Here is a 57,452-nt window from a genome sequence, read left to right as displayed (position 1 = left end):
GCCGGCTGGACCGAGCAGGCCGAAGCCATGCTCGACCACGTCACCCGCCACCTTGGCTCTATTCCGGGCATTCTGGACTATAACAACCGCCAGATCGCGCTTTACGAAACCCATGCCGGCGAGACCGGCTTCCGCATCATCAACGGTTTCCCCTGCCTGTCCTCGATCGACGACCGCCACACCGTGCCTTTGACGCTGATCACCGAATATCCGGATGAAACGATCTACGGCGACGATTTCATCACCGGCCACACAGCGCAGATGGAAACGGTGATTTCCGCGTATGATTCCTGGCAGATGCTGCAATCGAAGGCTTCTGTCTGACAAAACAAGCAGGAGGCCTGACCGGCCTCCTGATGCCAATGCAGCAGCATTATCAGGTCGTCTAGTTAGCCGACCTGCACCATATGCCCCGCTGACACTTCCCTATATTCCCGCTTCGGCGGCTCATAACCCATTGCCCGCACCGGGCTTTTCAGCTCGTCGTTGGAAATGCCACGGCGAATGCCGCGGCGCGACGGATCGGGCACCGGCACTGCCGACATCAGCTTTTTCGTATAGGGATGCTGCGGATTGTCGAAGACCGCCGCACGCGGCCCGATTTCGACGATCTCGCCAAGATACATCACCGCCACACGATGGCTGACCCGCTCGACCACCGCCATGTCATGACTGATGAAGAGGAAGGCGAGGTTGAGGCTCTGCTGCAGATCGAGAAGCAGGTTGCAGACCTGCGCCTTGATAGACACGTCGAGCGCCGAGACACTCTCGTCGGCAACGATCACCTTCGGATCGAGCGCAAGCGCGCGGGCAATGGCGATACGCTGGCGCTGGCCACCGGAGAATTCATGCGGATAACGGCTCGCCATGTCAGCGGAAAGGCCGACCTTTTCGAGCAGATCAGCCGTCTTTTCCTTCGCCTCTTTCGCCGTCCCCAGACGGTGCTTGATGAAGGGTTCCGAAATAGCCGTCCCCACCGTCATGCGCGGATTGAGCGAGGAAAACGGATCCTGGAAGATCATCTGCACCGACTTTCGCATCTGCCGCAGGCCCATCGTGTCGAGCCGCATGACGTCGTAGCCGTCGAGCGCGACCTCGCCTCCTGTCGGCTCGACAAGGCGCATGATCGAGCGGCCGGTCGTCGACTTGCCGCAGCCGGATTCGCCGACCAGTGATAGCGTCTCGCCCTGGAAGAGATCGAAGGAGACGTTCTCCACGGCATGCACGGCCCCCGTCTGGCGCGACCACAGACCCGAGCGGATCGCGAAGCGGGTGACGAGGTTCTTCACCTCCAGAACCGGCCGCTTGGAAAGCACGACTGTATCGGCCACTTCCACAGGTTCGGCCGGCTTGCCCGTTTCGGCATCGAGAACCGGAAACCGTGTCGGCCAATCATGGCCCTGCATCGAGCCAAGCTTCGGCACCGCCGAAAGAAGCGCCCGCGTATAGGGGTGCTTGCCCCGGTGAAAAATCTCTTCCGTCGGGCCGGTCTCCACCTCGTCGCCGCGGAACATGACGATGGTGCGGTCGGCAATTTCGGCAACGACGCCCATGTCGTGGGTGATGAAGAGCACGGACATGCCCTCCTCTTCCTGCAGAACCTTGATCAGGTCGAGGATCTGCCCCTGGATGGTCACGTCGAGCGCGGTCGTGGGTTCGTCGGCAATCAGAAGCTTCGGGCGGGAGGCGAGCGCCATGGCGATCATCACGCGCTGGCGCATGCCGCCGGAAAACTGGTGCGGATATTCGTCGAAACGACCGGCGGCGTTCGGGATGCGCACCTTTTCGAGAAGCCGGATGGTTTCCGCACGCGCTTCGGTCTTGGACATCGCCTTGTGGCGGATCAGCACTTCGGAGATCTGCCGGCCGATGGTGAAGATCGGGTTGAGCGAGGTCATCGGCTCCTGGAAGATCATCGAGACCTCGTTACCGCGCACCGCCCGCATCTCCTTTTCGGAGAGCGCGAGAAGATTGCGGCCGTTCAGCATGACCTCGCCTTCGATGCGGCTGGTGGCGGGCGCCAGCAGCCGCATCAGCGACAAGGAGGTCACGGATTTGCCGGAACCACTTTCGCCGACGATGGCGACGGTTTCGCCCGGCGCGACATCGAAGGACATGTTGCGCACAACACTCTTCCATTGGCCATCGACCAGAAAGGAGGTCGATAGGTTCCTGACAGACAGGACGGGCTTGGTCATGGTGTCATCGTCCTATCGCATAGGCCTGCATCAGGCGCGGGGTTGCAGCGGCACGCAGCAGGCCATCGGCATCACGACGGGCAGCCGTCAGACGACCTACCGACCAGGCCTCTGCGACCTTCACCTTGTGACCCCGGCGGCGAAGCTCTTCGAGCGTTGCCTCGCCGATCGTGCTTTCGACCATGATTTCGCCCGGCGAGCTGGTGCGCGGATAGAAGGACCCCGGAAAATGCGAGGTGTGGAACAGCGGCATGTCGATCGCCGCCTGCAAATTCTTGCCGTGATGGGCGTAACGCAGGAAAAACGGCAGCTGCCACTGGTCCTGCTGATCGCCGCCCGGCGTGCCGAAGACCATCGAGGGCTTGCCCTGATGCAGTGCCAGCGAGGGCGTGAGCGTCGTGCGCGGACGCTTGCCCGGTGCAAGCGAGGTCGGCAGGCCGTCCTTCAACCAAAACATCTGTGCGCGGGAATTGAGCGCAAAACCGAGACCCGGCACGATCGGCGAGGACTGCAGCCAGCCGCCTGATGGGGTGGTCGAAACCATATTGCCCCAGCGGTCGATGACGTCGATATGGACGGTATCGCCGCGCTTTTCGGTCAGGTGAGACATGGTCGGTTCATAGACCGTACCCGTGCCACTCATCTCTGCCAGCATCGCCATCGTCGCGTCGACCTGGCGCTCGTAGCCCGGCACCGTGCCGGGGCGAAGCTCGAGCGAGGCCGTCGATCCGATCAGCTTGCGGCGCTCAGCATTATAGCCTTCCGACAGGAGATATTCGGTCGGGATCTGGCCGAATTCCGGGTCGCCGTAATAGACCTCGCGGTCGGCATAAGCGAGCTTCATCGCCTCGACGATCGTGTGGACGAAATCCGGGCCGGACGGGTCCATGGCGGCAAGGTCGAAACCCTTCAGCAATGCGAGCGACTGAAGAAGTACAGGCCCCTGCCCCCAGGCCGGCGTCTTGGCGATCGTCCAGTCCTGATAATCCAGCGTCTGCGGCGCTTCGACGGTGGCGCTCCAGTTCGCCATGTCCTCAGCGGTCAAGACACCCTTGTGCTTGGAGCCACTCGCATCCATGACTTCGGCGGTCTTGAGGTAGGTATCGATCGTTTCCGCAACGAAGCCGCGATAGAAGGCGTCACGCGCCGCCTCAACCTGATTTTCGCGACCAGTCCTGGCTTCCGCTTCGGTGATGATGCGCTTGTAGGTCTCGGCAAGAACCGGGTTCCTGAAATTGGCATGCGCTTCGGGTGCAGAACCACCCGGCAGCCAGGTCTCGTAGGAGGTCGGCCATTCCTTTTTGAAGAATTCGGCGAGACCCTTGATCGTGTTCGATACGCGCGGCAGCGTCGGGTGGCCGTATTCGGCATAGTAGATCGCCGGCTCCAGCACTTCGCGGACGCTCATCGTGCCGTAGTCGCGCAGCATCAGCATCCAGCCATCGAAGGCGCCGGGGATAACGGTGGCGAGCAACCCGTCGCCGGGGATCAGTTTCAGGCCCTCGGACGTATAATGCTCGATCGTGGCATCCGCCGGTGCCGGTCCTTGCGCGCAGATGACTTCCACCTTGTCGGTCTTCTTGGAATAAAAGACGGCCGGCATGTCGCCGCCCGGACCGCAAAGATGCGGCTCGACGATCTGCAGAACGAAGCCGGTGGCGACCGCCGCGTCAAAGGCATTGCCGCCCTTTTCGAGGATGGCCATGCCGACGGCGGACGCGATCCAATGCGTCGAGGTGACGACGCCGAAGGTGCCGAGGATTTCGGGGCGAGTGGTAAAATCGGACATTCTTGGAATTCCCTATGAGATTTCAGGCTTCGCCCAGTCTTAGGCTTCACGAGGATCGAGTGCGTCGCGCAGGCCGTCGCCAAGCAGATTGAACCCGATGACGACGAGGAAGATTGCGATACCGGGCCACATGGTCATCCACGGTGCCTGGCTCAGAAAGTTCTTGGCGGTATTGAGCATCGAACCCCAGCTCGGCGCTGGTGCCTGCTGGCCCAGTCCGAGGAAGGAAAGGCTCGCTTCCGCAATGATCGCGGTCGCCACCGTCAGGGTCGCCTGGACGATGATCGGCGCAAAGACATTGGGCAGGATGTAGCGGGTCATGATGTCGAAATGGTTCAGGCCTATCGAACGGGCGCCCTCGACATAGTCCTCCGTCTTGACCGCAAGCACCTGGCCGCGGGTCAACCGCACGAAGATCGGCATGGCCGAAAGACCGATGGCGATCATCGCATTGGTCAAGCTAGGGCCGAGAAAGGCGGCAAGCGCGATCGCCATAATCAGGAAGGGCATGGCGAGCAGAGCCTCGGTGACGCGTGAAATCACCATGTCGACCCAGCCACCGAAATAACCGGCGATCAGGCCAAAGGGCACGCCGATCACCACGGCGATCAGAACCGAGACGACGCCGGCCATCAGCGAGGCCTGCGCGCCATAGATCATCCGCGAGAGGATGTCGCGGCCGAGATCGTCTGTGCCGAGCCAATGGGCGGCCGACGGTGCCTTGCGGATCGCCCCCCAGCTTGTGGCGATCGGATCGGCAATCGGCAGGATCGGAGCCGTAACGGCGAGAATGGCAAAGAACAGCACGATGATCAGGCCGGCAAGCGCCGACCTGTTGCGCTTCATCTTCTTCCAGGCGCGGCTCTGCTGTCGCTTGGCCGGAACGGGAATGGTCGAATTGATGGCGGTCATATCGTCGTCCTCAGATAGTCGCCCTGAGGCGCGGATTGAGCAGGACATAGGCAATGTCGGCGAGAAGGTTCATCAGGATGAAGCCGACGGCAGTGCAGAGCACGATGCCCTGGACGACGGCATAATCGCGGGTGAACACGGCATCGACGGTCATCTTGCCGAAGCCCGGAATGGTGAAGATCTGTTCGGTCAACACGGCACCGGCAAGCAGCTCACCGAAGAGCAGCGCCAGAAGCGTGATGACCGGCAGAAGGGCATTGCGGAAACTGTGCGACAGGATGATCTCGCGTGGCGACAGCCCCTTTGCGCGGGCGGTGCGGATGTAGTCGGAGCTTAAAACCGCGACCATGGCTGAGCGGGTATGGCGCATCAGCGTCGCGGCCAGCGCATTGCCGAGCACGAAGGCGGGCATGATCATCGTCTGGATGGACCGGACCGGATCGACGAAGATCGATTCATAACCGGAGGCCGGAAGCCATCCGAGCTGCACCGAGACAAGCAGGATCAGCATGATGCCGAGCCAGAAATTCGGGATGGAGAGGCCGGAAAGCGCCACGATATTGGCGGTGTAGTCGATCCAGGTATTCTTCTTCACCGCAGCCAGAATGCCGATCGGGATGCCGATGATCATCGCGAAGAACATCGCCATGACGGCAAGCTGGATGGTGACCGGCAGTTTCTGCCCGATCAGTTCCAGCACCGGCTGGTTGGTTCTGAGCGAAATGCCGAAATCGCCCGTCACGACGCCACCCAGCCAGTTGAGGTACTGGATCGGCATCGGATCGTTGAGACGATATTTCTCGCGCAGGAATTCGATCGTTGCCGGATCGCGCTCTTCACCGGCCATGGCGAGAACCGGATCGCCGGGCAAAAGCTTCTGCAGTGAAAAGACGAAGATCGAAATGATCAGCAGCGTCGGGATCGCGACCAGCAGTCGCTTGCCGATGTAAACAGGCATGGCATCGCCCTCGTTCAGGCCAGGTCTCGGTATTGGTCAGTCTGAGCGCCGCACGGGGATTTTCCCCGCGCGGCTACCTTTCTGAAATCGGCGATCAGTCCTTGCTAACGCCGAGCAGGCGGATCATGCCGTCCGGCGACGGTGCCCAGCCCTTGACCTTTTTGGAAAGGGCATAGGCATAGGGCTGGTGGCCCAGATAGATGATCGGCATGTCCTCATCGAGGATCGCCATGGCCGCGTCATACTTTTCCTTGCGCACCGCATCATCGGTCGAAGCACGAGCCGCGTTGAGCAGTTCGTCGACCTTCGGGTTGCAATACTTCACGTCGTTGATGCCGCCCTTGCAGGTGACGAACTGGTGAATATTGCCGTCCGGATCGATACGGCCGGACCAATCGGAGCGCGACAGCTGATAGTTGCCAGCGGTCTGTTCGGAAAGAAGCGTGGCGAACTCGGTCGCCTTCAGCGTGACGTTGAAGCCAGCCTCCGCCACCATGGACTGGATGACCTGCATCATCTGGGTCTGGGTGGTGTTGTTGGCATGCTGCAGCTCGATGTCGAGCTTCTCATAGCCCGCTTCCTTCATCAGCTGCTTGGCCTTTTCGACATCGCGCGCAGGAACCGGAATATCCTTGTCGAACCAGGGGCTCGATGGCGGGAACGGCTGGTTGCCGGCCTTGGACGTGCCTTCGAAAACGATCTGGCCGATCGCCTCGCGGTCGATCGCCAGCGAAAATGCCTGGCGCAGGCGCTTGTCCTTGCCGAGCGGGTTGTCCGCACGCGGGCCGTTGCCGATGTTGACATACATCGCCATGTAACCCGGACCAATCACGTCGGCATAGGTGAGGTTCGCATCACTCTTCACCGATTCCGCGTCGGAAGCGGAAATACGCTCGGCCATGTCGAGATCGCCCGAACGCAGGTTGGCGAGCTTCACCGTCGTGTCGGGGATCGGCAGATAGGTCACCTTGTCGACCAGAACCTTGTCCTTGTCCCAATAGTCGGCAAATTTTTCCAGCACGATACGGTCCTGCTGGATACGCTCGACGAACTTGAACGGGCCGGCGCAGACCGGCTTGGAGCCGAAATTGGCGCCGAGTTCCTTGGCAGCCTTCGGCGCAACAATCATGCCGGCGCGATCGGAAAGCTGAGCAAGCAGCGTTACGTCAGCGGATTTCAGCGTGAACTTGACTTCCAGCGGGCCGGTTGCCTCGACCTTGGCGACCGAGGAAAGCTCGCTCTTGCGGCGCGATTCCGGCAGGGTCATGTTGCGTTCGATGGTGGCGACAACCGCCGCTGCATCGAGCACTTCGCCATCATGGAACTTGACGCCATCACGGATCTTCATCGTCAGAACCTTGCCCTCTTCGGACCAGGCCCATTCGGTCGCCAGCTGCGGCACGACCTTCATGTCCTGATCGATATCGACAAGCTTGTCGCACATCGCGGTATAGACGATGCGGCCGACAAAGGTACGCGACTGGGCAGGATCCAGCACGTCCGCGTCGTCGTTGAGACCGATGCGTAGTTCAGACGACATGGCCGGCATGGCCATCAAGGCACTGGCGAGCAGCGCCGCACTCAAAGCGGTAATTCTCTTCATGTTCTATCCTCTGGTCTGACTATCTTTGACGTTATTTTTCTTGTTGGCCGGCCCGACGGGCCAGGCGGTCTTCAGTCGGCGGATCACGAGGCGGCGCTGATGTCGCCTCCATCGGTTTCCTCCGTATCGGGCGACGATACCGCCGCGGCGGTTTCGTCGAGAAACTCAAGTGAGGTGGCGCGGATCAGCCGCTCCTGGTGCATCAGAAGGTGCTGGCGCATGGCTTCGCCCGCACGGCCGGGATCCCGGGCGGCAATCGCATCGACGATCGCCATGTGCTGTTCGTAAGAGGTTCGCCCATTGGTTCCGGTGCGCCGGGCGCGTTCGCGGATGGACTGCCACGCCTCGTCCTGGCGAACGCGGTTGACAACATCGAAGATCGACAGGAACAGTCCATTGCCGGCGCTCTGGGCGATCTGGCGATGGAGCGAGCCGTCCCACAATTCCTTGCTGTCGGCATCCGTGCTCTGGCCGGTCTTTTCGGCGAGTGCCCGCATACGCTCGATTTCGGAAGGTTTGGCACGCATGGCGGCAAGCTGTGCGAGTTGCGGTTCGATGCGCAGGCGCACTTCCATGATTTCCATGAAATCGGTGCCGGCGACCAGTTCGTCGACCTGTGCCGACCAGCCATCCGGCTTTTCACCTAAAAAGGTTCCGGCTCCCTGACGGCGCCAGACCAGCCCTTCCGCTTCCAGAACCTCAAGCGCACGGCGGACTGCCCGGCGGCCAACATTCAGCGTTTCCGCAAAGGCCCGCTCCGTCGGAAGGCGTCCGTCCTTTGCCACCTCGCTGTTCCGGATGAACTCGCGAAGCCTTGCCAAGGCGAAGTTGGAATTGTCGTTAGGGCTTATGGTCAAATCGCACCATTTGGTCGAACCAATTCTCTATTGGTTCATCTTGGAGGATTTTTCTCACACCCGTCAAGCCATTTTTTAGGCTTTGGCCGTCATCGCTCAAAATGTAAGCAGGGAGGATTATTCGGTCCGGCCATTCTTCAGCTTGCCGCTACATTTGCACAGCAAAACGCCGGCATCTCGAGTGAGGCGCCGGCGAAGGTTGCGGATATTGGAACTGGTGCCGGAGGCGCTGTTTCAGGCTGTTGCGCGCATGATGACGCGCGGCGACTTCGTCAGGCGAATACCGCCCTGCTTGCCGACCACCACGGTTTCACTGAAACCTAGGCCTTGCGCCGTGGCATAGAGATGGAAGACCATGCCCTCCTCCAGCGGCCAGTCGGATGTCGGCAGGAAGGTGCCGGAAAAATCGCTGGTGCGCGGCGTGCGGGTGTAAAGGCCGAGCGTATAGGCGGTGACATTGTCGTAGACCGGCCGCAGGCCGGCATCGAGCGCACCCTGCCGCATGATCGCATCGACATCGCTGGCGATCGCACCGGGTTTCATCGCTGCAATCTGCTGGTTCTGCAATTCGACCAGCTTCTCGGCTGCCGCCGCAAGCGCATCCGATGGCTTTCCGACCACGATCGGCCGCATCATCCGCGCGCCGTAATTGCCGACGCGCGGAATGAGCTCGACATGCAACACGTCGCCCTCCTCGATCGCCTCGGTCTTGAACACGCCATGGAGAAACTCATGGCTGCCGGAAGCCTTGACCACCGGACCGACCTCACCGGTATCGGCGCCCTCGCGCAGAAACACGCCCGATGCAATGGCGGCCGCATCGCGCGTCGTCATGCCGGGCTTTGCCTGTCTTGCGATCTCCGCCATCGCCTTGTCGGCAATTTCGGATGCCTGTGCAAGAACGGCAATCTCTGCCTCGGATTTCACCCAGCGCAGGCTGTCGCTCAGGCCCGGCATCGGCACGAATGTCACCTCCGGCAGAAGCGCCTGCAACCGCATGAAGGTGGCAGCACTCATGCTGTAGGAACTGGTGTCAAGGCCGATCCGCGCCGTGCCGAAGCCATGGTCGCGAATGCTTGCGGCGACTGCCGCCTGCGCTTCCTCTGTATCGGCAAAACCGACGACGTCGGTGATCCAGCTCTTTTCACGGCATGGCGCTTCGTCGAGCGCGCGCAAGGTAAACCAGGCTTCCCCCTCGCGCGGCAAAAAGGCCGCGCGATACATGGTTTCGGAGACGGTATAACCCGTCAGCCATGCCAGCAACTCGCCGCTGTCGGCGAGCAGTAGATCCGCGCCGGAAGCCGCCATGGCGTCCCGGGCGAGAGTGATGCGTCGATCATATTCCGCCCGGGAGAACATCTTATGCTACCTCGCAGATGTCGAGGATGGTCAGCATGTAGACACGGATCATGTCGAGGAAGTCGACGATGTCGACGCGCTCGTCGGGCATGGTGTTGTAACGACCGCCCGGACCGCAGACGATGCCTTCCATGCCAAGCTCATGATAGAGATGCCCGGCATCGGTGCCGTAGAAACGTGTCGGGGTGATCGCACCGGTCGGCTGCTTTTCGCCGCGCACGGCCTCGTAAGCGGCATTGATCGACTTGACGATGCGGCTGTCCGGCGAAACCTCGAAGGGTGGCATCAGCGGACGGCCTTCGATCATATCCGGAACCAGCTTGGCCTGAAGCCCGGGGAAGCGGCCTTCGAGCAGGCGCAGTTCAGCTTCGACGTCAGCCAGCACGCTTTCCTGTGTCTGTCCCGGCGCATAACGCAACGAGCCGCGCAGGCGAACGAAATCGGCTACCTGTGGCGGACGCCATTCCGCGAAATCCCGGCCGAGCGCGCCATGAACGACGCCGACATGGCCGCGGTTGATCGAGCGATGTTCATCGCTCTTGGCGCCGCTGAAGGTCATCGCGTTGATGCGCGGAATGATATCGCAGGCGGCTGCGATCGCATCGACGGATTCCTCGCGCTTCGACAAGTGGCGAGTGTCGCCGGTCAGTTCGATGACATAGCTGAGTGCTGCCGCATGCATGGTGACGGCAACGAGATCGCTCGGCTCGCTGTTGATGAAATAGTCGGCCTTCACGCCGCTCTTGATTGCCGCCAGCGTACCGACGCCACCCTGCAATTCGCCGACGACGAAGGTCAGGACCACATCGCCCTTCAGCTTGACGCCGGCATCGAGCAGGGTCTTCACCGCGCAGAAATAGGCGGCATCGCCTGCCTTCATGTTGGAAACACCGATGCCGTAGATGAAGTTGTCGTCGACAAGACCGGCATAGGGATCGACCGTCCAGCCTTCAGTGACCGGATTGGTGTCGAGATGGCCGTTGAACAGCAGGCTCTTGCCACCACCGGTGCCCTTCAGTCGGCCGATCGTGTTAAAGCGGTTGCCGTCATCGAAGGCCTGCAGTTCGGCCTCTACGCCGATCTTTTCCAGTTCCTTGGCCATCCAGCGGGCGAGATCCTTCTCGCCTTCGGTCTCCGAATGGCTTTTGTGCTGGACCATTTTCGACAGGAAATCGAGGCAGGCCTTTTCGTCGATCCGGTCCAACAGGGACTTCGGGTCCATTGTCATGCTCCTTGATGCATTATCACTGGTATTGGTCATTGAAATTGGGCCGCGGCGCGTGGCACCGCTTCGATCAGCCGGCGGGTATAGTCGGCCCGCTCGGGACTATCGATCTCGTCCGCCTTCACCACCTCGATCAGGTCGCCGCGATACATGACGGCGATCCGATGGGCGATCTGGCGGATCAGGTTGAGATCGTGGGTGATGAAGAGATAGGCCGTGCCGCTCGCCTTCTGCAGTTCCAGCAGCAACTCCACGACGGAAGCCTGAACCGAAACATCGAGCGCCGAAGTGATCTCGTCGCAGATGACCAGTTTCGGTTTCGATGCGAAGGCCCGCGCAATCGCCACACGCTGTTTCTCGCCGCCGGAAAGCTGATGCGGATAACGGTTGGCATGGGTGCGCGGCAGGCGCACCTGTTCCAGCATGTCGCCGACCTGTTTTTCGAGATTGCTGCCGTCACCGAAAAGTTTCAGCGGCCGCGACAGAATTTCAAAGATTTTCTGGCGCGGATTGAGCGATGCATCCGGGTGCTGGAAGATGATCTGCACATCCTTGCGATAGGCATTGTCCATATCGCCGAGATGCCTGATCTCGCGTCCGTCGAACCAGATCTTGCCCTCGAACCGGTTGAGGCCGGTCATGGCCTTGGCAAGCGTCGACTTGCCGGAACCGCTCTCGCCGACAATGCCGAGGATTTCGCCCGGATTGACGCTGAGGCTAATCGCATTGTTGCCGGTCACACGGTCGGTCTTCTTGCCTGTCAGTGCCGCGAGAAACGATTTGCGGCCGAAATGCACGCTGACATTCTCGACCTTCACCAGCGGCTTTTCGGCCACGACCACATCTTCCTTCACCAGACGATGAGCCGGGTCGGGAACGGCGTCGATCAGCTCGCGGGTGTAGTCCTGCTGCGGATTGGTGAAGATATCGCGGACGGCGCCCTGTTCGACGATATCGCCGCGCTTGATGACGGCGACGCGGCTTGCAGTACGGGCCACCAGCGCAAGGTCATGGGAGATATAGAGCGAGGCGACACCCGTCTCGGCCTGCAGCTCGACGAACAGGTCGAGGATCTGGCGCGAGGTGATCACATCGAGTGCCGTGGTCGGTTCGTCGAAGATGATGCATTCCGGGTTGCAGGCAAAAGCCGACGCGATGACGACGCGCTGCTTTTCGCCGCCGGAGACTTCATGCGGCATGCGGTTCATCATCTGCGCGGGCGTCTTGAGGCCCACATGGGCCAGCCGCTCCTCACCCTCCTTCCATGCCTGCTGACGGCTCAGACCGCGATGGCGCATCAGGACTTCTGCCAGCTGTGTGCCGAGCGAAAGCGTCGGATTGAGCGAGGTGCTCGGATCCTGGAACACCATGCTGATGCGCCGGCCGCGAATAGCCTCCATCTGTCGCTCGGACTTGTCGAGAAGATTGTCGCCGCCGAGCAGAATGCGCCCGCCCGGTTCGCGGGCATTCTTCGGCAGATAGCGCATGATCGACCATGCAAGCGATGTCTTGCCCGAGCCGCTTTCGCCGACGAGGCCGAGGATCTCGCCGCGACTGATGGCGAGGTCGATGTTTTTCAACGCATGATACGGACCGTTGGCAGTCCCGTAATCCAGCGAATAGTTCTCGATCGCGAGAACCGGCGTGTTTTCGGTGTTGGTCATGGGTGTCACCTCAGGTCCGCGGATTGAGGGCATCGCGGAGACCGTCGCCCAGAAGGTTGAAGCCGACGGCGACGATGGCGATTGCCACGCTTGGCCAGATCAGGATGCCGGCGGAAAGATGCATGTAACGGCGGGCTTCCGAGACCATCAGGCCCCATTCGGCAGCCGGCGGCTGTGCGCCGAGACCGAGGAAGGAGAGTGTCGCAAACAGCATCACGGCAAACGAGACGCGGATGGTCATCTCGACGATGATCGGCGCGATCACGTTCGGCAGCATTTCGCGGCGGATGATGTAGGCGGAGCTTTCGCCACGGGCGATTGCCGCATTCACATAGTCCTGCTTGCGCACCGACAGCGCCACGCTTCGGGTAATGCGGGCCATGCCGGGGGCAAATGCGATGGCGACGGCCACCAGCGCATTGACCGTGCTGGAGCCGAGAAGATTGACCACGAGAAGCGCGAAAAGCAGGCTCGGGATCGACATGACGGCATCGATGGTGCGCATGATCAGCTCGTCGGCGCGGCCGCCGAGGAAGGCGGAAGCGGTGCCGATCAGGGCGCCGATCAGCGTGCCGGCGATGGTGGCGAGAACCGCCATGACGACGGTGGCGCGGGCGCCGATCAGAAGGCGGCTGAAGATGTCACGGCCATATTGGTCGGTGCCGAGCCAGTACATCATGCTCGGTCCCTTGTAGCGGGCAAGCGGCGACAGCTTTTCCGGATCGTAAGGGGCTACCATCGGGCCGAATACGACGATTGCCAGAACCAGCACCACGAGGAAGGTGCCGATTGCACCCTGCGGTGTCTTCAGAAGACGTTTCATGAACTCAGTCATACTGGATCCTCTTGTCGAGCCAGGCATAGAGGATGTCGGCGATGAAATTGACGATCGAATAGGTGGCGGCCATGATCAGAACGCCGGCCTGGATGGCAGGCAGGTCGCGCGCCTGGATGGCGACGATCAGCTGACGGCCAATGCCGGGAATGGCGAAGATCTCTTCCACCACGATGACACCACCGAGAAGATAACCGACATCGAGCGCGACGATGGTGATGGTCGGCAAAAGCGCGTTGCGCAGCGCGTGACGGCGAAGCACATGCCCGCGGGACATGCCTTTCAGCCTTGCCGCGCGAATATAATCCGTATGCAGCACGTCGACGAGTTCGGAGCGCACCATGCGGGAAACGTGGGCGATCAGGATGATCGAGATGACGCAGACCGGCAGGACGAGATGCGAAATGCCATCGAGGAAATTGTCTGTCAGCGGCACATAGCCTGTCGGCGGCAGCCACTTCATCCAGTCGGCGAAGAGAAGGACGGCGATCGTCGCCGTGACGAATTCGGGCAGTGCGACGCCGGCATAGGAGATCAGGCTCACCACCATATCGGCGATCTTGCCGCGTCTGATCGCAGCGATGATGCCGAGCGGAATGGCAAGGATCAGCATCAGGCCGATCGACAGGAACGCCAGAAGCAGCGAGCGCCCGAGCGCTTCGAACATGGCTGGCCCGACCGGCTGGCCGGTGCGCAACGAGGTGCCGAGATCACCCTGCACGACATGCCAGAGCCAGGTCGCATATTGCTGCCAGATCGGCGCATCGAGGCCCATGGTCTGGCGCAAAGCGTCGAGCGCTTCCGGGGTGGCGTTTTCGCCCAGCATCATAACGGCAGCGTCGGCTGGCAGGATCTGGGTAATGGCGAAGACGATGAGTGACACGACAAGGAGCGTGTAGACGATCATCACCAGCCGCTTGGCTATGTAGTTCGGAGACAGGGGCGTGTTCCTTGGTCAAGAGGGCCGGACGCACCGAGGCGTCCGGCGATATTGGCGGTCGGATGGATCAGCCGCGCTTCGGTGCCTTGTCGGTCAGCGAAGCGTAGTCGAGACGGAAGACCGAGGCGCGCGGATGCGCTTCGAAACCTTCGACCCAGCTGCGCTTGGCGGCCAGAACGTCGAAGAAGGACGGGATGATCGAGGGAACTTCCTCGTTCATGATTTCCTGTGCCTTGGTGTAAAGCTCGGTGCGCTTTGCTTCGTCGGTCGTGCCGCGGGCTTCGGCAACCAGAGCATCGAATGCCTTGTTGTTCCAGCGCGTCTCGTTCCAGGCTGCATCGGACGTGTAGAGCAGCTTGAAGATGCCGTCAGGGGTCGGCTGCATGTTGTAGAAGCCGACGTAGAACGAACCCTTTTTCCATACCTGTTCCAGATAGGTCGCATGCGGCATGGTCTGGACGTTGATGGTGATGCCCGCTTCCTTGGCCATTTCGCGCAGTGCGACGGCAAGCTGGGTGCGTACGGCCGGGCGGTCGGAAGCGATCAGAGTTGCTTCGAGGCCGTTCGGGAAACCTGCTTCGGCGAGAAGCTTCTTGGCTTCTTCGATATTGGCCTCGCGCTGCTTCACCTGGCTGAAGAACTGGTAGGACGGGTTGAGCGGCGTGTCGTTGCCGATCGTGCCGAAACCTTCTGTGACGAAACCGACCATGGCTTCACGATCGACCGTGAGCGCGATTGCCTTGCGAACGCGGGGATCGTTGAACGGGGCGGTGTCGCAACCGAAATTGATGTTGCAGAACTGGCCCGACGGCGTGCGCAGCGTGGTAATGCCGTCATTGCCGTCGACGCGCATGAATTCCGGCGGCTGGATCGTGGAGATGACGTCGATATCGCCGGACAGCAGTGCAGAGCTTTCAGCCGACGTGTCCGGGAAGACATGCACTTCGACGCGGTCGAGGTAAGGGCGTGCCGGGTCGTAATACTTTTCGTTGCGCTCGACGACGATCAGGCGGTCCGGCTCGTAAGAGGTGAGCTTGAACGGGCCTGTGCCGACGGCCTTGGTCGAGAGGCTCTTCAGGTCGCCGGTGGCGATGGCGGCCGGGATGATACGGGCATTCGTATAGGCCATCGAGACAGGCAAGTCGGCATAGGCGCCGGACAGCTTGAACAGCACGGTTGCATCGTCGACGGCGATGATATCGGCGATCGGGCCGACATTGTTGCGGCCGGGCGAAGCCGTTGCGGGATCGAGGATTGCCTTGAAGGTGGCGACGACATCCTTGGCGGTGAAGGCCGAACCATCATGGAAGGTGACGCCGGTGCGCAGCTTGAAGGTCCATTCGGTCAGCGCATCGTTGGCGCTCCAGCTTTCGGCCAGGTCCGGCTCAACGGACATGTCGACGCGCAGGCGCGTCAGGTTGCTATAGAGCAGCTCGGTAACGAGATATTCCGGGTTCACGCGGGTAAGCAGCGGATGGATGACACTTGCCGCCTGGTCGACGGAAATCTTCAGCGTGCCGCCCTTGGTCGGCGCTGCCTGCGCAAAGCTCATCGAAGGTGCTGCGAGGATGGCGGCGGTGCCAGCGAGGAAGAAGCGGCGTTTCATTTCCAGCATGTTTTAGTTCCCTTGGTTATTAGCTGCGGTTTTCAGGATTGGCGTGTTTCCGGGATCGAATCGGCGGAAAAATCCGCCGCGAGATAGGCGAGAATGCTTTTGGCGAGCGCGATAATGTCCTGTCGCGTCGTGTGTTCTTCCGGGCTGTGGATGCAGCTTTCCGGCCGGCCGAGGCCGCCGAGCAGCACTTCCGGGCCGAAACCCGCCTTCTGCACGTAACCGAAGTCCGAACACGAGGCCGCGCCCCATTTAGCAAAATCTTGCTTGTCGTAGCCGAAACCTTCCGACAGGGCCTTCTGCCAGCGCGGCCAGTGCGGGCCGTCCGGATCGTCGGTCGGTATCAGGTGGCCGACGAGATCGACGGCGAGCTTGAGATCCGTTCCCGCAAGGCAGGTATGGATCGCGGTCTCGATTTCGGCACGCGCCGCCTCATAGCTTTCTTCCGGCGCATAACGGCGCGAAACGAGGATCTTGATTTCGGCCGGCACCTGCCCGCCTGCGGTCCCGCCATTGACCGCCGCAATCGTCAGCGATGGCCTGAGCGGTCCGGTCGCATGTGGTGGCGGAGCGAGTTTCGATGATTTTTTGGCTACTTCCGGCTTGAGTGCCGCAAGCGCGTTCAGCACCGGCAATGCGCCTTCGATGGCGTTGACGCCGGCGCCCGTGCGGTTGCCCTCGCCGGCATGCACCGCATGACCGGTGATGGTCACCTGCAGATTGAAGATACCGAAACAGCCGGCCCAGACACGCGGCGCGGCCGAGCCGTTGAAATTGAGGATATGGCCCTTCAGCATGCCCTGTTCGGCGAGATAGCGGATGCCGGGGTAAAGCCCGCCCTCCTCGTCGGTGCACAGAAGCAGCATCGGATCATATGCAAGAGACACGCCGCATTCCTTCGCCGCGCGCAGCGCCAGAAGCGTTGCGGCGATCGTGCCCTTCATGTCGGCAGCGCCCAAACCATAGAGATTGTCGCCCTCGATCGTCATTGAGAGCGGGTCGCGCGTCCAGCCGGGAGCAACCGGAACCGTATCGACATGATAATAAAGACCACAGACGGGTTTTCCACTTTCACGCGCGGCGACCAGATTGATGCGTTCGCCGGATGCGGGACCACCGGCAACATACCAGAGGTCGCGCGGGACAGTCACACGCTCAAAATCGAAGCCGAGAGGCTCAAGCAACTCGCTCATCAGATCGGCGAATGGTGCATATCCTTCGCCGGGCGGAAAGGACGTATCGACCGCAACCATGCGTGACAAATCCTGAACCGCGATCTCGACATCGCGCTCAATCGCTGTCATGGCAGACTTAAGAGGGTCATGATGAAGGTCGGGCTGCGGCACGGTCATTGTGGTATCCTGGGCCTCCGGCGCTCGCCTCCTCAGCTTGCGCTTTAATATAAACTATATAGTAATACTGCGTAGATCGGGATAGCGAGTCAACTCCAAAGAAGAGGCAAATAATTGCCGGAATTGCCCAATATATCATCAGATGCCGGAAAGCTCGGCGAGCTTTCTTTACCGCTTTATGAAGTGGTTAAGCGGCAAATCACTGAAGCGATCATGATCGGGAAACTTGAGCCCGGCTCGGTTCTGCCTAGCGAAGTGGCACTGTCGCAAACCTACGGGGTCGCCGTCGGCACCATCCGCCGCGCCCTGATGGACCTCACCAATGACGGCATACTCAGCCGCCGCCGCAAGACGGGCACGGTTGTCACCGGTCGCAAGCCACAGCACAGCCTGCGCCTGTTTTTCCAGTATTTTCGCCTCCACGGTCTCGATGGCTCGCTGAGCAAGTCGGTAACAACGGTGACCTCACTTGATCATGCGACGGCTTCCACCGACGAGGCTGGAAAGCTGCAGATCGAAAAAGACGCGCCGATCGTCCGTTTCCATCGTTTCAGAAGCATCGATGACCGCCCGATCATGCACGAGACACTCACCCTGTCGCGTGAAAGAGTGCCAAATTTCCCTGAGAAAAAAGAAGAGATCCCTTCACTCTTCTACCTGCATCTTCTGGAGCATCATGGCATCCGCATATCGGCGGTCCGCGAGCAGATTGGTGCCGATCTGGCGACGGAAGACGATGCCCGCTGGCTCGATCTGAAACTGCCGGCAGCAGTGCTCACCATCGACGAAGTCGCCTACGACCAGATGGCCGTGCCAGTGCTGATCTCCGCTCACCGGGCAACCACTGCCAACCACCGCTACGTCAACGAAGTCCAATGATCCCGACGCCGGACCGATATCTCGGTCCGGCTGATACCACCCTGTTCAATAACCCTCGTCGCAAAGCCTGGCGACCTCATCGATCGTCAGCGCATCGATGCCAAGCGCCGGCAGAAGATCGTTCTGTCCCGGCAGATCATGGCCGGTTGCGGCCGACATCATCGCAATGCCCGCATCATGCAGCATCGTCGGCTTGCCGGCGAGACGGCCGAGCAGCGAGGTTGGCACGAGGCCGAAAGGCACGTCCTCGTAGATATAACGGCTGTCCACCGTCGTCGGGCCGAAACCGCCACGACCTTCCGCATGCATCTGCTGGTTCATCTCCGATACCGTTCCCATCGGCACGTGGAAGGACAGCGAGAAGTGTTCGCGCACGGTGCGCACCGAGAGGCCAAGCGTCGCGGCAATCGCAAGACGCTCCTCGTCAAGCGTTTCGATGACACGGCCGACGGTCGGGGTGATGTTGTCGCCCTGACCCCAGGTCTCACCCTTTTCCATGCGGGTAAGGTTTAAAAGCGCGATCCCGAGATGGTTCTGCGGGTTGAGATTGCTGAGCGAAATCGCCATAACGCCATCGCGCTTGACGAAACGATCGCCGAAAAGCTCTGCGCAAAGCGCATGGCCGGCATCGATCTCCGATTTCGGCAGGGTCGCAATGTCCACCTTCTGGCGAACCGTATTCACCTTCACCGTCGTCATGTCCGGCTGCAGCCGACCGGTGAGGAGCGTCGTTCCCCACACACTGATTGGCAGTTTCACGCCGCGCGCAGCAAGGCCTTTAGACAGGTAGAGCGCGCCAAAGGAGCAATGCGAGGAGATGATCACCGGCTGACCGGATTTGAGATACGGGATTGCGGCATCGAACGCGGCTTTGTGACCGTAGCCCGGCAACGCGACGACGATGACATCGGCGGAGGTCACCGCCTCTTCGCAATCCCTGGCGATACGCACCCGGCCGGAGAAGTCGAAAGCGCCATTCGCTGTCAGTTCGGCACCGTCGGCCAGCGCCTTCGTACTCTTTCCGGATGGCGACCACAGCATGGGGTCATGGCCTTCCTTCGCAAGATAGGCGGCCATTCCGAATGCGATCGATCCGGCTCCGAGGATACTGACGCGCATGGTTTCTCCTTGATGATTGAGACGATTTTTTAAGGCAGGGGTGGCCTACATGTATTTGGTCGGCAGCGCCGTTGTAAACTTCATTTCCTCCATGGCGATGGAAGAGCTCAGGTCGGAGAACTCCAACCGGCTGATCAGGTTCTTGTAGACCTGATCGTAGACATCGATATCCGGCACCACGACGCGCAGCAGGTAGTCGGCATCGCCGGTCAGCCGATAGGCCTCGAGAATTTCGGGTATTTCCTTGATCTCCTTGCGGAAATCGTCGAGCCAGGTCGTGGTGTGGCGCGGCACCTTGACCGAGATGAAGATCGTCATGGGTACATTCGCCATACGCCGGTCGATCAGCGCCACCTTGGAGCGGATCAGCCCGATATCCTCCATGCGCTTGATCCGGCGCCAGCAGGGCGTATGCGACAGGCCCACTTCTTCAGCGATCTCGACAACCGACTTTTCGGCATTCTGCTGAAGGATCTCGATGATCTTCCGGTCTATTTGATCAAACATGACGACTCCGGGATAAAATTGCGCTTTGACAAGTTTGTGTGGGAATTTTTTCCATCAAACGCCGCAGCAATAATGAATGATTGTTCGCACAGGAGCGTATCGAGCGATATTTTGCGCGCACCCCACCCTCTTGGCGGACGGACATCCGCCTAAAATCCATGCAGCGATGATCAAAATTTAAACCATCCGCCAATTCTGTCAAATCATCCTATCAGATTCGCCATTTTCTAGGATGATATTGCAATATTAATCTGATCATTGTTAAAAAAAGCAATCCGTCTCCATGCCCGTTTGTCTACCCTCTTTCCAAACACAACAACCTGATGGGTGGAAAGATGAAAAGGATTGGTCTGATCGGCGGCATGAGCTGGGAAAGCACGGCGGTTTATTACCGTCGCGTCAACGAGCAGGTGCGCGAGCGGCTCGGAGGGTTAAATTCTGCGGACGTGGTAATGCGTTCTGTCAATTTTCAGGATATCGTAACCCTTCAAAAACTGGGGGCCTGGGAACAGGCGGCGGGCGAATTGAGCAAGGTTGCGAGAGATTTGGAACAGGCTGGAGCAGACATGATCCTGATCTGCACCAACACGATGCACCTTCTTGCGGACGACGTGCAGAGCTCGGTCGACGTACCCTTGCTGCATATTGCCGACGTGACCGGAGAGGCCGTGACGGCCGCCGGATGCAAGCGTCCACTGCTTCTCGCCACTCGCTACACGATGGAACAGGATTTCTACCGTCGCCGTGTGGAAGACAAGTTCGGCCTGGAAGTCCTGATTCCGGATGCGCAAGACCGGCAGGACGTGCACGACATCATTTTCTGCGAACTCTGCTGCGGCATCGTCAAGAGCGCCTCGCATCAGCGCTATCTGGATATCGTCGAGAAGGGCAAGGCGGCCGGGGCCGACAGCGTCATCCTGGGCTGCACCGAGATCGGCCTTCTGGTGAGCGCCGACGATTTCGACATTCCGACATTCGATTCGACCCTGCTGCATGCGGATGCCGCGGTCGACATATCTCTTGCTGTGGCCCGAGCGGCCAAGGCGGAAACAGGGCTGGCAGCGCCGATACACTAGCTGGGGGTGTGAAGTCTGCAATGCCTAGGGGAACCCGGACAGGAAAATAAGGAGACTGACATGCGAGACTTCACACAAACACGCCGTTCGACGCTCAAGATGCTGGCCGCTGGGACCGGCATCCTGGCCGCACCGTCGATCATCCGCCCTGCCATGGCGCAGAGCAAGGTGGTCAACATCACCACCTACGACAAGTTCGTTCCCCAGTCCTTCATCGACCAGTTCCAGAAGGACACCGGGATCGAAGTCCGCATCCGTCTCACCGACGACCAGGGCAAGCAGTACAACCTGCTTGCCGCCGAAGGTAACGCGCCCTCCACCGACATCGTCACCGTCACCGGCCACCGCTTGTCGCAGTTCATCACCTCCAACCTGCTTGCCCCGCTCGACACAGGCCGGATCGGCAACTGGAACAAGCTTGCCCCGGCCTATGCCGGCGCGCCGCAGCTGACCATCGACGGCAAGACCTATGGCGTGCCGCTTCTCGCCGGTTTCGAAGGTCTCGTGCGCAACACCGAATACACCAAGCCGTCGGACAGCTGGGAAATCATGTTCGACCCGGAATACAAGGAGCTGACCTCCTACATCGTTTCCGACTTCCTCTCGATCGTCATGCGTTATCAGGGCAGCGACGGCGACTATGTCACCTATGAAGGCAAGGACGCGATCGCCCAGGAAGCGACCAACAAGGCGCGCGACTACCTGATCTCGCAAAAGGGCCAGGTCCGCAAATATTACGATGCCGGTTCCGAAGTGCAGCAGATGTTCGTCAACGAGGATATCTATGTCGCGCAGGCATGGTCGGGCCCTGCCGCCAAGCTGATCATGGACGGCCACCCGATTGAGCTCTCGATCCCGAAGGAAGGCACCTACGGCTTCCTCTATTCGTTCAACGTCGTCAACAATGCGCCAAATGCCGAGGCTGCCTACCAGTTCCTCAACGCCATGCTGGCGTCGCCGGAAATCGGCGCGGCCATGAGCCGCCAGTCCGGTTTTGCCTCGGCCTTCGCCGGCGTAGACACGGTGCTGGACGAAAAGGAACGGGCCGCCATGACACTTCCCGATGAACAGATGCAGCGCATCCAGTTCTTCAGCTCGGTCAACCGCAAGATGAAGAACGACATGATCGACAAGGCAACTGCCGAAGTTAAGGCCGGCTGAGCCGCCCATCCGTGATCCGAGCGGCCGATCTCGCAATCAGGATCGGCCGTTCGGAACTGCAGTCATAAGCAAAAAGACGAATGGGAACGTAATGATGGTCGACAGTAGTATGACCGATACCGCGAAAGTGTCTCCAAGGGCCGGCCCTTCCTATGCCGGATGGATCGGCAAGCTGGCGAATTCGCCGATTTACGCCGCAACGATCGGCCTGATTGCCAACAGCCGCATGGCCCGCCTCGTGCTGCTTCTGGCAATCCCGCTCATCTGGATCGTCACGCTCCATATCGGCCCGATCTACCAGATGGCCCGCATCAGCATCATGGACAATTATCCGCCGGCACCGGGCGGGACGGTCTATACGCTCGACAATTACCGGCTGTTCTTCCAGGAACCGCTCTATTTCATGCCGTTCCTGCGCAGCATCGTTTTTGCCGTCTGCGTTACCGCCACGACGCTGGTCGTCGTCTATCCGGTCGCCTATTACGTTGCCAAAGTGGTCAAGCCGGAAAACCGCACGCGCGCCCTGCTGCTGCTGCTGACGCCCTTTTGGGCCGGTGAACTGATCCGCACCTTCTCGGTCATCATGTTCCTCGCCAACCGCGGCGCCGTGAACGTCTTCCTGCGCGAGATCGGCTTCATCGATCGCCCGATCATCATGCTCTACAACTATTTCTCGTTGAGCTTCGGCGTCATCTACCTGATCTCGCTGTTCATGCTCCTGCCGCTCTATTCCGCGATCGAAAAGATCCCGACCTCGCTGGTCGATGCCGCGGCCGATCTCGGGGCCGGCCCCTGGGCTCGTTTCCGCCGGGTCATCCTGCCATTGTCGAGGGACGGCATCATCTCGGGCTGCAGCCTCGTCTATCTCACCTCGATCGGCGTTTTCGCCGCCCCGCTTCTTCTCGGCGGGCCGAACTCGACGATCTTCCCGGAGATCATCGCCAGCCTGTTCCACGGTTCCAGCGACAAATGGCCGGAAGGTGCCGCCTTCTCCATCCTGATGCTTGCCGTCTCGCTGTCGACCGTCGGTCTGTTCATGCGTGTCGTCGGCGGCCGTACCGTCAAGCTGATGTGAGGATCTGACCCATGCGCTCGTATTTTTCCGACTTCCCCAAAACTGCGCTTCAGGCCTCCTACTGGCTGTTCGTCATCTACCTTCTCCTGCCCCTGGCGCTGATGATGGCAATCTCCTTCAAGGACGCCAATTTCGTCGCCTTCCCGATCGATAAATGGACGCTCAAGTGGTATGCGCAGGTGCTGCAGGACAAGCAGTTCCTCGAAGCTTGCCTCTATTCGATCTTCATCGCCCTGATGACGACGCTGTTTGCAACGATCGTCGGTGTGTGGATCGCACTGTTGATCACCACCGAAGGCATGATCGCCCGCTCGGTGATCTTCGCGCTCGCCTGTCTTCCGGCTGTCGTGCCGGGCCTGATCAACGCCATCTCGATGCGTATCTTCATCCGCGTGCTGGACATCCCGACCGGCACCGGCGCGATCATTCTTGGCCATACCGTCCACGCCGTGCCCTTCGTCGTCATCATGGTTTTGACCCGGCTGCGCTCGATGCCGAACAATCTCGTCGATGCGGCCCGTGATTTGGGTGCAGACAGTTTCGTCGCCTTCATGCGCGTCACGCTGCCTTATCTGGCACCGGCGCTCGCCGGCGGCATGGTCTTCTGCGTACTGACCAGTATCGACGACTTCGTCCGCACCTTCTTCCTGGGCGGTTACCAGACCACCCTTCCCATGCTGATCTTCGCCAAGGTGCAGGGCGGCATGTCACCCGAAATCAACGCCATGGCGACCCTCGTGCTGATCGTGACCGCAGCCGTCGGGCTTTATGCCGAACACCTCACCCGCCGTTCGAGGACCCGATAGTCATGCAGCCAGTTGTCCATTTCCGTAACGTCAACAAATATTACGGTTCCTCGCTCGCCGTCGACAATCTCGATCTCGCCATCGAGCCCGGCCAGTTCGTCACTCTTCTCGGCCCTTCCGGCTGCGGCAAGTCGACGACGCTGCGCATGCTCGGCGGCTTCGAAATGCCGACATCCGGTGAAATCTTCCTCGACGGCCAGGAAATCAGCCAGCTTCCGCCAAACAAGCGTAACGTCAACATCGTCTTCCAGGACTATGCGCTCTTTCCGCACTTGAACGTCCGCCGCAACGTCGCCTTCGGTCTTGAACTCAAAGGCATGGCGTCGGACGCGATCCACAAGCGCACGATGGAGCTTCTGTCGCTGGTCAAGCTCACCGATTTTGCCGAGCGCATGCCGGGCCAGCTTTCCGGCGGCCAGCGCCAGCGTGTCGCGCTGATGCGCGCGCTTGCACCCAATCCCAACGTGCTTCTGCTCGACGAGCCGCTTTCCGCGCTCGACGCGAAGCTGCGCCAGCAGATGCAGATCGAGCTGAAATCGATCCAGAAGACCACCGGCAAGACCTTCATCTTCGTCACCCATGACCAGGAAGAAGCGCTCACCATGTCGGATGTCGTCGTCGTCATGAATGCCGGCCGCATCGAGCAGATGGGCGATCCCCATACGCTTTATGCCAAACCACGCAGCCGCTTCGTCGCCAATTTCATCGGCGAGACGAATTTCATCGAGGGCAAGCTGAAAGCCGTCGATGGCGGGCTTGCCGCAATCGAATGGAACGGCAGCGTCGTCCATGCCAACCTCAACGGCCACAGCCCGACGATCGGCACCACGGTCGCTGCGGCATTGCGCCCGGAATCGATTTCCGTGCGATCCGACAAGCCGGCAAACACGATTGCCGTTTCGGGCCGCATCACCCAGCGCATCTTCAAGGGTGATCATACCTCGCTGACGGTCGATCTTCCGGGAGGCCAGTCTGTCGTCGCGCAGCTCGATCCGGTGGCGCTATCCGCCGTCACCGGCGATGACGTCTGGCTGACCTGGCGCGAAAGCGATGCCGTGGTGCTGGCCGACTGACGTCTCGCCGGCCTTTCCGGCGTCTTGACCGGCCGCCCGTCGCGGCCGGCAACATAGAATATTCGAACCGAACAGGACCTGACCCATGAGTCCCGAACCGATCCGCAGTTTCAACGATCCCAAGCTTTCAGATCTCAACGCCCGCGTTGCGCAGGACCTCGAATACCTGAACTACCCACCCGCCAACTGGTCGCCTGCTTCGGCCAAGGTTGATGGCAAGCCGGTCAGCGACGTGGTCATCATAGGTGGTGGCATGTGCGGCCTCGTCGGCTGGTTCGCGCTTTCCCGTGTCGGCATCCGCAATGTCAGGATCATCGACAAGGCACCGAAAGGTCGCGAAGGTCCGTGGAAAACCTTTGCCCGCATGGAAACCCTGCGCTCGCCGAAAACCCTGCTCGGACCGGCCGCCGGCATGGCGTCGCTCACCTTCCGCGCCTGGTACACGGCGCTTTTCGGCACGGCCAAGTGGGAGGAGCTTTACCGGATCCCCCGCCCGATGTGGATGGACTATCTCGACTGGTACCGCGACGTGCTCTCCATCCCGGTCGAAAACGGCATCAACGTCACCCGCATCGTCCCGCGCGAGGACGGGCTGCTGGAGCTTGAAATCGCCGGCGGCGCGGAAGAACCGATCCTTACCCGCAAGCTGGTCATGGCAACCGGCCGCGATGGCCTGGGTGCTGCCGAAATACCCGGTTTCGTCGAGGGCATGCAGCGCGGCAAGAGCTGGGCGCATTCCGCTGACGAGGTCGATTTCACCACCCTCAAGGGCAAGCGCGTCACCGTCATCGGCGTCGGAGCCTCCGCCGTCGACAATGCAGCGGAAGCGCTGGAAGCCGGTGCCGGAGAGGTTCGCCTTCTCGCCCGCCGCAAGAAGATGCCGACGGTCAACAAGCTGATGGGTATCGGCTCCTACGGCGTCACCGCCGGTTTTCCGAAGATCGATCCGAAATGGCGCTGGCGCCTGATGGATTATTCCACCAGGCAGCAGACCCCTGCCCCGCACGGTTCGACGCTCCGCGTCAGCCGTCACGCCAACGCCTTCTTCCACTTCGATTGCGGCATTGCCTCGATGAAGGAAGAAGGCGGCGAAGTGGTTATCGCCACTACCAACGGCCGCATTTTCCGCACTGATTTCGTCATCCTCGGCACCGGCTTTACCGTCGATCCGCTCGCCCGCAGCGAGCTTGAACCTTACAAGGATCAGATCGCCTGCTGGGAGGATCGGATCACGCCGCCGGAGAACGAAGCGAACCCGAGCCTTGGCCGTTTCCCCTGGCTGGAGGACGATTTCTCCTTCACCGAAAAGACGCCGGGCAATGCTCCATGGCTGAAAAACATCCACTGCTTCAACTACGGCGCGACGATGAGCCTCGGCAAGGTCAGCGGCGATATCCCGGCGATCAGCGAAGGCGCACAATGGCTTGCCCGCGGGGTTTCCGCCGGCCTGTTCATCGAGGATATCGACTACCACTGGGAAGCCCTGCTGGCTTATGAAAAGCCGGAACTCGACGGTTCCGAATGGGTCGATGCCGACGCCGATCTGCCCGAACAGAAGACAGCTTGAGGATTTTCATGCGCAAGACAGTCTATTATTACCACGCCCTCAGTTCGCCCTGGGCCTATCTCGGCTGGCCGCAGTTCAAGGCCCTGATCGAAAAGCACGATCTCGACGTCGTCGTTCGCCCGACCCGCATCGTCACGGAAAATGGCGGCGTGCCTTTGCGCTCGCGCCCCCAGCCGCGGCAGGATTATCACGCGGTCGAACTCGATCGCTGGCGCAAGCGGCTCAACATGCCGCTGGTGCTCAAGCCGAAACATTACCCGACTAACAATGAGTTTTCCGCCCGCATGGTGATCGCGGCCTGCAGGCTCGGCCTGCCGGCGCTCGATCTCAGCCACGCCCTGCTTCACGCCCTCTGGAGCGAGGAACTGGACGTGACATTGCCCGAAGTCCGTATCGACGTCGCCAACCGTCTTGGCCTCGATGGCGCCAAACTGCAGGCGATGGAAGATCAGCCGGAGATCATGCAGGCCTGGCTCGACAGCCATGAAGAGGCGGGCAGACGCGGCGTCTTCGGCACGCCGACCTGGATCTACAAGGACGTGCTCTATTGGGGTCAGGACCGGCTGGACTTTCTCGACGAAGCCCTGTCGCAAGATTGAGGAATAAAATCATATGACGACCGAAACGACTGTCGATGTGATCGACAAGGTGCTGGGCCTTGGCCCCTCCTCGCCGCTGCTTGCCCTGCGCGAACAGCGCGCCAAGCTGAAGCACCTCACCCAGACCAGCTATGTCGCGGCACTGCACCCAGCCGATCCGCGCAACTTTTCCTACGCGGAACGCGCCACCCTTGCCGCCCGCATGGCCGCTCTCTGGACCTCGCAGGAGCTTCTCACCCATTACCGCGACCTCGCCACGACGGAAGGTGCGAGCGGCGATGTGCTTTCCATCGCCGACCCCGCATGGAAGCCGGAGGACGAGGCAAGCCGCCTCGCCGTCATCCTGCGCCATGTCGATCTGGTTACGAAAAACCCGAAGGCGGCAACGCGTGAGAATATCGAAAAGCTCTATGCCGCTGGCCTCGACGATCGCGATATCGTCACGCTCGCCGGCATCATCGCTTTCGTCAATTACCAGGTTCTGGTCGTAGCCGGCCTGAAGATGCTGAGGGACAACTGACATGTCTGACGCGGTTCATGAATTCACCCTCGATGCACTCGAATGGCATCCTTACGTCCAGCCGGTCGATCTGCAGAAGGCGACGCCCGAACAGCTCGACGCGCTGAAGGTCACCCCGTCCAATACCAAGGTTTCCGCCTATGTGCTGGTTCTGGCGCAGGAGACCGAGATGCTCGCCGAGCGCTCGCCGCTCTTCAACGACATCATGTATAGCGATGGCGGTCTCTCACGTGGCGGACGCGAACTCGGCGCGCTTGCCGCCTCCTTCGTCAACCACTGCATCTATTGCGCCCAGGTTCACGCCAACCGCTTCATCCAGCTGGAAAAGCGGCCGGAAGTGGTCGACGAGATCTACACCAACGGCCTCGAGGCCGATCTTGGCGAATACGACCAGGCACTGTTCAATTTCGGCGTCGATCTGACCGCCCATCCGGATAATGTCGGGGTCTATCAGTTCTATCACTTGCGCGAGACCGGCCTGAGTGATCTTGAAATCCTCGACCTTATCCATTCCGTGGCGATCTTCGGCTGGGCCAACCGGCTGATGCATACGCTCGGAGAACCGCACCGGAAAGACTAAGTGGCCACCGCGACGACCGCAGACACCGCCCCCTCCTTCGAAGTCACCCATCGCGAAGTGTTGCGCATCGCGATCCCGATGATGATCGCCCATTTCTCGACCCCGCTCGTCAGCCTCGTGGCGACGGGCGTGATCGGGCAGTTGGGCGAGGAGGCGCTGATCGGCGGCGTGGCGCTCGCCGCTGTCATTTTCGACGTGCTGTTCGTCACGTTCAACTTCCTGCGCGGTGCGACGACCGGTTTCACCGCACAGGCATATGGTGCGGGAGATCGCCGCTTCGAACAGCGCATGCTGCTCGGCGGCCTGACCATTTCTCTGGTCGCAGGCCTGATCATCCTGCTTCTGCACGTCCCGATCGGCAATCTCGGGCTGACCGTGCTCGGAGCCGATGGCGCGGTGGCCGAGGCCGCAAAGATCTATTTCTCCTGGCGTGTCTGGTCGGCACCCTTCGTGCTGTTCAATTTCGTCGCCTTCGGCTGGATCATCGGCCGCGGTGATGCTCTCACCGCCATGCTGCTGCAGGGATTGCTCAATGGCCTCAATCTCGGCTTGAGCATCTGGTGGGTGCTTGGTCTTAATGGCGGCGTTGCAGGCCTTGCGATTGCCAGCCTCGTCTCGGAAATCGTTACAGCGCTTGCCGGTGCTGCCATCATCCTCTGTCGCACTGACAAGGCGAGCTGGAACTGGCCGGACCTGAAAAGCCTGCGCCGGCTCTTCTCGGTCAATGGCGACATGATGATCCGCTCGTTCGCGCTTTTGATCGGGCTTTCCTTCTTCACCCGCCAGAGCGGCGAACTCGGCATCGATATCCTCGCCGCCAACACGATCCTGCTCCGTTTCTATTTCTTCGGCGTCGCCTTCCTCGATGGCATCGCCACTGCCGCCGAACAGCTGGCCGGCCGCGCCGTCGGCGCGCGCAACCGGATCGCCTTCGACCGGATGATAAAACTCACCACACTCTGGGCGCTGGTCTTCGGTGCGCTCGTCGCCTTGTCCTTCATGGCCGGCGGCTGGTGGGTCATCGATCTCGCCTCCCCCAATGCCACGGTCGAACGTCTGGCTGAAGGGTTCCTGCCCTATGCGGCGATCATGCCGCTGGTTGGCGCCATCGCCTTCCAGATGGATGGGGTCTATATCGGCGCGACATGGTCGCGCGAGATGCGCAATCTCATGCTGCTCTCGCTCGCCACCTATTTTGCTGCCTGGGCCGTGCTGCAGCCGCTCTTCGGCAATCACGGCCTGTGGATCGCGCTTCTTCTGTTCCAGAGCGCCCGCAGCATCGCCTTTCGACTGATGCTGCCGAAACTGACGGCAAGAACGCTCGGCTGAAACCCGGACGTCAACAGCACCGGCCGATCAAGCCTTCCCGGCTGACGCTTGCCCTTCCGCATTGTCGTGATCCAGCACGCCCTGGATCATCTCGTCGGTCACGCGGATCTCGGCCCCGATGGGCGACATGGCCGTTGCCGGCGCGAATGGCGCAACCTGCGTCGCTTCCGGCCGTGCACCACGCCGCCAGATGAAGAAAACCACCATCAGGACGTTCAGCACCGCAAGCGACCAGAACAACCCCGCCGGGCCAAAGCTGCTCATCGCGGCGGAAATCGAGATCGGGCTTATCGCAGAGCCGAGCGAATTGACCAGAAGCATGCCCTGGATCATCGGCACCAGCGAATCCGCCGATGCGCGGTCAGCCGAAAAGCTGATGGCTACCGGATAGATCGCAAAAATGCCGCCACCGAGCAGGAAGAGGGTAATCATCAGCGTGGTCGCATCATGCGGCAACAATAGGATGACGGCGCAAAGCAGCAGGCAGGCGAATGCGAGCGTGATCAGCACCACGCGGCGGTCCTGCTTGTCCGACCAGCGCCCGACCGGATATTGCAGCGCCATCGCACCGAGAATGACGCAGGCCATCATCATTCCCACCTCATCCACCGGCATGCCGATGGTTTGCAGATAGAGCGGAAAAAGCGTGTAGACGGCAGCAATCGCGATACCGGAACCGAAACAGCCGATCACGCCGCTCGGCGACATGCTGAAAAGCTGCAACGGCTTGAGCGCTTCCACCTTATCCATCACCGGCATCTCGCGCGGCAGGATGACGATCGGAAGAACAGACAATGATGCCAGCATGGCAGCTGCGATGAACGGCGCGAATTCTCCCATGCCGCTGACCGTTCCAAGAAGCGCCTGGCCGAGCGCACCCGCACCGTAAAAGGCGATCATGTAGAGCGCGAGAAACCGGCCGCGCACCGTCTGGTCCGCAACCAGCAGCAGCCAGCTTTCAATGACGAGGAAAACGCCGACGGTCGTCCAGCCATAGATCAGCCGGACCAAAATCCAGAGCATCCAGTCGGCCGACAGAACCTGCATGAGAATGCTGGCAACGCCGAGCGAGGCAAAGCTTGCATAAGCGCGAATATGGCCGATCCGCACGATCAGCCGGTCATGGTACATCGCCCCGAGCGTCAGCCCGACAAAATAGGCGGAGGAAACGACGCCGATCATCGTCGGCGAGGCACCCGCCGCATCGAGCCGCAGGGTGGTAAGAGACGACAGAAAACTGTTTCCGACGCTCAGGATGAACAGGCCGAGAAGCGGCGCCATCACAGTCGCCAGGGTTTGCCTAGACATGAAGGTCTCGTTTTACGATGTTTTGAAAATGGCGATGCCTCATCCCGGCATGTCGCCTTGCCGCGGCGGTGCCAAAGACCGCAAGGATTATGCGGCGTGACCGACATTGTGTCGCCAACGCCTTGATGTCTGGCTTCTTACACGGATATCAACCCAGAATGCTTGAGGCAGGCAGCTCTCCTTGCCCGTCTCGAATGTTCAAAATTCGACACCTCTGTCGTCTGATTGCGACAATACTTCTTGCCTGAAAACGGCATCATCATGTCGCAAATTCAACAATCTGAAAATGCCTGGATTTGCGCTGCAATCAGTCGCCGAGAAGCTGGCGGTCGTCCCCGTCACGGTTGCGCACCAGTTCCTCCTTGATGGCGCGCAGCGATTTCAGCGCTCTGCTGCGATCGGCATAGGCGACCATGTTGGCGAGAATGTCGATCGCCGCCAGATAGGCGTAACGCGTCGAGGTCGGTCGAAAGATGTTCTTGCCCTCGGGCATCTCGATCGCGATCACCACGTCGGCCGCCTCTGCCACCGGCGAACCGCTCTGCGTCATCACGATCGTCGGGATCGCGCGCTCGCGCAGCAATTCCAGGCAGTGAACAAGCCCCATGTCGCGGCCGGTAAACGACGAACCGAAAACCACCGTGCCCGGCTGGGCAGCTGCCGAGATCATCAGGTTCATGCCGTGGTCGCTGGAGGCGTGGACCCGGCAGCTCAGGCGAAACAGCCGGTTATGCAGCTCGTTGACGATCATCGCCGAATTGCCGCTTGCGCCGAAAGCCTGGATGAATTCGGCGGCGCGCAGCATCTGTGCGGCCTTTTCGATCACGCGCAGATCCAGCTGGCGATGCACCTCGAAAAGCGCGTTCTGCGCCTTCGACACGATATCCTGCGCCACTTCCTCGGCAGTCGCCGTCGGCGCCTCGGGCGTCATGTAGCGCAGGCCGACATAGGCCAGCCTTGCAAGCTGCACCTTGAAATCGGAATAACCCTGGCAGCCCAACCGCCTGCAGAAGCGCGTCACGGTCGGCGGCGAGACGCCGGCCTTTTCCGCCACTTCGATGATCGATGCGTTGACAACGAAATCGACATTTTCGAGCGCGAACTGGGCGAGCTTCGCCTCAAGCCCGGAAAGCCGGCCATCCTGATCGGAAAGGGCATGAAACAGATCCATTCGGTCTTCCCTTCAGACTGGCTGCGCCAAGAAAAATGCATGGCGCGTGAAAATGAATTTCACAGTTCCGTTATTTGATAGCATAATACCGGCCAGCATCAACGAAACTCGGCCATCCTAAGAAAATAAAAGCAACCTTCCCTGCGCCGATGCCGCTTCAGGCACGGTCGCGTCATCCCGATGAGGTCTCTTCCATGAACTATCCCTGGCCCGAACCCGGCACGCCGCTCGATGAGGTTGCAACCCCGATGCCCGTCATCGACGAGACGCGGCTTGCCGCCAACATTGCCCGGGTTCAGGCCTATTGCGAAAGCCATGGCAAGGCGTTCCGCCCGCATATCAAGACCCACAAGATTGCAGCCGTCGCCCGCCAGCAGGTGGAAGCCGGAGCGGTCGGCCTCAACTGCCAGAAGGTCACCGAGGCGGAAGTGTTTGCAGATGCCGGTTTCGACGACATCCTGATCACCTACAACATTCTCGGTGCCGCAAAACTCGCTCGCCTCAAGGCGCTCAACGCCCGTGTCGCGAAGCTCGCCGTCGTTGCCGATAGCGAAACCACGGTCGCAGGTCTTGCCGCCACTTTCGACGCTTCCCGACCGCTGACCGTGCTGATCGAATGCGACACCGGCGCCAAGCGCTGCGGCGTGCAGTCGCCGGAAGCGGCCGTCGCGCTGGCGGCAAAGATCGCCGCTGCCCCCGGCCTCACCTTCGGCGGCATCATGACCTACCCGGCCACCGGCGGTGCCGAACAGGTCGAGGCCTTCATGGCAAAGACCATGACCCTGCTGGCCGACAAGGGTATCGACTGCCCGGTCCGCTCCAGCGGCGGTTCGCCGGACCTGTTCTTCGCCCATCTCGTGCCATCGGCCACCGAACACCGCGCCGGCACCTATGTCTATAACGACCGCAGCATGGTGCGCGTCGGCCATTGCACCAACGACGATCTGGCCATGCATATCCTTGCCACCGTCGTTTCCCGCCCCGCGCCTGATCGCGCCGTGCTGGATAGCGGCTCTAAGGCGCTGACGTCGGACCTGCTCGGTTTTTCGGATTACGGTTCGATTGCCGGTTATGAAGGCGCAAAGGTTGTTTCGCTTTCGGAAGAACATGCGGTGGTCGACATTTCCGCCTGCACGACACCCTTCCCGGAGATCGGCGAGCAGGTAAAGGTCGTGCCGAACCACACCTGCGTCGTCACCAATCTCTTCGACCGCATGGTCTTTCACAAGGATGGCGTGGTCACGCGGGTGGAAAATGTCGATGCCCGCGGAACCGTCTGGTAAGGCCTGGGTCTGAAAATTTTTCTCACATCGAACCGACGAGCAGCCCCCTCGCTGCTACGGATCGAGCAAGACGATGAAAATCGGGCGCCTATCGAGGGCGCCCTTTTTCATGGCTGATTTTCTCCCGGCCGCCAATGCCCGCTGCTCATGGCAATCGAAAGCATTGATTCAAAAATGGATTGTGGTTGCAGCGGAGTGTGAGGAAAAATCCGGCGCCTCCAGCCGACATGAAAATTTTCCACGAATTTCACGTTTAAGAAAATAAATTACACAAAATAGTGCCAAATCTGAAAATCCATTGACTTGGCTTTGATTTGGCGCATTATGAAGAAAATAAATTACACCGAAACGGTGAGCGGGCGAACTGAGGAAAATGGGAAACAGGATAATCCGAGAGCGCCGCAACTGTCCCTGAGCGACAGTCAGACAGGCGGCTCCGGCAGACTTCAACACAACATGGCAACGGCATTCGAGCCACGGCAGCGTCGGCTCCAAGGTCGAAGTGTATTCGGATAACAGAGACATGCGCATCTTCACCGCCTCGCTGGCGACAGAGACGAACACTTTTTCTCCCGTGCCGACGGATATGAACGCCTTCAAGGCGGCGTTTTATGCCGGGCCGGGCGAACATCCCGATACGCCGACCTTGTGTTCCTCCGTCGTGCCGATCCTGCGCCGCCGCGGCAGGGAAGAAGGTTTTACCGTCATCGAAGGCACGTCCTGCTGGGCGGAGCCTGCCGGCCTCATCCAGCGCCGGACCTATGAGACGCTGCGCGACCAGATTTTGGCCGAATTGAAAGCCGCCCTGCCGGTCGATGGCGTGGTTCTCGGCCTGCACGGCGCGATGGCAGCCCAGGGGTATGACGATCCTGAGGGTGATCTTCTCTCCCGCGTCCGCGAAATCGTCGGCCCGGAAGTGCTGATCGCCGCCGAATTCGATCCGCACAGCCATCTGACCGCCCTGCGCGTCGCCAACCTCAACATCATGGCCGCCTTCCTCGAATTCCCCCATACGGATTTCGAACAGCGCGGCGAACATGTCGTCGAACTGGCGCTCCAGGCGTTGCGTGGAAAGATCAAGCCGGTCATCTCCACCTTCGACTGCCGGATGATTACCATTTTCCCGACCAGCCGCGAACCGATGCGTTCCTTTGTCGACCGCATGCAGGCGATGGAAGGCAAGGATGGCATCCTGTCCGCCTCCGTCATCCACGGTTTCATGGCCGGCGACCTGCCCGACATGGGCACCCGCATCGTCGTCGTCACCGACAATGACAAACAAAAGGGCGACGCGCTGGCGGAAAAGCTCGGTCGCGAACTCTATAGCCTGCGCAAGACCACCGCGATGCCGATGTTCGATACCGAGGAAGGTCTCGACAAGGCTATCGCCATCCGCGCCGCGCATCCTGAAAAGCCGGTCACCATCGCCGATGTCTGGGACAATCCCGGCGGCGGCGTAGCCGGCGACGCGACATACATCCTGCGCCGGATGATGGAACGCGGCATGGACGATTTCGCCGTCGCCACGATCTGGGATCCGATCGCCGTTACCTTCTGCCATGCGGCCGGCGAAGGCGCCGAACTTTCTTTGCGCGTCGGCGGCAAGTCGAGCCCTGAAGGTGGTGATCCGCTGGATCTGCGCGTCACCGTGCAAAAGGTCTTCGATGCCGGCTGGCAGAGCTTTCGCAATTCGCGCGTCACGCTCGGCAGCGCTGCGGTCATTAGGCCCGTCGGCACCAATATCGATATCGTGCTGATCACCAGCCGGACCCAGACCTACGAGCCGGATATCTTTGCCAATCAGGGCATCGATTTCGCCTCGAAATCCTTCATGCTGATCAAGTCGACCAACCATTTCTACGCGGGCTTCCAGCCGGTCTCTTCCGAGATCGTCTATATCGCCGCGCCGACTTCCTATCCGACCAACCCGGCAACGACGCCCTATCGCAAGGCGAGCCTGAAACTCTGGCCGCGCGTCGCCGATCCGCTGGGACTGGATGCCTGAAATCCCGGCCGGACAGGAAAGCCAGCCGAAAACCTGAACGAACCGAACACGACAAGGGGATGACCATGAAAAAGAGTGCACTTGTTCTGATGACGCTGGCGGCCTTGGCCGGCACCAGCAGCCTTGCTATGGCGCAGGCCAGCGACGGCGTATTGACCGTTGCCACGATCGGCGAGCCGCCGACGCTCGACGTCATGCAGACCGCGACCGATATCGTGCTGACCATCGACCAGCACATTTTCGAAACGCTCTACACCTATGATGCCCAGTGGAAGTCCGTACCGCTGCTGGCCGCCGGCATGCCGACGATTTCCGAAGACGGCCTCACCTACCGCATTCCGCTGCGCGAAGGCGTGAAGTTCCACGACGGCAGCGATTTCGATGCCAAGGACGTCACCGCCTCGCTGAAGCGCTGGATGGCGGTCAACTCCAAGGGCAAGCAGGTCGCCGGTATCGTCGAAAGCCTGACGGAAGATGGCGATCACGCCGTCGTCTTCAAGCTAAAGTCGCGTTACGCGCCGCTGCTCGCCACGCTCTCGCAGGCCTCCGTCATCCTGCCGTCGGAAAAGGTTGCCGATACGCTGACCGAATTCGTCGGCACCGGCCCTTATGCCTTGAAGGAGCGCAAGCCCGACCAGTATACCCAGCTCGTCCGTTTCGACGGCTACAAGTCGCCTGAAGGTGAGCCGAGCAACTATGCCGGCAAGCGCGAGGCGATCGCCAAGGAAATCCGTTTCGTTCCGGTTCCCGATGCCAATACCCGCGTCGAAGGCCTGATTTCCGGCCAGTTCGACTATGCGGATTCGCTTCCGGTCAGCGCCTTCGAGCGTGTTGAAAAGAGCGGCAATGCCAAGCCCGTCATCTTCCGCGATGCCGGCTGGGCTTCGATGAACATGAACATGAAGGAAGGCGTGCTCGCCAAGAAGGAACTGCGTCAGGCGGTTCAGGCAGCGCTCAACCCGAATGACATGATGATGGCCGCCTTCTCCGACGAGCGCTTCTTCAGCGTCGATGCCTCGATCTTCCCGGAAGGCTCCTTCTGGCACACCGAGGAAGGTGTCGCCCGTTATGGCGATGGCAACCCGGAAGAAGCTGCCAAGCTCCTGAAGGCAGGCGGTTATGACGGCACCCCGATCCGCCTTCTGACCAGCCGCCAGTACGAATTCCACTACAAGATCGGCGAAGTCGCCAAGGCCTATCTCGAAGCCGCCGGCTTCAAGGTCGATCTGCAGGTGGTCGACTGGGCAACGCTGACCACCCGCCGCGCGGATAGCAAGGCATGGGACATCTTCATCACCCATTCCAACTTCCCGGGTGACCCGACGACGATCAACACGATCACCGACAGCTATCCGGGCTGGTACGTGTCCGAGCAGAAGGCCAAGGCGGTTGCGACCTACATGGACGCCACGACCGACGATGCCAAGAAGGCGGCATGGGACGGCATCCAGACGGTCATCTATGATGATGCACCGCTCTACAAGGTCGGCAACTTCAATGCCGTTTCCGGCGTTGCCAACGGTGTTTCCGGTTACGAGCCGACATACTGGCCGCATTTCTGGAACGTTGCCCCGAAGAAGTAAGTGCAAGCAATTCCGGCAAATCCGAGAACCGGTTTTGCCGGAACTGCCTAGAAACCAAGGACTAGACTATGGCAAGGATCGCACAGGCGCTGCTGAAACGGCTGGGAGGCATGGCAATCGTGCTCGCCCTTGTCGTGACGGTGGTCTTCATCATCGTCCGCGTCACGCCCGGCGATCCTGCCGCTGTCATGCTGGGGTCGGATGCGACCCCGGCAGACATCGCGCAATTGCGCGAGAAAATGGGGCTCGATGCGCCGCTCCTTCTGCAATATGGCCAGTTCGTTCTGGGCATTTTGCAGGGCGATCTCGGCCAGTCGATCTTCCTCAACCAGCCGGTCACGACGGCGCTTGCCGCCCGTGCCGAGCCGACCTTCTTCCTTACCCTGTTCTCGATCCTGATCGCGGTCGCGATCGCGCTTCCGGTCGGCATCCTGTCGGCGGTCAAGCGCGGCACGATCTTCGACCAGATCGTCGTGACGCTCACCATGGTCGCCGCCAGCGTCCCGAGTTTTTGGCTCGGCCTGATCCTGATCCAGGTGTTTGCCGTCGGCCAGGGCTGGTTCCCGGCTTCCGGTTACGGGGGGCCCGAAACGCCGTTCCTCGAGCGCCTGCACCATCTCGTGCTGCCGGCCGTGGCGCTGGGCGTCGTCAACTCGGCGCTGATCACCCGCTTCACCCGCGCCGCCATGCTCGATGTTCTGGGCGATGATTACGTCCGCACCGCCCGCGCCAAGGGCGCCGGTGAGGGCCGCGTCATTCTCAAGCATGCATTGAAGAACGCGATGATCCCGATCATCACCGTTATCGGCCTCTCCATCGCCATGCTGGTCGCCGGTGCCGTCGTCACCGAAACCGTCTTCGGCTTGCCCGGCGTCGGCAATCTCGTCGTCTCGGCGGTGTTGCGCCGTGACTATCCGGTCATTCAGGGCGCGCTGCTCGTCGTTGCCGCCATCTATGTCCTCATCAACTTCATTGTCGACATGCTTTACATTCTCGTTGATCCGCGGGTGCGCCTATGACCACGATGGCCTCCGTCTCCATGCCCTTCGCGTCCGGCTTGCGCCGCCTGTTCGGCAATCGCGCCATGCTTTTCGGTGCCATCATTTTAGGCATCGTCATTCTGGCCGCGATCCTCGCCCCCTGGATCGCGCCCTATGCGCCGAACAAGCTGTCGATCATCAACAAGCTGAAGCCGCCGTCGATGACGAACTTCTTCGGCACCGACGAATTCGGCCGCGATATCTTCTCCCGCGCCATTTTTGCCGGCCGCATCTCGCTGCTGGTCAGCCTCGGCGTCGTCGTCATCTCCACCGTGCTCGGTGTCATCCTTGGCGTTGCTGCAGGCTTTTTCCGCCGCCTCGACGCGCCGATCTCGCGCCTGCTCGATGCGATGATGTCCTTCCCGGACATCCTGCTCGCCATCGCGCTGGTCGCTGCTCTCGGCCCGTCGCTGACGACGGTCATCCTGGCGCTCGGCATCACCTATGCACCGCGTCTCGCCCGTATCGTCCGCGGCTCGACGCTGGTCCTGCGCGAACTGCCCTATATCGAAGCGGCCGTCGCCATGGGCTTGCCGACCTGGCAAATCCTTGCCCGCCACGTGCTGCTCAACCTCGCCTCCCCCATTCTCGTGCAGGCAACCTTCGTTTTCGCCTCGGCGATGCTGGCCGAAGCAAGCCTCTCCTTCCTCGGCGTCGGCGTTTCCACTGACATGCCGACTTGGGGCACGATGCTGGCATCCGGGCGCGAATACATGAACAACGCTCCGTGGCTGATGGTATTTCCGGGCCTCGCCATCGTCTTCTCGGTTCTCTCCCTGCAATTGCTGGGCGACGGCCTGCGCGATCTCGTCGATCCGCGTCTCGCCAAGGAAAGCTGATCATGACCGACACTACCAAAAAAACGCCGGTGCTCTCGGTCGAGAACCTGACGACCTCGTTCAAGACGCCGGAAGGCTGGAAAGCCGTCATCCGCAATATCAGCCTGCATGTCGATGCCGGTGAAACCGTCGCCATCGTCGGTGAGAGCGGCTCCGGCAAGAGCGTCACGGCACTTTCGACCATGCGGCTTCTGCCCGCCGGCCGCTCGCGCACCGAAGGCCGCATCCTGCTCGACGGCACGGATCTCCTGAAGGCCAGCGAAGCCGAGATGCGGAAAGTCCGCGGCGGCTCGATCGGCATGATCTTCCAGGAGCCGATGACCTCGCTCAACCCGGTCTTCACCATCGGTAACCAGATCGCCGAAGCGCTCGTGCTGCATCGCGGCCTGTCGTGGAGCCAGGCCGAAGTCGAAACTGTGCGGCTGATGGAACGGGTTCGCATCCCCGCCGCCAAGGCACGCCTTCACGAATATCCGCACAAATTCTCCGGCGGCATGCGCCAGCGCGTGATGATCGCCATGGCGCTTGCCTGTCGTCCGAAACTGCTGATCGCCGACGAACCGACCACCGCGCTCGACGTCACCATCCAGGCCGAAATCCTCCACCTGCTGCGTGAATTGCAGCGGGAGGAAAACATGGGCGTGCTGTTCATCACCCATGACATGGGCGTCGTTGCCGAAATCGCCGACCGCACCGTGGTTATGTTCCGCGGCGACATGGTCGAGACCGGCAAGACCGACGAAATTTTTGCGGCCCCGACCGCAACCTATACCAAGTCCCTGCTTGCCTCGATCCCGCGCCTCGGCACGATGGGTTCAGCCGTCGCCCCGAAGCGTTTTCCGGAAGTCGATGCTTCGACCGGCACCGCCACCGATGGCCGCGAAATGAACCCGGTCGCCTCGACCGTCGCTCCGATCCTCAAGGTCGACAATCTCGCCGTCCGTTTCGACCTGCCGAACGGCCGCGTCCACGCTGTCGAAGACGTCTCCTTCGACCTTCGCCCCGGCGAAACGCTGTCGCTGGTGGGTGAATCCGGCTGCGGCAAGTCCACGACCGGCCGCGCCATCATCCGCCTGCTAAATCCGTCCGCCGGTTCGATCGTCATCGACGGTCAGGACGTGACCAAGGCCGGCACGCGCGAGCTTCGCACCATGCGTCGCACCTCGCAGATGATTTTTCAGGATCCGTTTGCCTCGCTCAACCCGCGCATCACCGTCGGCTCCGCGATTGCCGAACCTATCCTCGCCCATGGCCTGATGGGCCGAAAGGATGCCAAGGCCCGCGTCGCCGAACTCTTGGAACAGGTCGGCCTTTCCGCCGCCATGGCCGATCGCCATCCGCACGAGTTCTCCGGCGGCCAGCGCCAGCGTATCTCGATCGCCCGCGCGCTGGCGCTTAACCCGAAATTCATCGTTGCCGACGAAGCCGTCTCGGCGCTCGACGTGTCGGTCAAGGCGCAGGTCTCCAACCTGCTGCTCGACCTGCAGGAAAAGCGCGGCCTCGCTTATCTCTTCATCAGCCATGACATGGCGGTGGTCGAACGGATGAGCCACCGCGTCGCGGTGATGTTTTTGGGCGAGATCGTCGAGATCGGCCCGCGCGCCGCGATCTTCGACAATCCGCAGCATGCCTATACGCAGCGCCTGATCTCGGCCGTGCCGATCCCCGATCCGTCGCGCCGCGGCCAGACACCGCCGCCCCTGACGGAAGAGATCAAGAGCCCCGTGCGGCCCTTCGACTACGTCGCCCCGAAACGCAGCTACCGCGAAGTTTCGCCGGGCCATTTCGTGCAGGACGTGGCATAAGCCGCCCTGCACTCCCCTACTGGAATAGAAAGACGAATTCATGAGCAGCAAGAAACTCATCCGCTACGATGTCGCCGACGCCCAGGCCGGCGGCCAGCGCCGTCCCTTCGCCAAGGCCGTCCGCGCCGGTGATTTCGTCTATGTTTCGGGCCAGGTTCCGACCGTCGACGGCGAAGTCATCGTCGGCAATATCGTCGCCCAGACCGAACAGGTGATCGAGAACATCAAGTCGGTTCTGGCGCTGGCCGATTGCACGCTCGAACATGTCGTCAAGGTCAATGTCTGGCTCGACGACGCCCGCGATTTCTCCAGCTTCAACGCCGTTTTCCAGAAACACTTCATCGATCACCCGCCGGCACGCTCCACCGTCGAATCCCCGATGATGGTCGACGTCAAGGTCGAGATGGACGTGATTGCGTATAAGCCGCTGGATTGATTGGAAATACCGGCGGAGGGCATTCCGCTTCGGAAGTCCGCCGGTATTCTCTGGTAAAAACCACCCTCACTGCCGTCATCCTCGGGCTTGACCCGAGGATCCATACGCAAGCACCGTTCCGCGTGCTCTTTTTGGGAAAAAGCAATCAAGCGGGTACAATCATTACCCGCTCGTGCCTGGATCCTCGGGTCAAGCCCGAGGATGACAACCGAGGGAGAAGCGTTCTCCCTGCGTGACCTTACAACGCCGCCCGCTTGTCGTGCTTTGCCACGCGCGCCAAGAGGTAATCCACCTCGGCCCTTGCCGTTGCCGTCAGCATCTGGCCCGGCTTGCGCTGGGCATCCGACGTAATCACGCCGCGGCGCTTCAGGATGTGCTTGCGCACTGCAAGCCCGACGCCGAGCTGCTGCTCGTAGCGGATCAGCGGCAGATGCGCATCGAACAGGTCATGCGCCTCGTCGCGTTTTCCCGCTTCAAACAACGACACCAGTTCGCTCAACATGTCGGGGAAACCGTAACCGGTCATCGCGCCGTCTGCGCCGCGTTCCGGTTCGAAATCGAGGAACATGCCGCCATTGCCGCAGAGGATGGAGAACTCGCGCAATTCTCCCGACTTCTGCATGGCACGAAGCTTGGAGATCTTTTCCAAACCCGGCCAGTCCTCATGCTTCAGCATCAGGCAGGACGGATGGTTGGTGATGATCTTGGCGACCACGCTGGTGGCGATCACCGTGTTGAGCGTCAGCGGATAATCCTGCAGCACCCACGGCACGTCTTCGCCGACCGCTTCCACGGCACCGGCGAAATAGTTGATCGTCTGCTCGTCGGTCTTGGCGCCCTGTCCCGGCGCGATCATTACGCCGGCGGCACCCATGTCCATCGAGCTGCGAGCAAGCGACCGCATCGCGGCAAAGCCCGGCGCCGAAACACCGACGATGACCGGAATTTTCGCGCGTTCGACGACGCGCTTGATGATCGCCCGGCTTTCATCCGCTTCCAGCTTGGGCGCCTCGCCCATGATACCGAGAATGGTGATGCCGGTGCAGCCGCTTTCTTCGTAAAAGTCCGTCAGGCGATCGACCGAATTGAAGTCGATCGCGCCGTCGTCATGAAACGGCGTGGCGGCGATCGCGTAGACGCCCTTGGACTGCGTGCTGAATGTCATGTCTTTCTCCCATATGCCCGCTGGAACCGCAGGTCTTGATCCCAATTTCTAATCAGATGTTGGCGAGAAGGCCACCGTCGATGCGGATCACCGAGCCGGTGATGTAGGATGCACGCGGGCTCGCCAGGAAGGTGACGGCGTCGCCATATTCCTGCGGATCGCCATAACGCCCGACCGGAATGGAGCCGGTGCTTTCCTTGGTCACATCCGCCACTGGACGATCCTCGCGCTTGGCCTTCTGCTCGTCGAGAAACACGATGCGGCCCGTGGCGATGCGGCCAGGCAGCACGACATTGGCGGTAATCCCGTCGCGGCCCACTTCCCGCGCCAGCGTCTTCGACCAGCCGACCAGCGCCAGCCGGAGGCTGTTGGAAATGCCGAGATTGGCAATCGGCGCAACCACACCCGAAGAGGTCGAGGTGATGATGCGGCCGAAACCGCGCTCGCGCATCGACGGCAGGATTGCGTCGGTTACCGCGATCACCGAACGCACCATACTGTCGAAATATTTCGACCAGATTTCCGGCGCCTGACCTGCAGCCGGCGTCGGCGGCGGGCCGCCTGTATTGTTGACCAGCACATCCACCGGCCCGAAGGTCGAAGCGATCAGCGCCAGACGCTCTCCGATCACCGAAAGATCGCCGATATCCCACTGCAGCGCGAAAGCCTTGTGCCCTTGAGCCTCGATCGCCTGTGCCGTCTTTTCTGCTGCTGCCAGATCGATATCGGCAACCACGACATTGGCCTTTTCCGCCGCCAGCGACCGTGCGATCGCACCGCCGAGACCACCGCCCGCGCCGAACACCAGCGCCGTCTTTCCACTCAGTTGAAGATCCATGAATGCCTGCTCTTTTATGTCGTGATTGTCAGTGCCGCGCTCAGCAGCAGTAGAGTTCCACCGGAAGGTCGCTGAACACTTCAGGCGCGCCATCGGTGATCGCAAAGGTCTGGCCGACACCGGCAACCAGCCCCGTCGTCGCGTCGGGGATCATGATATGGACGAAGAACACCATGCCAGGTGTCATGATCAGCGGATTGCCGGAATAGATCATCGGCGGCACATCCATCCAGGTCGGCTTGAAGGTGCAGCCCAGCGCATAACCGCAGGCCGCATAACGCGCCTTGGCAAAACCCGCATCGTCCAGCACGCGGCGATGGATATCGTCGAGCGTGCCGAGTGCCACCCCTGCCCTTGCCGCATCCTTGATCCCGTCGAGCGCTTCCTTCGCCACTTTCAGCATGTCGAACTGACGCGGGTCCGGCTTGCCGGTCACCAGCGTATGCTCGACCACGACATGATAACGGCAATGCGAGCCGGCGAGTTCGACCAGGATCTGGTCCTGTTCCTCGATCAGGCGCGGTCCGCCGATGCCGCGGCCGTAAAGCGCGCGCGGCCCCGAATTGACGAGCGGCCCGCCGGACGGGATATCACCGCCACCGGACAGCATGGACGTGAGTGCCGCACCCGAAAGCACGGTATCGGGAATGCCCGGCTTCGTCGCATCGATCGCCGCGCGCACGGCCGCATCCGCAAGCTTGCCCGCCATGCGCACATGTTCCAGCTCGGCCGCAGATTTCACCAGTCGTCCGGTGCGGATGATGTCGGATGCATCCTCGGTGACGCAAAATCCATCGAGCGCCGTATCGACCATCCGGGCGTTGGCACCGGTCAGGCCATAGGTCGCATATTCGACGCCGACCTTTTTGCCGGCAAGCCCCTTCTCGGCCATGATGGCGCGCAGGTCTTCTGCCGGGTTCGCATCCTCGGCATTCAGCCAGACCCGCACATCGTCATAAAGCGAAGCGACATTCGCCTGTCGCAGATCCGGCGTGCGGGTCAGAAGCACGGTGTCGCTGCCATCGTCGGCAAGCACCAGACCCGCCTGGAAAAACACGTAACCGGCCGTGTCGTAACTCGTCAGCCAGTAGTGGCTTTCCTGCGAAAACACGATCAGCGCATCGAGACCACGCTCCCGCATCCGTCGACGTGTCGCCGCAAGCCGCGTTTCGAACTCCGGCTGGGCGAACTTCAAAAGAACCTGACGGCCACCGCGCGTCGAGCCGGAAAATTCCTGGGGGACATACATGCTCATGCGATTTCAAAAGCCTCCACGGGCGTATGAACCGGCACCGCATCGAGCAGCGCCTTGGTATAGGGATCGCGGTCTTGCGATCGCGCATCCGGCCTGTCGAAGAAATCGACCAGCTTGCCGTGATGCATGACGGCGATGCGATGCGCCAGCTGCCGGATCAGGTTGAGGTCGTGGGTGATGAACACACAGGCAGCGCCGGTATCCTTCTGCAGCTTGACCAGCAGTTCGGCCACTGCGGCCTGAACCGACACGTCGAGCGCCGCCGTCACCTCGTCGCAGATCACCAGTTCCGGTTCGGCCGCAAAGGCGCGGGCAATCGCCACGCGCTGCTTTTCGCCGCCGGAAAGCTGGTGCGGATAACGATCGGCATATTCCGCCGGCAGGCGCACCATTTCCAGCAGCTCGGCGATCCGCGCCTTGATCTTTTCACGCGGGACAACACCGTACAGCTTCAGCGGCCGGGCGATGATCCGGCCGATTTTCTGGCGCGGGTTGAGCGAGGCATCCGGATGCTGGAAGACGATCTGTACCCGGCGTCGATAGGCCCGATCGATCGCCTTGCGGCTGCCGATCGTTTTTCCCTCGATTTCGAGATTGCCCTGAAAATCCTGCAGGCCGACAAGAACCTTGGCGATGGTCGATTTGCCCGATCCGCTTTCGCCGACAACACCCAGCAGCTCGCCCTTGCGGACCTCGAAATTGACATCCTTCGCGCCCCAGAAACCGACCTTTTCGGCATCTTCCGGCCAGAACATCTTCTGGATCTTCGATGGTGCACCGTAATGCACGCCGATCCCGTCGAGTTTTATCAACGTTTTCGGATCGGTCGGTGCATCGACGCCGATCCAGCGATCTGGGTTCGGCACCGCGCCGATCAACTGTTTCGTATAGGGAGCGGAAGGTTTGGCGAACACCTCGCCGACAAGCCCGCGCTCGACGATGACGCCCTTGTGCAGAACCGAGACCTCGTCCACCACGCGGGAAACCAGCCCGAGATCGTGCGAGATATAAAGCGCTGAAACATTCGTCTCGTCGCGCAGCTGGTTGAACAGGTCGAGGATCTGCCGTGCGGTCAGAATATCGAGCGCCGTGGTCGGCTCGTCGAAAATGATCAGTTCCGGCTCGCAGGCAAAGGCGGTGGCGATGACCACACGCTGTTTTTCGCCACCCGACGCCTCATGCGGAAACCGCTGCAGCATTTCCTTCGGCCTGGTGATGCCGGTGCGGGCAAGTGCCACTTCTGCCTCCGCCCAGGCTTGGGCTTTGGTCAGGCCGCGATGGCGCATCAAGACTTCGGCGATCTGTTCGCCCAGGCGAATGGTCGGGTTGAGCGAGGTCGACGGATCCTGAAACACCATCGACATGCGCCTGCCGCGGATATCGGCCATCTGGAAAGGCGTTTGGTCCAGCAGCTCCTCGCCGGCCAGCCGAATGGCGCCGCCGGTTTCCACCGCGTTCGGCGGCAGGTAACGCATCACCGACCACGCCATCGACGATTTTCCCGAGCCGCTCTCGCCGACAAGGCCGACCGTCTTGCCCTTGGGGATCGTCAGGTCGATATTTTTCAGCGCCGAAATCAGCCCGTTGGCGGTCTTGTAGGAAAGCGAATAGTCGATGATCGAAAGCGCCGGCTTTTCGGCAGTGGCAATCACGTCTTGGCTCATGGTCTGCAAGGTCATCCGTGGCTCCTCTTGGGGTCGAGGGCGTCACGCAACGCGTCGCCGAAAAGGTTGAAACCGAGCGCCGCAATGGCGATCGAAATGCCGGGGATCGCCACGCACCAGGGATTGCGGAACATGAACTGGCGGGCTTCCGCCACCATCAGCCCCCATTCCGTGCTCGGCGGCTGGGCGCCGAGACCGAGGAAACCGAGCGTCGCGCCGATCATGATGGCGAAGGAAACGCGGATCGTCGCTTCGACCACGATCGGGCTCAAGGCATTCGGCAGCACTTCGCAGGTAACGATATAGACGCCGGATTCACCGCGGGCGACGGCGGCCCGCACATAGTCGCGGGTACGGACGGAGAGAACCGCACTGCGGGCAATACGCGCCATGCCCGGCGCAAACGCGATCGAGACGGCCAGCATCGCATGTTCCATGCCGCCGCCGAGAATGGTGACGATCAAAAGCGTGAACAGCAGGTCCGGCACGGCCAGAAGTCCGTCGAGAATACGCATGATCGTACTGTCGACCCAGCCGCCCGATACCCCGGCGACAACGCCGATGATCGAGCCGATACCGACGCCGAGCAGGGTTGCCCCGACACCGAAGGCAACGGTCGAGGGCGCACCGGTCAAGATGCGGGACAAGAGGTCGCGGCCGAACTGGTCAGTGCCGAAAAGATGCGTCAGCGACGGCCCCTGCAGGCGGTTCAGCGGATCGAAGGCCTGCGGGTCATAGGGCGCGATCATCGGACCGAAGATCGCGGCGAAAAGCACGATCGAAAGCAGGGCCGTGCCCATGATGGCGGTGGGGGATGAGAAGAAATTACGCATAACGTACCCTCGGGTCGAGCAGGGCAATGACGATGTCCGACAGAAGGTTGGACAGGGCATAGACGGCTGCGAGAAGCAGGGTCACGGCCTGAATGACGGGCAGGTCGCGGTTTTCAAGCGCATAGATCAGCAGGCGGCCGAGACCCGGCCAGGCGAAGATTTCCTCCACCACGATGATGCCGCCGAGCAGATAGCCGATATCGAGCGAGATGACGGCAATCGCCGGCGCCAGCGAATTCGGCAGCGCATGACGGCGGATCACACGCCGTTCGGTCAGGCCCTTCAGCCGTGCTGCGCGGATATAGTCGGACGACAACACTTCCGACATTTCCGAGCGCACCTGCCGGGAAATATGCGCCATCAGCACGAGGCCGAGTGTCGCCGCCGGCAGCACGACATGTGCGCCGAAACCACCAAGATCCTCCCAGGGCGCAACGAAACCGCCGGCGGGAAAAAGCCCGTGCTGCGGTGCTGCGAAGAAGACGAGCAGCAGCGTCGCGGTGACGAATTCCGGCAGCGCCGTGCCGAGATAACTGAACAGGCCTAGACCAAGATCCATGCCCGTGCCGCGCTTCAACGCAGCCAGAGCGCCGAGCGGGATGGCGGTAATGGTAACGGCAACCAGCGCCGTCGCCCCGAGCATTGCGGAGTTGACAAAAGCCTCGCCGACGACCTGGGTCACCGGCAAGGAGAGGCGCAACGAGGTGCCGAAGTCGCCGTGAAGAATACCGGCGACCCAGCTCAGGTATTGAGCGTACCAGGGCTGATCCAGATGCAGCTGCTTTTCGAGCGCGGCGACCGCATCCGGGGTGGCATATTCCCCCAGGATCATGATCGCCGCATTGCCCGGCAGCATCGTCGTGATGGCGAACACGGCGAAGGTTACGATCGCCAGCACCAGAAAAACGGCCAGCAAGCGGCGGATGAAATAGCCCCAGCTCATGCGATCAGGCCTTATTCAGCCAGACGTTTTCGGCGTAGTAGTAACGGGAGAGAGGCGCAATCGTCCAATCCTCCGCACCCTTGCCGCTGGCGGTCAGGATGTCTTCGAAGATCGGCACGATATAAGGCGTCTCGTCCAGCTGCAGCTGCTGCGCTTTCGCATAGAGCTCCTTGCGCTTGGCCGGATCGACCGTGGCGCGGGCGTCCGCAATCAGCTTGTCGAAATCCTTGTTCTTCCAGGCGGTGTCTTCGTAGGAAGCGTTGGAGGTCAGGAGCAGGTTGAAGGTTGCGTCCTCGGTGGCCTGCATGCCCCAATAACCCATGTAGAACTGACCCTTCATCCACACATTGGCGAGATAGGTGTCGTGCGGCATGGTTTCGACTTCGATGTCGAAGCCGGCCGGCAGCGCCATCTGCTTCAGCGCGATTGCAACTTGCGCGCGGATCGCCGGGCGGTTGGAGGCTACGAGCTTGATCTTGATGCCGTCAGGGTAACCTGCCTCGGCGAGCAGCTTCTTAGCGCCTTCCGGATCGTAGGCGATTTCCGGCGTCTCGATCGCGTAAGGGAATTCCGGCGAAACGAGATTGTCATAGGCTGGGCGGCCGAGGCCTTCGAGCACGATATCGACCAGCGTCGAACGGTCGACCGACATGGCAAGCGCCTTGCGCACGCGCACGTCGTCGAACGGCTTCTGGTCCTGGCGCATGGTGATGTTGACGAAACGGCCCGACGGAATGCGCTGCGCCGTGATGCCGGTCGCATCGGCGATGCGCTGGAAATCGGCCTGCTGCACGACCAGCATGACATCGACTGCGCCCGACAGGAAGTTTGCGCTTTCCGCGGCCAGATCCGGGAAGAGCATCATGTCGATGCCGTCGAGGTAAGGCTTGCCCTTGATGAAATAGTTCTCGTTCTTGACGAGGCGCACCATGCGGGCGCTGTCATAGGTTTCGAGCTTGAACGGGCCGGTGCCGTTCGCGGTCGTGTCGAGCTTTTCCCGCGGGCCGGAAAGAGCGGCCTTGGAGACGATACGGGCATTGGCATGCGCTGTCGAGATCGGCAGGTCGGCGAAAGGCGTCTTCAGCGTGAACTTGACGGTTACCGGATCGACGGCCTCGATCTTGTCGATCATGTTGAGGACGGAACGGGCAGCGGCCGGAATGTCGGGGTTGAGGATCGCCTGAAAGGTGGCGACAACGTCGTCCGCCGTGCACGGCGTGCCGTCGTGGAAGACGATGCCCTGGCGCAGATAGAAGGTGAAGGTCTTCGCATCTTCGCTGCCTTCCCAACGCTCGGCGAGATCCGCCATCGGCTTGTTGTCGGGACCCATGCGGGTCAGGCCCGAATAGAGCATGTCGACGACCGGATATTCGGCGGGGCCGGAGCAGTTCAGCACGTTCAGCGTCGCGATACGCGTCGAGTGGCTGATCTTCAGCGTGCCGCCTTGCTTGGGCGTGCCGGCTGCCAGCGCATCGGTCATGTCGAGAGCCGGCAGAAGCGCCGTTGCAGCGAGGCCCATCACCATGCCGCGGCGGGTAATCATGAAAGTTGTCATCGTTTTCCCTCTGAATTCGTTTTTGACTGAAGCCGGGCGGCATTGTTTTTATGGTTTTGCCGGCTTTATTCCTCGGCCCGTCAGCTGATCACGGTCAGCTCCTCGGGCAATCCTGTCAGCACTTCCGGCGCGCCTTCGGTCACCAGCAGCGTGTGGCCAACGCCCATCGCCAGCCCCGTGTCGGCATCGCCGTTCATCACATGGTAGAAAAGCGTCATTCCCGGCTGGCATTGGGTCGGGTTGCCGGAATAGATCATCGGCGGCACGTCCATGCTGGTCGGCGCAAAGGTGCAGCCCACCGAATACCCGGTCGCGCCATAACGCGCGCGCTTGTAGCCGCCCTTATCGAGACCATCGGCATAAACGTCGAAAATCTCGCCGAGCGTCGTGCCGGGACGTGCGATCTCGGTCATTTTCCGCAGCGTCTCCATGCCGACATCGTACATCTTGCGATGCGCATCGGAGACCTTGCCGAACAGGATCGTCCATTCCGTCTTCACATTGTAACGGCGATAGGCGACCGGATATTCGACGAGGATCTGGTCCTGCTCTTCCAGCCGGCGCGGATCGGAAACGCCGCGACCATAAACGGCGCGCGGCCCGGAATTGAACAGCGGCGCATTCGGCGGCATGTCGGCACCCTGGCCGAGGATCGACGTCAGGTATGTCGCCTTGAGGTCGCTGTCGAGAATGCCCGGACGGGCAGCGGCGATCACGGCATTCAGCGACGTGTCGAGGATACGGGCCGCCTTGCGGGTATATTCGATTTCGGCCGGCGACTTGCAGACACGCAGCCAGCGGATCAGGTGGCGGTCGTCTTCCAGCTCGCACCAGTTGCCGATCGTCTGCTGCGTACGATAGAGGTTCCAGCCCGTCAGGCCGTGGGTATTCAGCTCGATGGCGATCTTTTTGCCCCCGAGGCCAAGCTCTTCAAGGATCACCTTGAGATCGGCGGCCGGGTTGGCATCCTCGGCATCCCACCAGATGCGGATATCCTCGATAATGCTCGTCTGTTTTGCCTGCACCAGATCCGGGCGACGGGTCAAAAGCACCGGCTGACGGCCGTCCGTCGGCACCACGAGGCACTGGTAATAAACGAAGCCGCCGGTGTCGTAGCCGGTTAGCCAGTACATGCTTTCCTGCGCGAAGACCAACATGGCATCGACGCCGCGCGCCGCAAGTTCGGCCCTTAGCCGGTCCTGTCGCTGCAGATGCTCCGCTTTCGAAAAGGGGAGGTTCGGTTGCGGCATGGCACTCACAGGTTCGTCCTTTCGACAAGATCGTCAAAGCTCGATGTTGCTTCACGATACGGTTTGGTATACCACTCGTCAACCAGCGGAATACAAAATTTGCGTCGCACCAAAACCGCATGGGAAAAGGGATCGCTGAGGATAGACAGCCTTTGGGCGCAACAGCTGGTGACAACCGCCATAACGTGTGGCACCAGACAGTCATTTGAAGCCGTCTCCTTAAAGGGAGGGACTGGATATTTATGCTGATTGAAACCGATAAGCGGCTGGCGCTGCAGGCCTACGAGCAGATATTGAACCTGATCCTTTCCGGTGCCGCCCAGCCCGGTGCGATGGTGACCGAACGGCGTCTGGCCGAAACGCTCAATATGTCGCGCACCCCGATCCGCGATGCGCTTCTGATGCTCGAAGGCGAAGGCCTGCTGATCCGTCAGGGAAGCCGCGGTCTGCAGGTGAAGCAGATGCGCATCGAGGACTATATGGACGCGCTGCAGGTCCGCCTGCTGCTCGAACCCGAAGCCGCACGCCTTGCCGCAGGCCACATGCCGGCAACGGCGCTGAATGAATTGGAAGCCGATCTCAAGACATTGCTCGGTCATCCCGAAGATGGCGAAGGCAAGCCGGATCGCGGCTCGGTGCGTGATGTCGACGACCGCCTGCATGGCGGCATCGGCGATGCCGCCGGCAATCCGCAACTCGCCCATATCATCCGCACACTGCGCCGCCAGACACAGATCTTCGACTTGAGAAGCATGCCGGAACGTTTCGAAGCCACCTGCCGCGAGCACCTCGCCATCGTTTCGGCCCTGCGCGAAGGACGGGGCGACGACGCCGCGCAATTGATGCGTGACCATCTCGCGCACGTAAAAGACAGCATTATCGGGAGACTGACCCGCGCATGACAGTTCTGGCAGAAAAGGCTGAAGTCGAAACGTCTGCGCTCAGCAACGCCGCACCGGTCGACATCCAGCTTGCCGAACGGTTGTTCGACGAGCTGAAGCGCCGTACCGGCACCAATCGCGGCATTACCCGCGCCTCCTACGGTCTCGGCGAACAGATCGCCCATGACATGGTGCGCCGCGAGGCGCGCAAGCTCGGCCTCGAGGTGAAGACCGATCCCGGCTGCAATCTCTACATGACGATGAAGGGCCGCGAGGAAGGTCCGGGCATATTCATCGGCTCGCATCTCGATTCCGTGCCGATGGGCGGCAATTTCGATGGCGCGGCCGGCGTGTTGCTCGGCCTGTCGGTGATCTCCGGTTATGTCCGCGCCGGCATCCGTCCGCCGCGCGACATCACCGTCATGGCGATCCGTGCCGAGGAAAGCACCTGGTTCGGCGCCTCCTATATCGGCAGCCGCGCCGCACTCGGCCGGTTGACGGGACGCGAACTCGATCAGGTCAAGCGCTCCTCCGACCAGATCTCGCTCGGTGCCGCCATCGATGCCGCCGGCGGCGATACGGAATTCCTGCGCTCGGGCCAGTCTTGGCTCGACCCGAAAAACATCGCGATGTTCATCGAGCCGCATATCGAACAGGGGCCTGTCCTGATCGAGAAAAAGCTGCCGATCGGCATCGTCACCGGCATTCGCGGCTCTTTCCGTTATCGCGAAGCCAGATGTATCGGGACCTATGCCCATTCGGGCGCGACCCCGCGCGAATATCGCAGCGATGCCGTACGAGCAGCATCGGCTCTGGTCGTCGAACTCGACAAGGCCTGGGACAGGCTGCAGGCCGAGGGTGCCGATCTCGTCGTCACCTTCGGCCAGTTCTCGACAGATGCCTCCGAAGCCGCTTTCAGCAAGATCGCCGGCAAGCTCTCCTTCGCGCTCGATATCCGCAGCCAGGAGCCGGAAACGCTCGGCAAAATGCAGGCCGTCGTCACTGAGGCGGTTGCCCGCATCGAGGCGGAACATCGGGTCAGGTTCGAACTCGGCCGTTTGACCGACAGCAAGGCGGCGAAGATGGACGACGCTATTGTCGCCTCGCTCGCCGGTCTGGCAAAGGAGCATGGTATCGAGGCTCAAACCATGGCCTGCGGTGCGGGTCATGATGCGGCGGTGTTTGCCGATGCCGGCGTGCCGACAGGCATGGTCTTCATCCGCAATGCCAATGGCAGCCATAATCCGGACGAGCAGATGGAAATTGCCGATTTTACCGAGGCGGCACGGCTCGTATCCGCGCTCTGCCTCGACCCGCCATTGAAAGCCTGATCATGTCCGATATTCGTTGTGACTGCCTCATCGTCCAGCCGATCGCCAAAAGCGCCATCCGCATGCTGGAGGAGCAAGGTCTCGCCGTCCACATTGCGGCTTCCACCGCCTTTGCCGATCTCGAACCCTATCTTGCCGTCGCAACCGCGGTCATCACCCGTAATCACGGCCTGTCTGCCCGCGAAATCGAGGCCGCCCCCAATCTGAAGGTCGTCGGCGTTCACGGCACCGGCACCGACAAGGTGCACAAGCCATCGCTTGCCGCCCGTGGCATCCCGCTGCACAACACGCCCGGCGCCAATGCCCAGTCGGTCGCCGAACTGGTAATCGGGCTGGCGCTTGCCTGCTCGCGCTCGCTGATTGCCGCCGACAACGCCTCGCGCACCGGTGATACGCTTTTCCGCCAGCATCACCGAACCTTCGAACTTTCCGGCCGCCGGCTCGGCCTGTTCGGCTACGGCCATATCGCCAAGCTGGTCGCGAAGCTGGGCCAGGCTTTCGGCATGGAGGTCGCGACCATATCCCGCTACACGCCGGCCGAGGAATTGCAGCGCGACGGCATCACGCTTTTGCCCGATCTCGACAGCCTCTGCGAATGGGCCGATGTGGTCTCATTGCACGGCATACCCGAGGAAAAGCCGCTCATCGATGCCCGCCGCCTGTCGCTGATCGGCAAAACCGGAATCCTGATCAACACCGCCCGCGGCGCGCTGATCGACGAGGAGGCACTTGCCACGGCCCTCAAGGACGGCACCATCGCCGGTGCCGGTCTCGATGTGCTTGTTGTCGAACCGATCACCGCCGACAATCCCCTGCTCGATTGCCCCAATCTGGTGCTGACGCCGCATATCGGCGGTTCGACCGACGAGGCGCTGGAAAAGACCGGTTTTCAGGTCGCCAGCAAGGTTCTGGCGGAACTTGCCGCCCTCGAACGGATCCCGGCCACCACCACCTGACCGCGACAGGATAAAACGAAGACATGCAGTTCAAGCCGCGATCAGGTTCCGGGCGAAATACCGAGAACTCCTATCCGCGTATCCTTCGCTGCGGCGACCGAGCCGTCGCAATCGAGTTTTCGGACACGGTCAGCGAGGCTGCCAACCTCAAGGTCCTGTCGCTCGATGTTTCCCTCGCATCCGCACCGATAGAGGGCATTCTCGAAACCATCCCGACCTATCGCTCGCTGACCGTGATCTACGATCCGAAGATCGTGCGCGGTGCTTTCCTCGGCAACGAACTGATGCAGCGCGCAACGCATGAGACAGCGGCATCGGCAACCGGACGCCTGCTCGAATTCCCCGTCCTTTACGGCGGCGAACACCAGGCCGATCTCGACGAACTCGCCGAGATGAAGAACATGACCGCAGCCGACGTGATCGCGCTCCATTCTTCCGCAGAATACCGCGTCTACATGATCGGCTTCGCGCCCGGCTTCGCCTACCTCGGCGGCTTGCCTGAAATCCTGCACACGCCCCGTCTTACCGTGCCGCGCCAGCGGATCGAGGCCGGTGCGATCGGCATCGGCGGTCGACAATCGAGCATCAATTCGGTCCCCGGCCCGAGTGGCTGGCGTTTTCTCGGCCGCACGCCGTTCAGGCTTTTCGATGCCACCCGCTCCGAACCCTTCCTCCTGAAAGCCGGCGACCGCATCACCTTCCGCAGCATCGGTATCGACGAAGCGCGGGAACTCGACGAACAGGTCGCATCCGGCACCGCCGAGTTGAAGGAGATCGCCTGATGACCGCTCTCCTCACCATTTCCCGCGTCGGACCCATGATGTCTTTACAGGATGAAGGCCGTTACGGTTTTCGCGCCCGCGGCGTCTCGACATCCGGCGCGATGGACCGCGACGCGCATGCCATCGCCAATGCGCTTGTCGGCAATGACCCGCATGCCGCCGCCATCGAGTTCGCTCTCACCGGCGGCGCATTCACGGCCGATCGTGACACCCTCATCGCCGTCACCGGCGGAAGCTGCCAAGTCGAGATCGCCGGCAAGCCGGTCCCAACCTGGGAAAGCCATAGTCTCAAGGCCGGCGAAACGTTGACGGTCGGCGCTCTTCGCGGTGCCGTCTGGGGTTACCTCGCCATTTCCGGCGGCATCACGATACCGAAAATGCTCGGCAGCCGCTCCACGCATCTGAGAACGGCAGTCGGCGGCCTGAACGGCAAGGCGCTTAGCCCCGGCGATATCCTGCCACTTGGCGAACCCGGCAAGCTTGCCCCGCGCACGCTCGGCACACCTTACTTGCGCGGGCACGGCCCGATCGCCGTCATACCCGGCCCGCAGGACGATTATTTCGATGCGGATGCATGGAAAACCTTCCTGCGCCAACCCTACCGGACCACCACGTCGCGCGATCGCATGGCGATGGTTCTCGACGGCCCGGCGCTCAAGGCATTCAAGGGTCACGACATCGTCTCGGATGCCACCGTCGTCGGCTCCATCCAGGTGCCGGGATCGGGCAATCCGATCGTGCTCACCGCCGATGGCCAGACGACCGGCGGTTACCCCAAGATCGCCACCGTCGCCTCCTTCGATCTCGCCCGTCTGGCGCAATTGCCGGCCGGGCAGCAATTCCTGTTCCGGGCAATTCCGGCGGATCTCGCAGAGGAGCAGGCGATCCACGCCGAGGACCGCCTTGCGGCTGTGATTGCCGATTTGAAGAGTTGATCGCCCTAAGCAACTTGTGACAAGCCTGCTTCAAGGAATGCCGTCATCCTCGGGCTTGCCCCGAGGATCTAACCACAGTGCCGAGACTGCAACGTCGCAGTTGGCTGGAACGGCAGCAGATGCTCGGCACAAGGCCGAGGATGACGGCGGAGAGGTGCTCGTCCCGCAGCGACCTGAGAAAGGGTGAGCACGTCGGTGCCCTCCTCTTCACTCCGCCGCTACGCCGACGACCCGATCACCCACCCGGCCTTTTCCAGCGCCTCCCGCAACTGCCTCGCCATGCCCACCGCACCGGGCGTGTCGCCATGCACGCAAACCGATCCGATCGGCACGTCCAGCCGCTTGCCGGATGTCGAGGTCAGACAGCCTTGCGAAACCATCTCGATCACCCGTTTCACCAGCAGTTCCGGATCATGGATCACCGAACCCCGCTCCGAGCGCGGCGAAAGGTTGAATGTGTCCGCATAGGTGCGGTCGGCATAGATCTCGTTGATCGGCGTCAGGCCCAGCACGTCCGCCGCCCGCGCCGTCGCCGTTCCCGGCATCACCATGAAGGCGAGCTTCGGATCGACGGCCTTGATCGCCCGGCCGACGGCAAGCGCCATGTCATCATCATCGGCACAGACATTACCGAGCGCGCCATGGGTCTTCACATGCGTCATCCGATGGCCTTCGAGCGCGGCGACGGCGGCAAGCGCCCCAACCTGATAGGCAACCAGCGTCTCCACTTCGGACAAACTCAATCCCGGCAGACGCCGCCGGCCGAAACCGATCAGGTCCATATAGCCGGGATGCGCGCCGATCGCGACGCCGCGTTGCTTCGCCAGTTGCACCGTCTCGCGCATGATGTCGGGATCGCCCGCATGGAAACCGCAGGCAATATTGGCGGTACTGACGATATCGAGCATCGCCGCATCATCGCCCATCGTCCACGGGCCAAAACCCTCGCCTAGATCTGAATTGAGATCGATGCGCATAGTTCCCCCTTTTTGGTCGTCCGGCCTCGTTTTGACCGTCCGGTGAGATGCATAACACGGCGCCGGATGATTGCCATGATTTCCCGATTGCGCCATGCACACCGTTGGTATACCACTGGTGTGCTGATTTTGAAAATGGGGAATGACATGGGCAAACGCCTTCTTTATCTCGGCAATGGCCGCAAGTTTCAGTCCATCGCAAAGCTCGACGACCGCTTCGAAGCCTGGGGTCTGAAGGTCGATCGTTACTGGGCTTATGACAGCCAGTTCCCTGAAACGCTGAAGGGTTATGACGGCATCTTTCTCTCCGGCAGCCCGCATGGCGCCTATGAGGATGTGCCCTTCATCCTGCGCGAACACGATCTGATCCGCGAAGCGGCCGAACTGGAAATCCCCATGCTCGGCATCTGCTTCGGCAGCCAGATCCTCGCGTCAGCACTTTGCGGCCGTAACCAGGTGTTCCGCCGCACCTCATGCGAGATCGCCTACAAGGACCTGCCGCTCACCGAAGCCGCCCGCACCGACAAGCTCTGCCGTGATCTGGTCGACAGCGCCTATATGTTCGTCTGGCACAATGACGAGGTGAAGGCCGCCCATCCGGACATGACCATCCTTGCCTATTCCGACGACTGCCCCAACCATATCTGGCGCTACAAGGACAAGGATATCTGGGGCATCCAGGGCCATCCGGAAGTCACCAAGGCGCAGGCTATCATGTGGTTCGAGGAAAACCGCGAACGGATGACGCTCGACGGCGCCGATATCGACGACCTGAAGGCCCAGGCCCACGAGGCTGCCGAGGCCAAGACCATGCTGACCCGCTTTGCGGAACTGGTCCAGAACGCCTGATTTCAGAAAATCCCGATCGAGGAAGAACGATGGTTACGCCCGCCTACTGGTTCGAACGCGCAGAATTCCTGTCCCGCCTCTCCCGCGTCCAGGCCGAGTTGAAGAAAAAACAGCTCGATGGCCTCGTCGCCTTCCTGCCGGAAACCGTGACCTGGCTCACCGGTTATTTCACC

General features: G+C 61.1%; 53 protein-coding genes (2 of these 53 cut by a window edge). 26 read left to right on the top strand and 27 right to left on the bottom strand.

What is annotated here, in order from left to right; genetic code table 11:
- Window positions 1-324 carry the 3' end of a M14 family metallopeptidase gene (locus HNQ72_RS18150; protein WP_183993926.1) on the top strand. 1,410 nt of this gene lie to the left of the window's left edge, so 324 of the gene's 1,734 nt are visible here — the last part of the coding sequence; the start codon falls outside the window, past its left edge; its stop codon occupies window positions 322-324.
- 65 nt (window positions 325-389) lie between these two features.
- Here the strand turns inward: HNQ72_RS18150 and HNQ72_RS18145 are convergent, their stop codons facing one another.
- The 13 genes from HNQ72_RS18145 to HNQ72_RS18085 form a co-directional block, all read right to left on the bottom strand.
- Complete coding sequence (locus HNQ72_RS18145) at window positions 390-2,198, bottom strand: ABC transporter ATP-binding protein (protein ID WP_183993924.1); 1,809 nt, start codon at window positions 2,196-2,198, stop codon at window positions 390-392.
- 4 nt (window positions 2,199-2,202) lie between these two features.
- Window positions 2,203-3,987 carry a gamma-glutamyltransferase family protein gene (locus HNQ72_RS18140; protein WP_183993922.1) on the bottom strand — a complete coding sequence of 595 codons (1,785 nt, stop codon included), beginning with the start codon at window positions 3,985-3,987 and terminating at the stop codon, window positions 2,203-2,205.
- A gap of 39 nt (window positions 3,988-4,026) precedes the next feature.
- Entirely contained in the window at window positions 4,027-4,899 is an 873-nt protein-coding gene (locus tag HNQ72_RS18135) for an ABC transporter permease (RefSeq protein WP_183993920.1), read from the bottom strand.
- Window positions 4,900-4,909: 10 nt separating this feature from the next.
- The gene (locus tag HNQ72_RS18130; RefSeq protein ID WP_183826696.1) at window positions 4,910-5,857 is read right to left on the bottom strand and encodes an ABC transporter permease; all 948 of its coding nucleotides are present in this window, start codon (window positions 5,855-5,857) and stop codon (window positions 4,910-4,912) included.
- A 94-nt stretch (window positions 5,858-5,951) separates the two neighbouring features.
- Entirely contained in the window at window positions 5,952-7,460 is a 1,509-nt protein-coding gene (locus tag HNQ72_RS18125) for an ABC transporter substrate-binding protein (protein ID WP_183993919.1), read from the bottom strand.
- Between the two features lie 83 nt (window positions 7,461-7,543).
- Entirely contained in the window at window positions 7,544-8,317 is a 774-nt protein-coding gene (locus tag HNQ72_RS18120; protein WP_183993917.1) for a FadR/GntR family transcriptional regulator, read from the bottom strand.
- A gap of 234 nt (window positions 8,318-8,551) precedes the next feature.
- The gene (locus HNQ72_RS18115) at window positions 8,552-9,676 is read right to left on the bottom strand and encodes a M24 family metallopeptidase (protein WP_183993915.1); all 1,125 of its coding nucleotides are present in this window, start codon (window positions 9,674-9,676) and stop codon (window positions 8,552-8,554) included.
- 1 nt (window position 9,677) lies between these two features.
- The gene (locus HNQ72_RS18110; RefSeq protein WP_183993913.1) at window positions 9,678-10,898 is read right to left on the bottom strand and encodes a M20 family metallopeptidase; all 1,221 of its coding nucleotides are present in this window, start codon (window positions 10,896-10,898) and stop codon (window positions 9,678-9,680) included.
- A gap of 35 nt (window positions 10,899-10,933) precedes the next feature.
- Entirely contained in the window at window positions 10,934-12,565 is a 1,632-nt protein-coding gene (nikE, locus tag HNQ72_RS18105) for a nickel ABC transporter ATP-binding protein NikE (RefSeq protein ID WP_183993911.1), read from the bottom strand.
- Between the two features lie 10 nt (window positions 12,566-12,575).
- Window positions 12,576-13,400, bottom strand: a complete 825-nt coding sequence (locus HNQ72_RS18100) for an ABC transporter permease (protein ID WP_183993909.1) — start codon at window positions 13,398-13,400, stop codon at window positions 12,576-12,578.
- A complete protein-coding gene (locus tag HNQ72_RS18095; RefSeq protein ID WP_183994423.1) occupies window positions 13,393-14,340 on the bottom strand; it encodes an ABC transporter permease in 948 nt (315 codons plus the stop codon). Before HNQ72_RS18095 ends, HNQ72_RS18100 begins: the two co-directional genes overlap by 8 nt.
- A 67-nt stretch (window positions 14,341-14,407) precedes the next feature.
- Window positions 14,408-15,955, bottom strand: coding sequence for an ABC transporter substrate-binding protein (locus tag HNQ72_RS18090; RefSeq protein WP_183993907.1), 1,548 nt, complete (start codon window positions 15,953-15,955; stop codon window positions 14,408-14,410).
- Between the two features lie 32 nt (window positions 15,956-15,987).
- Entirely contained in the window at window positions 15,988-17,304 is a 1,317-nt protein-coding gene (locus HNQ72_RS18085; protein WP_183993905.1) for a M20 family metallopeptidase, read from the bottom strand.
- Between the two features lie 114 nt (window positions 17,305-17,418).
- Between HNQ72_RS18085 and HNQ72_RS18080 the strand changes: the two genes are divergently transcribed.
- Complete coding sequence (locus tag HNQ72_RS18080; RefSeq protein ID WP_183993903.1) at window positions 17,419-18,183, top strand: GntR family transcriptional regulator; 765 nt, start codon at window positions 17,419-17,421, stop codon at window positions 18,181-18,183.
- Between the two features lie 45 nt (window positions 18,184-18,228).
- Here the strand turns inward: HNQ72_RS18080 and HNQ72_RS18075 are convergent, their stop codons facing one another.
- A complete protein-coding gene (locus HNQ72_RS18075) occupies window positions 18,229-19,302 on the bottom strand; it encodes an NAD/NADP-dependent octopine/nopaline dehydrogenase family protein (RefSeq protein ID WP_183993901.1) in 1,074 nt (357 codons plus the stop codon).
- A 45-nt stretch (window positions 19,303-19,347) separates the two neighbouring features.
- Complete coding sequence (locus HNQ72_RS18070; protein ID WP_148146678.1) at window positions 19,348-19,809, bottom strand: Lrp/AsnC family transcriptional regulator; 462 nt, start codon at window positions 19,807-19,809, stop codon at window positions 19,348-19,350.
- A 335-nt stretch (window positions 19,810-20,144) separates the two neighbouring features.
- Between HNQ72_RS18070 and HNQ72_RS18065 the strand changes: the two genes are divergently transcribed.
- The 10 genes from HNQ72_RS18065 to HNQ72_RS18020 all read left to right on the top strand — a co-directional run bounded on the left by HNQ72_RS18065 (window position 20,145) and on the right by HNQ72_RS18020 (window position 29,595).
- Window positions 20,145-20,885: an aspartate/glutamate racemase family protein gene (locus tag HNQ72_RS18065; protein WP_183993899.1), complete on the top strand. Its 741-nt coding sequence runs from the start codon at window positions 20,145-20,147 to the stop codon at window positions 20,883-20,885.
- A gap of 60 nt (window positions 20,886-20,945) precedes the next feature.
- Entirely contained in the window at window positions 20,946-22,046 is a 1,101-nt protein-coding gene (locus HNQ72_RS18060; RefSeq protein ID WP_183993897.1) for an extracellular solute-binding protein, read from the top strand.
- Window positions 22,047-22,140: 94 nt separating this feature from the next.
- Entirely contained in the window at window positions 22,141-23,121 is a 981-nt protein-coding gene (locus tag HNQ72_RS18055; RefSeq protein ID WP_183993895.1) for an ABC transporter permease, read from the top strand.
- Window positions 23,122-23,132: 11 nt separating this feature from the next.
- Window positions 23,133-23,927 (top strand): ABC transporter permease, encoded by a 795-nt coding sequence (locus HNQ72_RS18050; RefSeq protein ID WP_183993893.1) that lies wholly within the window; start codon window positions 23,133-23,135, stop codon window positions 23,925-23,927.
- A 2-nt stretch (window positions 23,928-23,929) separates the two neighbouring features.
- Window positions 23,930-25,000, top strand: a complete 1,071-nt coding sequence (locus HNQ72_RS18045) for an ABC transporter ATP-binding protein (protein ID WP_183993891.1) — start codon at window positions 23,930-23,932, stop codon at window positions 24,998-25,000.
- A gap of 85 nt (window positions 25,001-25,085) precedes the next feature.
- Window positions 25,086-26,567: an NAD(P)-binding domain-containing protein gene (locus HNQ72_RS18040; protein WP_183993889.1), complete on the top strand. Its 1,482-nt coding sequence runs from the start codon at window positions 25,086-25,088 to the stop codon at window positions 26,565-26,567.
- Window positions 26,568-26,575: 8 nt separating this feature from the next.
- Window positions 26,576-27,166 (top strand): 2-hydroxychromene-2-carboxylate isomerase, encoded by a 591-nt coding sequence (locus HNQ72_RS18035; RefSeq protein WP_183993887.1) that lies wholly within the window; start codon window positions 26,576-26,578, stop codon window positions 27,164-27,166.
- A gap of 13 nt (window positions 27,167-27,179) precedes the next feature.
- Window positions 27,180-27,686, top strand: coding sequence for a CMD domain protein (locus HNQ72_RS18030; RefSeq protein ID WP_183993885.1), 507 nt, complete (start codon window positions 27,180-27,182; stop codon window positions 27,684-27,686).
- Window position 27,687: 1 nt separating this feature from the next.
- Window positions 27,688-28,266, top strand: a complete 579-nt coding sequence (locus HNQ72_RS18025) for a peroxidase-related enzyme (protein WP_183993883.1) — start codon at window positions 27,688-27,690, stop codon at window positions 28,264-28,266.
- A complete protein-coding gene (locus tag HNQ72_RS18020; protein ID WP_244654590.1) occupies window positions 28,267-29,595 on the top strand; it encodes an MATE family efflux transporter in 1,329 nt (442 codons plus the stop codon).
- A gap of 27 nt (window positions 29,596-29,622) precedes the next feature.
- On the opposite strand, the gene HNQ72_RS18015 is transcribed toward HNQ72_RS18020, so the two are convergent.
- Window positions 29,623-30,903 (bottom strand): MFS transporter, encoded by a 1,281-nt coding sequence (locus HNQ72_RS18015; RefSeq protein ID WP_183993881.1) that lies wholly within the window; start codon window positions 30,901-30,903, stop codon window positions 29,623-29,625.
- A gap of 307 nt (window positions 30,904-31,210) precedes the next feature.
- Window positions 31,211-32,074 (bottom strand): MurR/RpiR family transcriptional regulator, encoded by an 864-nt coding sequence (locus HNQ72_RS18010; RefSeq protein ID WP_183993879.1) that lies wholly within the window; start codon window positions 32,072-32,074, stop codon window positions 31,211-31,213.
- Window positions 32,075-32,268: 194 nt separating this feature from the next.
- Between HNQ72_RS18010 and HNQ72_RS18005 the strand changes: the two genes are divergently transcribed.
- Window positions 32,269-33,357, top strand: coding sequence for a D-TA family PLP-dependent enzyme (locus tag HNQ72_RS18005; protein ID WP_183993877.1), 1,089 nt, complete (start codon window positions 32,269-32,271; stop codon window positions 33,355-33,357).
- Between the two features lie 168 nt (window positions 33,358-33,525).
- Here HNQ72_RS18005 and HNQ72_RS18000 read toward each other — a convergent pair whose 3' ends face one another.
- Window positions 33,526-33,888 (bottom strand): hypothetical protein, encoded by a 363-nt coding sequence (locus HNQ72_RS18000; RefSeq protein ID WP_183993875.1) that lies wholly within the window; start codon window positions 33,886-33,888, stop codon window positions 33,526-33,528.
- Here HNQ72_RS18000 and HNQ72_RS17995 point away from each other — a divergent pair.
- From HNQ72_RS17995 to HNQ72_RS17970, 6 genes are all read left to right on the top strand, one after another.
- Window positions 33,881-35,362, top strand: coding sequence for a M81 family metallopeptidase (locus tag HNQ72_RS17995; protein WP_183993873.1), 1,482 nt, complete (start codon window positions 33,881-33,883; stop codon window positions 35,360-35,362). The two genes, HNQ72_RS18000 and HNQ72_RS17995, sit on opposite strands and share 8 nt — an antisense overlap.
- Window positions 35,363-35,427: 65 nt before the next feature.
- Entirely contained in the window at window positions 35,428-36,945 is a 1,518-nt protein-coding gene (locus HNQ72_RS17990; RefSeq protein WP_183993871.1) for an ABC transporter substrate-binding protein, read from the top strand.
- A gap of 77 nt (window positions 36,946-37,022) precedes the next feature.
- On the top strand, window positions 37,023-37,964 hold the full coding sequence (locus HNQ72_RS17985; RefSeq protein ID WP_183994419.1) for an ABC transporter permease: 942 nt from the start codon (window positions 37,023-37,025) through the stop codon (window positions 37,962-37,964).
- Window positions 37,961-38,824, top strand: coding sequence for an ABC transporter permease (locus HNQ72_RS17980; protein ID WP_183993869.1), 864 nt, complete (start codon window positions 37,961-37,963; stop codon window positions 38,822-38,824). The genes HNQ72_RS17985 and HNQ72_RS17980 overlap by 4 nt, the downstream gene beginning before the upstream one ends.
- A gap of 2 nt (window positions 38,825-38,826) precedes the next feature.
- Window positions 38,827-40,629 carry an ABC transporter ATP-binding protein gene (locus HNQ72_RS17975; RefSeq protein ID WP_183993867.1) on the top strand — a complete coding sequence of 601 codons (1,803 nt, stop codon included), beginning with the start codon at window positions 38,827-38,829 and terminating at the stop codon, window positions 40,627-40,629.
- Between the two features lie 40 nt (window positions 40,630-40,669).
- Window positions 40,670-41,065: a RidA family protein gene (locus HNQ72_RS17970; RefSeq protein WP_112508375.1), complete on the top strand. Its 396-nt coding sequence runs from the start codon at window positions 40,670-40,672 to the stop codon at window positions 41,063-41,065.
- 238 nt (window positions 41,066-41,303) lie between these two features.
- On the opposite strand, the gene HNQ72_RS17965 is transcribed toward HNQ72_RS17970, so the two are convergent.
- From HNQ72_RS17965 to HNQ72_RS17930, 8 genes are all read right to left on the bottom strand, one after another.
- Window positions 41,304-42,230 (bottom strand): dihydrodipicolinate synthase family protein, encoded by a 927-nt coding sequence (locus tag HNQ72_RS17965; RefSeq protein WP_183993865.1) that lies wholly within the window; start codon window positions 42,228-42,230, stop codon window positions 41,304-41,306.
- Between the two features lie 52 nt (window positions 42,231-42,282).
- Window positions 42,283-43,068: an SDR family oxidoreductase gene (locus HNQ72_RS17960; protein WP_183993863.1), complete on the bottom strand. Its 786-nt coding sequence runs from the start codon at window positions 43,066-43,068 to the stop codon at window positions 42,283-42,285.
- 40 nt (window positions 43,069-43,108) lie between these two features.
- Entirely contained in the window at window positions 43,109-44,323 is a 1,215-nt protein-coding gene (locus HNQ72_RS17955; RefSeq protein WP_183993861.1) for a M24 family metallopeptidase, read from the bottom strand.
- Window positions 44,320-46,002: a dipeptide ABC transporter ATP-binding protein gene (locus tag HNQ72_RS17950; protein ID WP_244654591.1), complete on the bottom strand. Its 1,683-nt coding sequence runs from the start codon at window positions 46,000-46,002 to the stop codon at window positions 44,320-44,322. Before HNQ72_RS17950 ends, HNQ72_RS17955 begins: the two co-directional genes overlap by 4 nt.
- Window positions 45,999-46,820, bottom strand: coding sequence for an ABC transporter permease (locus HNQ72_RS17945; RefSeq protein WP_183993859.1), 822 nt, complete (start codon window positions 46,818-46,820; stop codon window positions 45,999-46,001). Before HNQ72_RS17945 ends, HNQ72_RS17950 begins: the two co-directional genes overlap by 4 nt.
- The gene (locus HNQ72_RS17940) at window positions 46,813-47,763 is read right to left on the bottom strand and encodes an ABC transporter permease (RefSeq protein ID WP_183993857.1); all 951 of its coding nucleotides are present in this window, start codon (window positions 47,761-47,763) and stop codon (window positions 46,813-46,815) included. The genes HNQ72_RS17945 and HNQ72_RS17940 overlap by 8 nt, the downstream gene beginning before the upstream one ends.
- Window positions 47,764-47,767: 4 nt before the next feature.
- On the bottom strand, window positions 47,768-49,318 hold the full coding sequence (locus HNQ72_RS17935; RefSeq protein ID WP_183993855.1) for an ABC transporter substrate-binding protein: 1,551 nt from the start codon (window positions 49,316-49,318) through the stop codon (window positions 47,768-47,770).
- Window positions 49,319-49,398: 80 nt separating this feature from the next.
- On the bottom strand, window positions 49,399-50,568 hold the full coding sequence (locus HNQ72_RS17930) for a M24 family metallopeptidase (protein ID WP_244654598.1): 1,170 nt from the start codon (window positions 50,566-50,568) through the stop codon (window positions 49,399-49,401).
- A gap of 242 nt (window positions 50,569-50,810) precedes the next feature.
- Here HNQ72_RS17930 and HNQ72_RS17925 point away from each other — a divergent pair, with 242 nt between their 5' ends.
- Genes HNQ72_RS17925 through HNQ72_RS17905 form a run of 5 tightly spaced genes read left to right on the top strand, consistent with a single transcriptional unit; the run spans window position 50,811 to window position 55,453 of the window.
- Complete coding sequence (locus HNQ72_RS17925) at window positions 50,811-51,470, top strand: GntR family transcriptional regulator (protein ID WP_183993852.1); 660 nt, start codon at window positions 50,811-50,813, stop codon at window positions 51,468-51,470.
- Window positions 51,467-52,780, top strand: coding sequence for a hydantoinase/carbamoylase family amidase (locus HNQ72_RS17920; RefSeq protein WP_183993850.1), 1,314 nt, complete (start codon window positions 51,467-51,469; stop codon window positions 52,778-52,780). Before HNQ72_RS17925 ends, HNQ72_RS17920 begins: the two co-directional genes overlap by 4 nt.
- 2 nt (window positions 52,781-52,782) lie before the next feature.
- Entirely contained in the window at window positions 52,783-53,736 is a 954-nt protein-coding gene (locus HNQ72_RS17915) for an NAD(P)-dependent oxidoreductase (RefSeq protein ID WP_183993848.1), read from the top strand.
- Window positions 53,737-53,759: 23 nt separating this feature from the next.
- On the top strand, window positions 53,760-54,518 hold the full coding sequence (gene pxpB, locus HNQ72_RS17910; RefSeq protein WP_183993846.1) for a 5-oxoprolinase subunit PxpB: 759 nt from the start codon (window positions 53,760-53,762) through the stop codon (window positions 54,516-54,518).
- Complete coding sequence (locus HNQ72_RS17905) at window positions 54,518-55,453, top strand: 5-oxoprolinase subunit C family protein (RefSeq protein ID WP_183993844.1); 936 nt, start codon at window positions 54,518-54,520, stop codon at window positions 55,451-55,453. The genes pxpB and HNQ72_RS17905 overlap by 1 nt, the downstream gene beginning before the upstream one ends.
- Before the next feature lie 218 nt (window positions 55,454-55,671).
- Here the strand turns inward: HNQ72_RS17905 and HNQ72_RS17900 are convergent, their stop codons facing one another.
- Complete coding sequence (locus tag HNQ72_RS17900; protein WP_183993842.1) at window positions 55,672-56,430, bottom strand: LamB/YcsF family protein; 759 nt, start codon at window positions 56,428-56,430, stop codon at window positions 55,672-55,674.
- Between the two features lie 147 nt (window positions 56,431-56,577).
- Between HNQ72_RS17900 and HNQ72_RS17895 the strand changes: the two genes are divergently transcribed.
- Complete coding sequence (locus tag HNQ72_RS17895; RefSeq protein ID WP_183993840.1) at window positions 56,578-57,279, top strand: type 1 glutamine amidotransferase; 702 nt, start codon at window positions 56,578-56,580, stop codon at window positions 57,277-57,279.
- Between the two features lie 29 nt (window positions 57,280-57,308).
- On the top strand, window positions 57,309-57,452 hold the 5' portion of the coding sequence (locus tag HNQ72_RS17890) for a M24 family metallopeptidase (protein ID WP_183993838.1). It continues 987 nt past the right edge of the window; only the first 144 of its 1,131 coding nucleotides appear in the window; its start codon is at window positions 57,309-57,311; its stop codon lies off the right edge, out of view.

Source organism: Aliirhizobium wenxiniae, assembly GCF_014201355.1.
Classification (GTDB): Bacteria; Pseudomonadota; Alphaproteobacteria; order Rhizobiales; family Rhizobiaceae; genus Neorhizobium; species Neorhizobium wenxiniae.
This window is presented reverse-complemented; position numbering and strand designations above follow the sequence as displayed.

Coding starts and splice junctions, on each gene's coding strand:
- HNQ72_RS18145 (WP_183993924.1), bottom strand. CDS start 2,198: ATGACCAAGCCCGTCCTGTCTGTCAGGAACCTATCGACCTCCTTTCTG.
- HNQ72_RS18140 (WP_183993922.1), bottom strand. CDS start 3,987: ATGTCCGATTTTACCACTCGCCCCGAAATCCTCGGCACCTTCGGCGTC.
- HNQ72_RS18135 (WP_183993920.1), bottom strand. CDS start 4,899: ATGACCGCCATCAATTCGACCATTCCCGTTCCGGCCAAGCGACAGCAG.
- HNQ72_RS18130 (WP_183826696.1), bottom strand. CDS start 5,857: ATGCCTGTTTACATCGGCAAGCGACTGCTGGTCGCGATCCCGACGCTG.
- HNQ72_RS18125 (WP_183993919.1), bottom strand. CDS start 7,460: ATGAAGAGAATTACCGCTTTGAGTGCGGCGCTGCTCGCCAGTGCCTTG.
- HNQ72_RS18115 (WP_183993915.1), bottom strand. CDS start 9,676: ATGTTCTCCCGGGCGGAATATGATCGACGCATCACTCTCGCCCGGGAC.
- HNQ72_RS18110 (WP_183993913.1), bottom strand. CDS start 10,898: ATGGACCCGAAGTCCCTGTTGGACCGGATCGACGAAAAGGCCTGCCTC.
- nikE (WP_183993911.1), bottom strand. CDS start 12,565: ATGACCAACACCGAAAACACGCCGGTTCTCGCGATCGAGAACTATTCG.
- HNQ72_RS18100 (WP_183993909.1), bottom strand. CDS start 13,400: ATGACTGAGTTCATGAAACGTCTTCTGAAGACACCGCAGGGTGCAATC.
- HNQ72_RS18090 (WP_183993907.1), bottom strand. CDS start 15,955: ATGCTGGAAATGAAACGCCGCTTCTTCCTCGCTGGCACCGCCGCCATC.
- HNQ72_RS18085 (WP_183993905.1), bottom strand. CDS start 17,304: ATGACCGTGCCGCAGCCCGACCTTCATCATGACCCTCTTAAGTCTGCC.
- HNQ72_RS18075 (WP_183993901.1), bottom strand. CDS start 19,302: ATGCGCGTCAGTATCCTCGGAGCCGGATCGATCGCATTCGGAATGGCC.
- HNQ72_RS18070 (WP_148146678.1), bottom strand. CDS start 19,809: ATGTTTGATCAAATAGACCGGAAGATCATCGAGATCCTTCAGCAGAAT.
- HNQ72_RS18065 (WP_183993899.1), top strand. CDS start 20,145: ATGAAAAGGATTGGTCTGATCGGCGGCATGAGCTGGGAAAGCACGGCG.
- HNQ72_RS18060 (WP_183993897.1), top strand. CDS start 20,946: ATGCGAGACTTCACACAAACACGCCGTTCGACGCTCAAGATGCTGGCC.
- HNQ72_RS18055 (WP_183993895.1), top strand. CDS start 22,141: ATGGTCGACAGTAGTATGACCGATACCGCGAAAGTGTCTCCAAGGGCC.
- HNQ72_RS18050 (WP_183993893.1), top strand. CDS start 23,133: ATGCGCTCGTATTTTTCCGACTTCCCCAAAACTGCGCTTCAGGCCTCC.
- HNQ72_RS18045 (WP_183993891.1), top strand. CDS start 23,930: ATGCAGCCAGTTGTCCATTTCCGTAACGTCAACAAATATTACGGTTCC.
- HNQ72_RS18040 (WP_183993889.1), top strand. CDS start 25,086: ATGAGTCCCGAACCGATCCGCAGTTTCAACGATCCCAAGCTTTCAGAT.
- HNQ72_RS18035 (WP_183993887.1), top strand. CDS start 26,576: ATGCGCAAGACAGTCTATTATTACCACGCCCTCAGTTCGCCCTGGGCC.
- HNQ72_RS18030 (WP_183993885.1), top strand. CDS start 27,180: ATGACGACCGAAACGACTGTCGATGTGATCGACAAGGTGCTGGGCCTT.
- HNQ72_RS18025 (WP_183993883.1), top strand. CDS start 27,688: ATGTCTGACGCGGTTCATGAATTCACCCTCGATGCACTCGAATGGCAT.
- HNQ72_RS18015 (WP_183993881.1), bottom strand. CDS start 30,903: ATGTCTAGGCAAACCCTGGCGACTGTGATGGCGCCGCTTCTCGGCCTG.
- HNQ72_RS18010 (WP_183993879.1), bottom strand. CDS start 32,074: ATGGATCTGTTTCATGCCCTTTCCGATCAGGATGGCCGGCTTTCCGGG.
- HNQ72_RS18005 (WP_183993877.1), top strand. CDS start 32,269: ATGAACTATCCCTGGCCCGAACCCGGCACGCCGCTCGATGAGGTTGCA.
- HNQ72_RS17995 (WP_183993873.1), top strand. CDS start 33,881: ATGCGCATCTTCACCGCCTCGCTGGCGACAGAGACGAACACTTTTTCT.
- HNQ72_RS18000 (WP_183993875.1), bottom strand. CDS start 33,888: ATGCGCATGTCTCTGTTATCCGAATACACTTCGACCTTGGAGCCGACG.
- HNQ72_RS17990 (WP_183993871.1), top strand. CDS start 35,428: ATGAAAAAGAGTGCACTTGTTCTGATGACGCTGGCGGCCTTGGCCGGC.
- HNQ72_RS17980 (WP_183993869.1), top strand. CDS start 37,961: ATGACCACGATGGCCTCCGTCTCCATGCCCTTCGCGTCCGGCTTGCGC.
- HNQ72_RS17975 (WP_183993867.1), top strand. CDS start 38,827: ATGACCGACACTACCAAAAAAACGCCGGTGCTCTCGGTCGAGAACCTG.
- HNQ72_RS17970 (WP_112508375.1), top strand. CDS start 40,670: ATGAGCAGCAAGAAACTCATCCGCTACGATGTCGCCGACGCCCAGGCC.
- HNQ72_RS17965 (WP_183993865.1), bottom strand. CDS start 42,230: ATGACATTCAGCACGCAGTCCAAGGGCGTCTACGCGATCGCCGCCACG.
- HNQ72_RS17960 (WP_183993863.1), bottom strand. CDS start 43,068: ATGGATCTTCAACTGAGTGGAAAGACGGCGCTGGTGTTCGGCGCGGGC.
- HNQ72_RS17955 (WP_183993861.1), bottom strand. CDS start 44,323: ATGAGCATGTATGTCCCCCAGGAATTTTCCGGCTCGACGCGCGGTGGC.
- HNQ72_RS17950 (WP_244654591.1), bottom strand. CDS start 46,002: ATGACCTTGCAGACCATGAGCCAAGACGTGATTGCCACTGCCGAAAAG.
- HNQ72_RS17945 (WP_183993859.1), bottom strand. CDS start 46,820: ATGCGTAATTTCTTCTCATCCCCCACCGCCATCATGGGCACGGCCCTG.
- HNQ72_RS17940 (WP_183993857.1), bottom strand. CDS start 47,763: ATGAGCTGGGGCTATTTCATCCGCCGCTTGCTGGCCGTTTTTCTGGTG.
- HNQ72_RS17935 (WP_183993855.1), bottom strand. CDS start 49,318: ATGACAACTTTCATGATTACCCGCCGCGGCATGGTGATGGGCCTCGCT.
- HNQ72_RS17930 (WP_244654598.1), bottom strand. CDS start 50,568: ATGCCGCAACCGAACCTCCCCTTTTCGAAAGCGGAGCATCTGCAGCGA.
- HNQ72_RS17925 (WP_183993852.1), top strand. CDS start 50,811: ATGCTGATTGAAACCGATAAGCGGCTGGCGCTGCAGGCCTACGAGCAG.
- HNQ72_RS17920 (WP_183993850.1), top strand. CDS start 51,467: ATGACAGTTCTGGCAGAAAAGGCTGAAGTCGAAACGTCTGCGCTCAGC.
- HNQ72_RS17915 (WP_183993848.1), top strand. CDS start 52,783: ATGTCCGATATTCGTTGTGACTGCCTCATCGTCCAGCCGATCGCCAAA.
- pxpB (WP_183993846.1), top strand. CDS start 53,760: ATGCAGTTCAAGCCGCGATCAGGTTCCGGGCGAAATACCGAGAACTCC.
- HNQ72_RS17905 (WP_183993844.1), top strand. CDS start 54,518: ATGACCGCTCTCCTCACCATTTCCCGCGTCGGACCCATGATGTCTTTA.
- HNQ72_RS17900 (WP_183993842.1), bottom strand. CDS start 56,430: ATGCGCATCGATCTCAATTCAGATCTAGGCGAGGGTTTTGGCCCGTGG.
- HNQ72_RS17895 (WP_183993840.1), top strand. CDS start 56,578: ATGGGCAAACGCCTTCTTTATCTCGGCAATGGCCGCAAGTTTCAGTCC.